This window comes from Sphingobacterium sp. (assembly GCF_032065005.1).
GTDB lineage: Bacteria > Bacteroidota > Bacteroidia > Sphingobacteriales > Sphingobacteriaceae > Sphingobacterium.
The window spans coordinates 1-57,671 of record NZ_DAMBMM010000007.1; the positions used below are offsets into that span (position 1 = coordinate 1).

A 57,671-nucleotide genomic window follows, 5' to 3' on the forward strand; every position below is an offset into this window, starting at 1 on the left:
TCCTCACTGATCGTTCAGAATAAAAATGCGCTAAAGAGGGATTCAGAGTGAAACGTAGAATCTATTTTTTATTTTTTTAGGATCGCGTCATTTCGAAATCGTAAGATGAGAAAACTATTTCAAATGAAGTTTGGATAGTTCCGAGACCCTTCGGGGAGCCCTCAGGGTGACACAAAAAGAGTATAGAAAAATATTCCACCCCGCTAGGGGTTTTCTACAAACATTTCACCTTCCGAAGGAAGCTCTTTGCCCCCGGCTCATTTCCAATGGCGGAAAAATGGAAAGAATGCCGTTGCCCTGTGCGATGGGTTTGGCCTTGGATGCTTTCAAGAAATTCTCCCATCAAAAGGGAGAATTTTGAAGAACGGCATCCTCGACATCAAGGCATTCTTTTCATGTGTGATGGATGGTGCGAAAAGCCATCTTAAATGAGCCGAAGCGTTACGGATTCGAGTTGTTTATGGTATCCGTGAGCTCCTTCGTCGGTTTTGGTTACTTTTGGGCTTCAAAAGTAACGAAGAAAACCATTTGGCTAGCCCTAAAATCAAAAAAGGCACACCCGTAAAACGCATGTGCCAGTTCTCAAAATTAAGTTTAACCTAACGTCTCGTAAATACTATTGTTCTAGTTGTTGTACCAGTTACATTGACACCAGTAAATTTCTTGATTGAACCAATCAAGCTCTCTTGGATTTGATAAGTTACCCCATCAAAAATCAACGTTTTCTTCTCTGGCATTGAATAAGGGATTGCAGGCGCAAAATTTGCATCCTTCAGCATAATGTATGCATTGTTGTTTGCCCTGAATTCGATGTATTGTGTTTCATCGTCACCTACCAAGGTATCTACCTCTGGTTCTTTACCCTCTTCTTTGGTCGTTTCCACTACGGAAAACCACTTGTTTGCACGAAGTAAATTCAATGCAGTATCACGTTCAGCATAGTTTAACGTCTCCTTGCTACAAGAAGCCAATCCTATTGCCATTAACCCCAAAATCATTAACTTTTTCATAATGCTTGTAAAATAGTTTCTATATTAATTTTCAATTTACTCCTCGGGCATACTTCCAATCATTATGCCAAGAACTGTTAAGTAAATAAATGAAGCCCTTGTAAAAGAATAACATTCTATCGTTTTTAGGCTCATAACCAAGAGTTAGGGCATAAAATTGGATAAAAAAAACACCTTTGAAAAATATTTCTAAAGGTGCCTTAATCGCTATTGAATTAATTAATTCGCTATTGAGGTCTGTTGTTTTCGATGATATAAGAGATAATATAAAAGCAAGGTCAAGAGGATCAACCCGCTTACGATCATATACATTTTTGCATAGCCAAAATAGGATGCCACGACGGCCAGGACAAAGGCTCCCAATCCAAATCCACTGTCATAAAACAGAAAGAAGGTGGCTGTAGCCGAACCGGCTTTGTCCAGCGGACTTAATTTGATGGTGATGGTCTGGAAACTAGGAAATATAGCACCGTAAGCAACCCCTAAAATCACACCGGACAATAAGATCTGGAACAAGGAAGTAGCCGATCCCATGATCATCAGTCCAAGGGCAAATATGATCAATGAAGGGATAATCAAATAACTAGGTCCTTTGGAATCCAATAACTTCCCGATGATGGGACGGGTTACCATGATGCTGATAGCGAAGGTGATAAAATAGTACATGGCCGCTATCGGCATACCTAACTCGGTCGTATAAACCGCCATAAAGGAGATAATCGAGGAATAAGAGAAAGCAAACAACATCGCTGAAATGCAGACCGGGACAGCCTTCATCTCAATAAAGTTTGAAAAACTGAATTTCTGCTTGCCAACTTTAGCAGATACTGCTTGTTTAACTGTATGTGGATTTTTTATGAACAAGGTCAACAGCCAACTTATGACCGAGAAGATTGACGCCACAATGATCAAGACCTCAAAGCCAAATGAATTTAGGATATATAAACCCAAAGCTGGACCTAGCACCATGGAAAGGCTCATCGCCAAGCCATAATAGCCAATTCCCTCGCCCTTCCTGCTATTGGGAACCATGCTGATGGCCATAGCGGCATGTGCCGTTGTGGAAAGCGAATGGAAAACCCCATGTATCATCCGAACGAGCAATAAAGGTACGATGGCATGTATTCCAAGGTACATAAAGGAACAGACCACAAATAAAAACATGGTAATAATGGAGATCTTTTTAGATCCGATTCGATCTGAAATCACCCCAGAAAATGGACGTAACAGCACAATCCCGAGAAGGTAGATAGAAACCACCAAACTCATGTCTCGGGCAGTACCGCCCATATGCTGTTTGATCGCCAATGGCATAGAGGATAACAACATGTAGAAGTTTACAAAAAGAAAGAAGCAGCCTAAACAGGATAATATAAAATCCCGCGTCCAAATTTTATTCATATTCATATTGAGGCACAAAGGTCCCCAAATATTGCTAGCTATTTTTTATATAATTGGCCATAAATTATATTTTTCTAGCCAAACCTTTCTATCTTTGACCTTACTATGGAAAAGGATTTCTTAAAATGGGTAAGTACAGAGGACCAGCAGGTCTTGACATTTCAGATGAAACCCGAACATTTCGATTTCCATTCCCACGCCAAAGCCCAGCTTACCCTTTTGGAGGGTGGTCTAACCTATTTGCACACAAGAGAAAAGGCTTATTTTATCCCTTCCTATCACTATGTTTGGATACCTCCACATTTGGAACATAAATTTAGCCATCAACGTGAACAGCATGTATTGGTCCGGAACCTGTACATCCCATTAAGTAAAAAGCAGCTCAAACCTTTCCATCAGGAAATCGGGATTTTCCCAGCGCATCCCCTGATTATTGAAAGCCTAAAATTCTGCGGGACTTCCGTTTTCAGCAAAGGTGAGGAACAACACAGCTTCCTTCATTCCTTGGTGCAGCTACTTCCTCAATTGAGTCCCATGCGATTCAGTTTAGCCCTGCCAACATCCAACCAACATCAACTCAAGCCCATCCTTTCCTATATCAGCAATATGCTCCATACCGATCTTCGATTGGAAGTCGTTGCGAAAAAGTTCAATCTCGGTATGCGTAGCTTGAGTCGTTTGTTTGAGCAGCATCTGCATACCTCATTCTTGCAATTTGTCAAGACTGCCCGCATCATACGCTCCATCGAATTAATCCTTGCCAGAGAAAGGAGCATCAGCGAAATTAGTTATGCCGTAGGCTATAAAAGCATCGCTTCCTTTTCCAACACCTTTCTCCAAACGACAGGCAAAAGACCTACAGATTTTGCAAATGATTTGTTACTGAAATAGAATTTAGTGTTTCAAATACACTATATAACAGATTGAATTGTTATATTTAGTCAAACTATTTTTTTATGAAAACATTAAAAGGACCGGGCATTTTCCTAGCCCAATTTATAGCCGATGAAGCACCGTACAATAATTTAGAAACCATTAGTAAATGGGCGAGCTCATTGGGTTTTAAAGGTGTACAGATCCCGACTAATGATCCAAACTTCTTTGATGTGCAGAAAGTTGCGGAAAGCAAAACCTATGCAGATGAAATCAAGGGAAAACTTAAAGAACAAGGGGTTGAGATAACAGAGTTATCTACCCACCTTCAAGGGCAGTTAGTGGCGGTTCATCCTGCTTATGATAAACTTTTTGATGGATTCGCTCCTGAAAAATATAGAAATAACCCTAAGGCCAGAACCGAATGGGCTATAGACCAATTGAAGTTAGCGGCCAAAGCTTCGGCTAACCTCGGCCTGAATGCCCATGCGACCTTCAGTGGAGCCTTGTTATGGCATATGGTCTATCCTTGGCCTCAACGTCCTGCCGGTGCTGTGGAAACAGGATTCAAGGAATTAGCAAAAAGATGGCTTCCAATTTTGGATGAATTCGATAAAAATGGCGTGGATGTTTGTTACGAAATCCATCCCGGTGAAGACCTACATGATGGGGTAAGTTATGAGCGCTTTTTAGAGGCAGCAAACAATCACCCAAGAGCTTGCTTACTATACGATCCATCGCACCTATTACTACAGGGCATGGATTATTTAAGCTATATCGATCATTACCATGAGCGTATCAAGATGTTCCATGTTAAGGATGCAGAGTTCAACCCAACAGGTAAACAAGGGGTGTATGGTGGATACTCTGGCTGGGTAGAACGCGCAGGAAGGTTCCGTTCATTAGGAGATGGACAGGTGGATTTCAAAGGAATCTTCAGTAAACTGGCTGCTTATGATTTTGATGGATGGGCCGTAATGGAATGGGAATGTGCCTTGAAAAATTCAGTAGATGGCGCAACGGAAGGTGCTGAATTTATCAAGAACCATATTATCAAAGTTACGGATAAAGCATTCGACGATTTCGCTGCAACTGGAGCTGATGAAAACTTCAATAGAGAAATATTAGGTATTTAATCGCCTATAAAATAAAAGATCTGAAACAGTAGTGGCCCCAAGCTGCTACTGTTTTTTTTGAATATTGATCCGGTCTAGGAAATTTATTCAAGCACGAAATCTTTGGCAATAATAATGACCAATTTTTAATCCAAAAAAATCCCTCAATAGGTGCTTCATCTGAATTGGACCTTATTCGAGACACATTCCGAATTTTAGCAATATGTCTCGAATATGGGTAAAACAAAACCCGAAGAACCTTCCCCAAACCCCCTCCATTTTTCTTAAATCTCATCCAAAGTTTTCACAGGAAAAAACAGCTTTTGAATGAGTTATTGCTTGCAGTATCTAGCCGGAATTCTGACCTTTTTAGCTTAATTATTAAGCATTTAATAAAAGTATATTTTGTCTTAAATTGTTGTTATTTTAATTATTTCACATTTTTTAACAACAAAAAAGGTTTGTTGGCGTTTAAGTATTACGTATCAATGTAACAAAATTGATATAATGGTTGTCAAAAAAGCACTAATTCTTGTTCTCGCAACATGTTTTGATAACCAACTTTTGAGCGGAATTCTATTAAGAAAATTACCCTGATAAATAATTAACATATGACGCAAATCCTTTACCGTTCGCTTTTCTTAGCATGTGCTCTCATGCTCTTTTGCCATCAAGGACGGGCAAGCGCTACAGAAAAGAATCACAAACTAGAAACAAACTTTAAAGTCAATCCCAACCATCTTTCCATTGATTCTTTAGATATCATTGGTAAGATTACTGACTCCACTGGAACAGCCATTGAGGGCGTAGTGGTAACAGAACAGGGGACTACAAACAGTGTGCTATCCAATGAAAATGGCGAGTATAAAATCGCGGCCAACCCAAATGGGATGTTGGTCTTTTTAAAATCGGGATTTGCCACACAGGAAGTTCATGTCAACAACCAAAAACAGTTGGACGTGAAGATGCTGGTTGCCACTCCAGAAACGGAGGCTGCTGAAACAGAAGGCACAGAACAGACCGATAGTTCGGCGACCCAAACAGACAGCACTGCTGTATTGCAGGACAGTACGCAAGTACAAACCGACAGTACGCAGACGGCAGTTGCGACCGACAGTACCGCACAAACCGATGCAACAGTTGCAGCACCTACTGGTCAAAATGTGATCACAGGTACAGTCAACGGACCATCTGGGCCACTTCCGGGAATTACCGTAAAAGTAGTCGGAACGGATCTAAGTGCCAGTACCGATGAAAATGGTAAATTCCAGATCGCTGCCGATGCAAAAAGCAGGATCCGCTTTTCGTCCGTTGGCTATAAGACCATTACCCAGACAGTGGGAAACCGAAAGGATATCCAAGTCGTGATGGCGACTGAAACCAATACGATTGAATCCGTTCAGGTCGTGGCTGTAGGTTATGGTACGATGAAAAGAGCAACCCTACCAACGGCGGTATCCAGTATCGGCGCCAATGAGATCGAAGATGAGGTATTGCCCAGTGTAACCCAGGCCATCCAAGGTAAAGCCGGTGGTGTACAGGTTACCCAAAAATCGGGTTCACCGGGTGGTGGTATCAGTATCCGTGTTCGTGGTACAACCTCCATCAATGCCAGTTCTGACCCACTATATGTGGTGGATGGAATTCCTGTGAACAGTACAACCAACTTTACAGGTGGTTCAACTTTTGATTTCGGTGGTGGTACCCAAGGGATCAATGTGCTGTCATCCATCAACCCTTCGGATGTACAATCCATTGAGGTCCTGAAAGATGCGGCATCTTCATCCATCTACGGTTCCAGAGCGGCTAATGGTGTGGTATTGATCACTACGAAAAAAGGTCTTGCTGGACAGAGCCAGTTTACATTCAACATGTATGAGGGTTTCTCCCAAGTTCCGAAAGAAAGATATTATGACTTCATGAATACGGCACAGTACCAAGATTACATGAAAGACTATTATAGAATCTTGCAAGAGCAAGATCCGTCAAAGCCTATCCCTGATCAAATCTTTGCTAATCCAGGTATCAATACTGATTGGCAAAATGCAATTTTCAGGACTTCTCCAACCAGGAACTACGAGCTTGCAGCAAGTGGTGGAAGTGATAAGACGCAGTATTATACCTCGGTTGGTTACATGAAACAAGGCGGTGTATTGCTTTCTTCAGATTTTGACCGATTAAGCGGCCGTTTGAACTTAAACCATCAACACAGTGACAAGTTAAGGTTCGCGACCTCGATCAATTTGACCAGAGCGACAAACCATCGTGTACAGGAAGAGAATTCGAAAGAAGGATCGACCAAATCGGGGATCTTCTCCCCGCCGAATATTCCGGTATATGGTGAGAATGGCAATTATTACTATGACCAAGTAAGGTTGACCAGGGAGAACCCTGTTGCCATGCTTGAATTGCCAACAAATAAGGCACAGACTTACCGCATCTTGGCAAATGCCAGTGCAGAATACAATATCATCCCTGAACTATTATTGAAAACAAGTTTTGGTACGGATTTAAGCTTTATTGATGAGACATTCTTTATGCCTCCAACTGGTTTACGTTCATACGCCAGTCAGGGTGGTATAGGTGCCAGCAGAAGTACCCGTGACCAATTATGGATCAATGAGACGACCTTGACCTTTGATAAGACCATGGGAGACCATTATATCAATGCATTGGGAGGTTTCTCGGTTCAAGGTTCTCGTTTAGAGTTTACCCATGCACAAAGGACAGGATTCCCGAACAATGATATCCCTTATGTAACTGCAGGGGGTGTGATCACCGGAGCCAATGCATACCCAGAAGAATGGGCCATTGCATCGGGTTTTGCTAGAGCATCTTATGTGTACAAGGACAAATATATTGTAAATGCGAATGTTCGTATGGACGGTTCATCACGCTTCGGTTCCGACAACCGTTGGGCGGTCTTCCCATCCATGGCTGCAGCTTGGAGGATTTCTGAGGAAGACTTCCTGAAAGACAACAGCACCTTCAGCGACTTGAAATTGAGAGCCAGTTGGGGTATCACCGGTAATCAGAACATCGGTAACTATGCCAGCCGTTCTTTATACTCAAGTGGGAACAACTACATGGGCCAAGCTGGTTTTATTCCAAACGTACTTGGTGACAAAGGCTTGAAATGGGAAACCACAAGACAATGGAACGTGGGTGTAGATGCTGGTTTCTTCAATGATAGGATTTCCCTTTTGGCAGATTACTATTATAAGAAGACCTCGGATCTATTGATCGGCCTACCGATCTTGACGAGTTCAGGATTTATCAACCGTTTCACCAACTCTGGAGACATTGAAAACAAAGGTTTTGAATTTGAATTAAGCAGCAAAAACTTAGTGGGCGAATTCAAATGGAGCACTTCCCTGAACATGACTTTCAATAGAAATAAAGTTTTGGCCTTGCCAGAAGGACTGACTGAAATGCGCGGTGGTGTGGGCGATCTGAACAGAGCTATCCCAGGAATGCCATTAGGTGTATTCTATGGCTGGAAAGCTTTGGGAGTTAATCCACAAACAGGTATGATCGATTACCTAGGCAAGAATGGTGAAGCTGTTGCACCTACAAATTACGAAGACCATGTGATGATCGGTGATCCTAATCCACAGTTCTTTGGTGGTATCAGCAATAACTTTGAATACAAGAATTTTGACTTGAGCATTTTAGGTCAATTCTCTTATGGCAATGATATCTTCAATTACAACTTGGCATCGGGTCTAGAGGGATTCAACCCGAGTTCTAACCAGTTTGTTGACTTTGTGGACAGATGGCGCGAACCTGGAGACATCACGGATGTTCCAAGACCGGCACCGGGAAGCTTAGACAACGGTGCGGTATCTTCACGATTTGTAGAAGATGGCTCATTCTTCAGGATCAGAAATATCACCTTAGGTTATTCCCTTCCAAACGAGATTGCGGAACGCATCAAGATGAAGAGATTACGTTTCTACGTAACGGTTCAGAATGCCTACGTATTCACAAAATATAGAGGATATGACCCTGAGGTAAGTTCTAGCCACGGCGGAGCAAACACAGGTTTAATTTACGGTTATGACTATGGAAGTTATCCACAACCAAGAATTTTCACAACAGGTATTAACTTAACTTTCTAAGAGTCGCGAATATGAAAATGAAAAATAGAATATTATCCATATGTTTCGTTGCATTGACAGCGGTTTCACTGAGTTCATGCAACAAATTTTTAGACAAGGACCCATTGGGGCAGATTGCAGAAGATGAGTTTTTCAACTCGGAAACAAATGCAAATGCTGCCGTAATCGGTGCATATAGAACCATGACCAATTCTTTTTCCTATGGTCAATCCACTTTGATCGTTCCTGAATTTTCAGCAGTGCATGTAAGGCATTCTGCGGTCTATCCAGAGTATGAGACCTTCGCCAGCCATGAAATCCAGGCTATCAACCCTTGGACTTCCAATATGTGGCAGGCATTGTACGCAACAATCAACGCGGCAAACAATGTAATCGATGAGGTTCCCAACATGGACGGCTCCATGATCTCGGAAGAAAAGAAAAAGATCTTTATCGGAGAGGCAAAATTCATCAGAGCCTTGAATTACTTTTTCTTGGTCAGAGCTTTTGAAAGGGTTCCCCTAAAATTAAAAGCGACGAAGGAAGGTGATGATATCAAAACGCCGCAGGCAAAGAAAGAGGATACCTACGCACAGATCGTAAAAGACCTAACGGAAGCTATTGCTGCATTGCCGAAGGAAAACCCTTATTCAGGCGATGCTGGCAGAGGAAGAGCCTCACATTGGGGTGCAAAGGCCTTATTGGCTAAGGTGTATCTATACCAAGCTGCTTTTACCAATGATTACAAGAAAGCTGCTGACCTGGCCAATGAAGTGATAACATCGGGAGGTTTCAGTTTGGTTTCAGACTTCAGCACCATCTGGACAACCCAGAATACAAATGAAGCAATCTTTGAACTGCAATTTGATGACCAAGTGACCAATCCTTTGGCAGCAGTAGCCAATGATAATCCATCGGTTTTGTTCTTCGCAAAGGATTCAACGGTGCTGGACCTGTATGAAGATGCAGATAAGCGAAAAGCATTTACCATCAAAAAAGGAAGCAATGACAATTACTTCATGGGTAAGTTTCCAAACTTTTCGCCTTCAAGCCAAAATGTTACGGTCATCCGATTGGCAGAACTGTATCTAATCCATGCAGAAGCTAAGGCAAGGGTAGACAATAGCGTAAGCCAGGCTGCTTATAATTCGTTAAAGATGGTTCAGGATCGTGCCGGAGTAACCAAAGCAATTGGTTCTTTTGGCAGCCTTGCAAATTTCATCACCGCCGTTCAGGAAGAGAAGGAACGCGAGCTGATGTTTGAAGGTGAGACCTGGTTCGATTTTGTTCGGACAAAATTGGCGATGAAAAAGTACAAGACATTAACCAAGGAGGAGTTTATGGTCTATCCAATACCTACAGCCCAAATATCTTTAGGTGGAGGATTGACACAGAATCCAGGTTATTAGTAAATAAATGATTCATGGGAAAGGAGGCTGAATGGCCTCCTTTTTTTTTGTGCTTACTTATCCTGAACCCGATATAGTTTATCCCGGTCCAAGAGATAAATATGTTCCTTATCTAAAGGATAAATGGCATGTGACTCCCCGATGAAGGTGGAGGTATCTGAACGCAATAATGGTTTCAATGTCATATCTCCTCTATCCAATTTATAGGCGAAGGCTGTACGTCCATTGTCATTATCGGAAGCCGTGCTGCTCACATAGATATCTTGACCTAATCCGGTCATATCGGTAAGGGTTAAATAATCGCCTTCGTTATAGATCTCGATCGGGTTGAAAGGTTTTGGGAAATCCAGTCTAGTCCAGTTTTTGGCCAAGTCGGTCGATCTCCAAAAGGATCTGGAACCTGCTGCAAACAATTCATTGGGATTGACCGACCATAAGGATCGCAGCGTCGCATCTGTATTGTATTGCATGTTGGAAGTGATATCCTGCCAGGTTTTACCTGCATCTGTTGTGATATAGGTTATCCCAATGGAATCATCCAAAATAATCCATGTCTTTTGGTCCAAGATGGATAGTTCAACCAAGGCATAGTCCTTGAGAACAGACCCTTCCAAATTTATCGCTTCCCAAGTGATCCCTGCATCTTTGGTCAACATCATGATAGGTCTTCCACTGTCTTTCCTTTGACCGACCACTATTCCAAAACTATCATTTAAGAAACGGAGCTTATACCAAGTAATGCTTGCCACCTCGGGGTATAAGGTTTGGGAATTGAATACCTCCCATTTTTCAAGGTTATGGTCGGTCCTAAAGACATATTTGCTTTCTCCCAATACAAATATGTGCTCTTTGGTCTTGGCTATGCTATGGAAAGCATTTGCAAACCTGGAAAAGTCTAAGGCCTTCCAGTTTCTCCCCGCATCGGTGGTAGCACGTATGCTGAGATTGGTTCCACCTACAATCAGCCCCTTTTGCGGGTTGAGGAACAAAACGTCATTGAAAAAGCTAAATGAGAGATCATTATTTTGATAAAGGATATCAGCTTCCGTTCCATTTGCAGCGTTTTTTATCTTCGATGGCTGAAATGGTATGTCGAAACTATAGTTTTCCTTTTCTGTCAATTCGGGAACTTTATCAATTGAAATGTAATTTTCGTTGACCTGAGCTTTGCAGGAAGTAGAAAATGAACAGCTAAGAACCGAAATCAGGAAGGATATATACCTCCATTTGATAGATAGGGTGATTTTCATAGGTGAGGATATTTAAGACCCAACTTCTTGCAAGAAGGATTCGAGGTCACTGTCTTTGGAAAGACCAAACTTCTGTTTCAATCTATATTTGAACATCCGGACTGACTGGGCTTCAATGTGCAACACTTGGGCAATCTGCTTGGTTGACATCTGTAAATAGATGTAAGCACAGTATCGCAAGTCTAATGGGGTCAGTTTTTGGTTCGCTTTTTCAATCAATTGAGAGAAGAAAGTCGGGTGCAATTGCTGGATCTGCCATTTAATATCATCGAAATCTGCATTCAAGAGGGTTTCTTCACGCAACAAACGTTGAATATCGCGCGAATCACCATCCTGCAATTTGGATTGGATCTGCTTGAGCATATCATTTTTGTGTTCAATGATCAATGAATTGGCAAGAGCTTCTTTTTGTAGCTGTTGATGTTTCAGCTCCAAAAGATCCTGTTCGGCCTTTAACCTGGCTTGCTCCTCCCGCTCCAACTTTACCTGCATTTCGGCATTCAACTCAGCATCTTCTTTTTCCATCGCCAATTTTTTTTCGCGTTCAATGGAGTAACGAAGTTTGAAGTGATAGGACCTAAACATAAAGGCCAAGCCAAGGGTGGCAAGTATAGCCAATCCACCATAGAGGTAGTTCTGTCTTTGTCGCAAATCAGCCGTTTCGCCCAATAGCTTTAGTTGCTGGTCTTTTTTCTCGGTTTCATACTGGATTTCCAGCTTTTGGGTGTTGGTAATCTGCTCCTGGTCGAAGTTCTGTTTCAAGACGCTTTCGGACTTTTTCTGGTAATTCAGCGCAGAAGTGATATCTCCCTTTTTTTCAGAGAGGTCTGCAAGATGCTTATAGAGCAGGTATTCCAATCGGAACAGGGAATTATCCCTCCGGGAGTCCAATCGGCTGACTCCCTGGATCAGATATTGTTCTGCCAAGGCTATATTTCCTTCTTTGATGGCAAAATCACTTTTGATGCCATATATGTTGATCCATCTGCTGAACCTTGCGCGGTCGTTTTTAAGTTCTATTTCTGCTTCATCCAGGTATTTATAGGCTTGCTCTTTTCTCTTGGCAATCGGGCCATTATCAAACTCCAGATAATAGTTGGCCAAGTTAATGGATGCCACCACAAAGGTATTGCTGCTCACCTCGGCTGGGAATTGCTCAAAGAGTTGATAGGCCTTTTCCAGATGGTAGAAATTGCTGTCGATATCCTTTTGTTCATTGGTCTTCCTATATCTGTTTAAGTACACACTGGCAAATCCGAGATGGACATTGGCGATGTAGTTTTTATTATTGGTCTTTTTGGCGTACTTATCACATTCTTGGATATAATGCTGCATTTTGTCGTTTTCATCCCAACCTGTGTATGTAGCATAGATCAAGTAGTTGAAATAATAATTAAGATTATCTACGTTCTTTTCGTTTTCCAAAAGCTTGAGGCCTTCCTTTGAATCCTTGATCACCTCGTCAGTCAGGTTTAGGTAGCTATTTAAGAATGCTCTCGCTCTTAAAGCCATCGCTTTGCTGATGAGGCTATTGGTTTTGTCCTGTTGCTCGATGACGATATCTACGGCCTGACTACCCAGTTTCAAGCTGTCTCTATCCAATAATATTCCACTCTTGAAGGTATTCAGGTAGATAAGATCATCCGGTCCATTAGCGGGATTCTTAAGGGCTTGGTTAAGGATTTCTAAAGATTTATCATCCTGATTTTTCAGGTTTAGGAGCTCCACTTGCTTCACCACATCCTCAGTGCCATTGAGTAGGCTTTGTCCCCAAACGGTTACCGAATTAAGCAAAAGAAAAAGGATCAGGATATTTTTCATATGGATAATTGAACAAAAATTGGAATTGGCAATCTATTATTTTTTTTTGATAGAATGGTTTCTTCAGGAAAGAATCAAAAACCTAGCCAATGAATTATGGCACTGTAAGCCAGATTGTTACGTTTTATGTATATACTTTGTATATACAGAGTAGAAGCCTGTATACAGATTGTGCTTAACAGTGCATTGAAGTTTCCGAAAATGTTTAGGAAATTTAAATTGATGAAAAAAGCACTTGATCGTTCCGCTATGAGCTGGATGAGAGAAAGTCTTTTCATAAATTATTTAATTCAGGAAGGAATATGAGTTCAAAAGCACAAGCAGTATTAAGTTATCTGGGAATTCTTTGGTTGCTGGCCTATTTTGCTGGGAAGAATAATAGGGATCAATTCAGCGCTTTCCATTTGCGCCAAGGTCTGGGGCTAACCATCTCCTCCTTTCTCTTCGTGCTCATTCTGTCCATATTAATGGCTGTAGCTCCATCTATTGCCTTTATTTTCAACTTTTTTGGTCTGCTAATCTTTATATTGATGATTGTTGGCATTCTTCATGCTATTAATAATGTGGAGAAGCCTCTTCCCTTTATAGGAGAATATTTTATGGATAAATTTCCCTTTATTGAAAACAAGAAAGTAAATTGATATGTCTGCAATTATACATTGGTCATTATTATTTCTGGGGCTGATCCTATTAGGGTTTTCGATTTCCCTATATTTAAAGACAAAGAAAATGTTGTCGAAAGGTGTTTACGGGAGTGCTGTCGTGATAGAGAACAAATTAGTGCGCTCCACGGACGAAAAGGGTACTTCGATGATGTACCAACCTGTGATGGAAATAAAAGCGGGAGAAAAGACTTATCCCTTTAGCCCTAACTTCAGGTCCAATCCGCCTCAATATAAAGTTGGTGAAAAGGTTCCTGTGGTTTATGAAGCTTCAGATCCGCAGTCTGCACGGATTGTATCCTATTGGGGTCTGCATCTGGGCAGTATTATCCTCATGCTTTTTGCCCTGCCGATGCTAACAATTGGCACAGGCTATGTGTTATTCAAATATGGTATCATTTAAACCCTAAATTATGTCTGAACAATGTTCATTATATATCAAAGTACGGATTTCGAAAGAAGACCTTGATGCTTTCCTAAAGGCTAGACCCATTGCAAGTACCATAAACAGTAATTGGCTGGAATGGTGGGAATCTAGAGTGATGCACTCCAAGATGGACCTCAAAAATATTCCTGCTTATATCGTTCCTACGAATGGAGACTTTCTAGAGGATATCTTGGAAGATAAATATATAGTTGCCAGACAAGCCTATAAAGATGGGTATTGGTATCTCTTAGGCCTACAGTTTTCCGAAAACTATACGGAGATCTTGCCCATGATCTCATGGATCAAGGATCTGGCGGCACACCTGGAGCCGGATGCGAAGGGAGTGGCTTTTATTTATGATTACTTATGGGGCGATAAGACGGTCATGGCCTATATTGAAATATCTGAAAAATTAGGAAAATTGAGCCGTACCAGTCGTACAACGGAGATCAATCAAGAGATCCTTAAGGAGGCTAATGAAATGTTCGAAAACTTATTAAACAGCTTAGAAGACAAAGATTAATACAATGAATGAGGTAAAAATATTCTTTATCATTATTGGGACTTTCTTTATGCGTGAGCAACCGAGCTTGGTTGCAGAGAAGGCCGTGATAAGTGTGGATCCTATAAAAAAGCAGGTGGTCATCGTTCAAAAGAACTTGATATCGACCATCGAAGAGCAATCTGTTCAGAAAACAGAGGAGTTCCAAAAACTTAAGAACAAGGAGTTGAATTGGGCCAATGAGCTCAGCATCTTTAAAAATAATGAGATCAGTATCCAAGAAAATGGCAATTCCGTATCCTTGACGGTTTCATTTAATTATGATAAACCGGAAGACCTTAGCGTCGTTAATATTGATTATAATGAGTCGCAATTTGCCACTTTCATCGATGAAAAGATAAAGGGCCTAACTGGTGATTTCCATGTAGAAGAGCCATATTTGGTTTTTAAAGAGAATAAACCATTCTCCTTTGAGGTCAGCATTTATGACGAATGGTTAGAATCCGACACGCCTCCTTTACAGTTTAGTAAAGAATTTCTTGGCCAACCTTTGGTCATGAAGAAATCTGATGCCGTCAAAGGAAAAGGCTTGATCCAAACTGATTACCCCTCAACTTACGGTTCTAATCCTTCCTATATGGATAAAGGTTTGAACCTGTTTTTTGCAGAAGATCAAGATTTTGTCCTCTTGAATGAGGAAACGGAAATTGAGGTCAGCTATTTTGACAATAACACCTTATTGATTCCAATCAATGCGGGTACTGCTCCTATTAAAGGGTTAAATAAAGGCGATAATTATTTTGTCTTCCAAATGGATGACATGAATAATAACCTGACTTTATTTCCTTCAGATAAAAACGGGAAAATAATGGAGGGTAAAACTCCCTTATACTTTAGCACATTGCCGAGGGAGTAAAATAAATGAGGTCCAAGGCTTAGCTTTGGACCAATTAATTTTTTCTGATATAAACAGGAATAATATCTTTAGAATTAGGACCTAGAAAGTTCCATTCCAGACTTTAAGATAGAATTGAGTTTGATAAGCTTTAATACCGCTGGAAGGATGACTAAAATAGACGCAGCCACCAAAACAGAAAGTATTAAAGTTTTTTCTTGTTTAACAAAAAGCCCAACAGTAGTTATTAATAAGGTCATTGCCATTGCTCCGCCACAAATAATAGCGAAAGTAAGCTTGCGTTGTAGGTTCAAATCTCTGATAACCTCACTCATTTTCTTGTTGCTTCCCATAATGCCCAGTATTAATTAAGTTTCCTAATCTTGTCAACTGATAGTTAGATCAAAAGATGTTTTTCATTTTGTAGCTACAAGTTTACAAAAATAAAATATTAATAATGCAAGAAAAAAATAAAATTGTTTGAACAACAGTTGTTTAGGTAAATAATTATACGTCAGGCAGTTGGTAATTATCTGTGAATTAATAAAAGCGCTGTTTTCTTAATCCCCTTGGCTAAAATATCCCCATAAAAAGCTGTAAGTAAGGAAAACCCAGAAAACAATAGCAATAACATGGATTACCGTCTCCAATCTTCTTCCTTTCCATAGGGATGATGGGTATATAAAAAATTGAAAAAACAGCCTTATCAGCCAGAAAAGCCCTAAACCTAAGCAAATCTTCCTTCCTAATTCAGTTTGTAACAGCTCTTCTGCAGATGTAACACAAAGCAGCCCCATCAAGAACACTGTAAGCGCAATAAAAAAGGTATGCACTTTCATCATCGATCTATTGATCTGCTGCAGTTGGGCCAAGTCTTCTTTCCAACCAAAGTACCTCGGGAATATGACATGGATGCAGGATAAGAGTATCAATAAGTAACCAATAATCTTAATTTGGAGTTCCATTCGGTTTAAGTTTAAATATGGAGACAAATTTAGTTGTTTTCAGTTCTTCCGTCACCTTTAATCCAGCAGTAGCAAAGCAGGTCTCCCAATTGCTTTTCGGATAAAAGTGCATAAATCCGATGTTATAGGCCAAAAAGTTTGGAACATCCCTCAAATGCTCCATAATAATAATTTCGCCCCTAGCATCACAAACCCTTGCTAACTCTTTCAGAAATGCTATCCGTTCATTAGTATCCCGGATCTCATGTGCGGAAAAGATGCAGATGACCTTATCAAAGGAAGCCTCTGGAAAAGGAAGTTCTTCTGTCTTGACTATCAGTGTATCTTGACTGGATGGATAAGCCTTTCTCGCCCTCTTTATGGAGATCTCGGTATGTTGTAATGGATCATAGAAATCCGCCTTCTGCAAGATAATAGCTGGGAATTGCTGCTTCAGTATGTCACTCGTCTCATCAAATCCAGCACTGATGTTTAGGACCTTCAAGCGATTTAGACCACCAACCTGTCTTAATTCATATAGGCCGGAAAGATCGTATACATAGTAGGAAACCAGCAAAGAGACAAAAACCTGCACGAATGAAAGGAGAACAAGAACAAAGATAATAAGCTGTAGCAGTCCACTGCTCATTGACCCGCAAATAAGCAACAGCAGAGCGGCAACAAATAATATGAAGTATTGATGCCAGTTAAAGCGTACGATATTCCAAACTCCTTGAAAATTTGTCCTTGTTAACATAGATCAAAAACTCCTTTCTTCCAATAATATGGAACATCACGGATCTCAAAGGCATTAGAGAGTTGAATATGCCGAAAGTTAAAACGATCAATGAAATCAAATTTGGCGGTAATTAATTCAATGGGTTGAGCAGTCCAGTTCTCCCTCACCCCTTCAATTATCAACACTTGGTTCTTAGTTTGATCGATCTCAAATGTAAAGGGTAATGGCCCTACAAAACGTCGAGCTTCTTTCCAGGAGGGAAATACAGAGTTGACGGGGAGTTTCATCTCGCCATCAGTTTTTCTTGAATACAGCATGGTAAATTTAGATTTATCGGATTGTATTTCAACATGATGACCTTCAGTTTTTTGTGAAATATCAGTAGTGGTATAAGCATAGCGGGTAAAGAGATTGCCTAAGAGCTCCATTTTCAATTTATTGGTTTCAGATTTTAGGATATAAAGCCCGCGCAGGTTTTTACCGGTACTGGTCTGATATCTTACAAAGATTCTATAGCCTATCAGAAAGAAATCATTCCCTAGAAACTTGGGAAATCCTTTTGGTCTGAGATCCTTGGTCTTGACCATTGCTATCGTCAAAAAGCCCCATTTATCTTCATATAGATCCAGTGTCAATGGCTTAGGAACATATTTTTCCAATTCTTCTTTAGCAACGGCAAAGGTCAGGATCGTTGAGCTCTCAAAATAAGCTTCAACTGCAAAGGGATGTTTTTGGAGGTTAAGCAATTCGGTTCCTCCTTTCCAAATCTGCTTGGAGAACAAATTCCTGGTAGTAAATCATCGCTGCCAAACAGCATGCAAAGACAATGTTGAGCCTGCCCCAGAGCAACAAATGGGCTGTAAGAACAAACTCCATGATATTCATGCTTACAATCAAAAGGATCTGGGCAATAGCACTCAGCTTGCTAAATTTCCGTGAAATTATCCAGATAGCCATGAGCACTTCAGAAATTCCGATAGCAATAGTCAGTGGTCTGGAATAGGTCTCTCCCAAGATCTCAGCGACGATCTGTTGATGCCTCGGTACCAGGTTCAATACCTTACAGAATAATCCGTTGATTAACCAAACCAACGAAAAGCAAAGGACCAGAACCTTATTCCAAAATCTAACTCTTTCCATGTTTATCGCTTGTGCTATATCAGAATGATGTAAAACAGTCAATTAAAAATAACATAATTTATCCTCCTCGCCTATACACATTATATCTACTACGGTTTTTAATACCATTTTTACTGATTGAATAGCTACCTTGAACTAAATCATCCTAGGATTGTTATTTTCGAATAGAAAAACATCGGAGCTATGCAGGACATTCTAATCTTTGACCATATCAGCGAATACAACGCTTTCAATAATAACAAAACCTTACATCCGTTGGTCAGTGTAATTGACCTGGATAAAGCTGATGTTAGGACCTTACGAAAAATGAGGTATGACTTTTATTTAGTTTTCCTGAAAAAGATCAAATGTGGCGATCTGCGTTATGGTCTGGAAAACTACGATTATGAGGAAGGTACCTTGATTTTTATTTCACCGGGCCAAGTCATCGGAGAGAATGGAACTGAAGAATATAAACCCCAGGGATATGCCCTTGCCTTTCATCCGGACCTGTTAGCTGGTACAAGTCTAGCTAAACGCATGAAGGAATTACATTTCTTCTCCTATGCCGTGAATGAAGCTTTGCACCTATCCGAAAAGGAAAGAAATATCATCTTGGACTGTTTTTCTAAAATAGAATATGAACTGGAGCAGAATATGGACAAGCATAGCAAACAGCTCATCGTGTCCAATATCGAATTGTTCTTAAATTACTGTGAGCGCTTCTATGACCGTCAATTTATCACAAGGGAACATGTCAACAAGGGAATCTTGCATCGCTTCGAAGAGCTCTTGGATGAGTACTTCCACTCTGATAAACCAAAACTCTTGGGCATGCCATCCGTATCCTACTGTGCTGATCAATTACATCTTTCCGCAAATTACTTCGGGGACCTGATCAAAAAAGAAACAGGTAAATCTCCACAAGAATATATACATCAGAAGTTAATCAAGGAAGCAAAAGATCTATTGTTTGATCGAAATAAGAGCATCAATGAGATTGCCTACGATCTAGGCTTTAAGTACCCTCAGCACTTCTCCCGGTTTTTCAAGAATGCCGTTGGGAATAGCCCGAATGAATTTAGATCCATCAATAGCAACTAAACAACGTATAAAACAAAGATGCCCGATAATCTCGGGCATCTTTGTTTATGTTAGTTAGCTGTTAATGCTACAGCATTCAATTGTCTTGGCGTTCCGTCTGGTCCTACGGCAATTATATTATCAAATATAACGCGGGAACCTGGGGTAATACCATTCAAAGCTGATTTCATGGCAGAACTCAATTTCCCTCCTGATGTAGAAAGGACAATGGCGTCTGCACGCGGTTTAGCAATGATCAAAGAGAATTTTGTTACTCTAAAAGAAGCATCAAAATCGAAGTTATCCAGTTTAGCGAAGATAGCATTCTGGGCTTTGATGGCTACTGTTGCCATCGCACCGCCCGTTTTACCTGCAAACTGCGCAATTGGATCTGGAATTCTTTTCACACGGAACTCCGTTGTGCTCAAGGTCTGGGTTTTCCCAGGTGCAACCTCTGCAGAAACAGAGATCCTTGCGGTCCCCGGAGAACTCACTTTCACATTGTATTTTCCACCCGACCCACTGATGCTACCTCCAGTCATGCTGACCTTGATCTTATTGGTAGGTGTACCTGGAGCTGAAACCGAAATAGGGTTAGTTACTCCGATATAGAGTACGTTCATTTTATCGGGCGATACCACAGCAGATGGTCTTGATACCTGATAGGTCTGTTGAGGGGTGCGGTATTCCTTGATCGAACCATCAGTCTGTTTCACCTTGATCACACCTGACCAAGTAAAGATCCCTTCCTGATTCGTAGGAACACGATAAACACCTTTTCCGTCCACTACCTCCAGGTTATTTCCATTAACCGAAATTGCCGGTTGTGACTTGGAATCCGAAGCCGTCAAGAAGACTTCAGCTGAATAAGGCTGCCCTTGAACTAAGTAAGAAGTAGGAGCTACAGCTACCGCAGCAAACTTATCCAAGTTCACTACCGCTTGATCCATTTTCCCTAAGATCAATTTCACCACATCAGACTCCGCATTTTGGGCATCAGTTTGGATCTTCGTCAAAATGGTCATGGCTGCCGTCAAGGGCGTACCACTTCCGAAGTTGATCTCTTCCCATTTGCGCTTTCCATTCACCGCTCTTTCAGGGTCATTGGCTTCCAGTGAGAAAGAAACAGATTTCTGTTCTTCCGGAGTCAATAGCGCCAATAGCTTAGAACGGGTACTGTTGATCTTCTCTTTCAGTTCTTCCCCTTTTTTCTGGTTGATCATCAAACTAGGGGCGATATCCTCATTCTCGCGCATTTTCAGGTCGCCGGTTTTTTCATCATAGCCGCCACCTTGCTTTACGAACTCCTCTTTGATACCGTTGATGTACTGGTTTAAGTCGTTGATAATTGCCTGCGCATTCTTTGCTTTGTCGTATATAGGTTTTGCCCTGCCGGGTTCATCCTTTAACTTGGTGCTTTCAAATGCTGCGAACAATTGCTGGACAGAGTTATTTACGTTGGATTTTGAAGTCTCCAAACTGTTATTGATATTCTTAAAGGCATCCAATATTGAATCGGGTACATTTAATGCGAGCAAGGCAAGTAACACGAGATAAAGAATGTTTATCATCCGTTGCCTTGGCGTCTCTCTTCCTAATGCCATATTTCTCTTTTAAAATTTTACTTGGATGAATTACACGCGAGGTTGGTTCATAGCGCTCAACATATTGCCATACACGGCATTCAGTGCGTTGAGGTTTTTCGCCAATTTGTTTACCTCGTCTTTGAAAGCTTTGGAATCATCCAAAGATTCATTGAAGTTTTTCATTGTAAAACTTAAATTCTCATAGAAATGGTTCATCGACTGCAAGTGAGAAGCCGAATCACGAAGTTCTTTTTCATACATCGTATTCAACTGGCGAAGGTTGGAAGTCAAGTTCTGTACTTGCTCATGATAGCCGGTTGCGTCCGTGTTGGTATTAGCCATGGCTACCAGGTTAGCAGAAGCTTTCTCAAAAGCTACACCTAAGTTGTCAAACTTGCTGGTCGCAGATCTCAACTTCTGGGTAAACTCATCCGTTGCCAGGGAAACATCGCTGATCCTGTTGATGGCAGATACCTTTTCACCAAAATCCCTAAGACCTCTTCCAAGGTTCTCAATGGTAGCAGGCTCAATATTTGCATCTGCAAACATTTTATCCAAAGCTGCAGTTGCAGAAGGTCCTTGCGCCGCATTAACCACCTGTGCAGATCGCACTGGCAGCTCGCCCTGAAACTTTTCATCCAATTCAGGATACACTCTTGACCAATCTGGCTCTTGAGGTGGAGGATTGAAACCCATCAAGAAGAATAGAATTGCTTCTACCGTCAGCCCTAGTCCGATCATGTAATTTGCCCATGAACCTCCTAGGTGAAGGATTTTAAATAATACACCGATAATTACGATACTTGCTCCCCAAGAAATGGCAACATGTAGCCATCTTGAATTGTCTTTCTTTCTACTCATAATGTAAATTTTGCTAACCCTTTATAAGTGGGATGTTTATTGGATTCTAAAATTGACTTTCTTCGTTATAACTTCCTTCTTCCGTTGAAGAGCCTTCCTCAGTGCTGCCTTCTTCGGTACCACTTTCAGTTTCTTGATTGTTCTGCTCACTCTGTTTCAACAATTCCTCCAACTGCTGCTCACTTTGCTGTTGTTGTTGGTTTTGTCTTTGTTGGTGCTGCTGCTCCATCAATTCCTTTTGTCTCTTCTGCTCTTCCTCGATCTTCAGGTCTTGTTCATGACCTTCAAGGTTTTCGGCTTTCACCCCTTTAGGCGTTGTCCACAATTTCTTTTTATAAGCGTCAAGCTTGTCTTCCAAAACTTGGGAGTTATCGGTCTGCAAACTGTCCGTTCCAGCAAAGGTGGCCTGTTGCAACATCCCCGGTGAAGATTCACGGACAATCTTGCTGGCAAACTTACGCTGCACAAACAGGTCATCCATGGTCATGTCATAAAGACCTCGGTCGGGATCAGAAATATCAACTTTGACTAGACTATAGCGCAACTGAGGGAAATACAACCAGAAAGCAGGTGTAGAACCTACCGAAGTCGCCAATTCCGAAGAAGTGGTAATATCCATCAAAGGAGCAACACCAATGATCCTAGTCTCCAGACGACCTCGCTGTTTATCAAAGAAGATATCTTCCTTGATCCTGAATTTGGTTACACGTTCCGGATTAAATTCATTCAAGGTCATCCTTGAATCAATTTGGTTACCTTCATCGTCAAAGATTGGCACCAATACCGAATCGGCAAACCTCGCCATACCCTCACTTGCCGAAAGCTTTCCTTTGAAGGAATCATCCTCAGGGTTGTACGGCGTCAGTTTACCTGTTTCAATCCCTTTCATGATCACCTCCATCAAGGAGTTCCCAGGAACGGCATAGATAAAGTTGCGTTCATCCTTCAGGTCAATATCCCGCCATACCCTTTTGTAAAACCTGATGTTCTTCAGGTTTACCTCCGGATAGGCAAAAGGGACAGCATCTTCCAAGTTGTTTACTTGGTAAAAGCCATCTGTTGTTGGTATCGTGTCAGACAGGACCTCTCCTTGCGGTAATTGCATCGTAGAATCATCCCGCATTTGGATTACTGTCTGGTTAATTACGGTGCTATCAGGTATCGTATCGATACTTTGTGCCATTATTGGAGATATTCCAAACGCCATGGCCACTACCATCATCCAATTTTTCATTTTAATAATCTTTAAATCGTTCACAGATTGATGTTAATACTTACGGGTCTTGCTCTGTACAGTTGGCAACTCGAATGCCGACATCACACATCTAAACCCTATATATGAATGTGGTTCATAATCCACGGAATAGTTCCTGGTTTCGCTGTTCAACTGCTCACCATTGTCTTTCCATGATCCACCACGAACAACTTTTCTCTTCAATGCATCGGCATCCTGCTCATCAGCATCATAAAGCAATACTGGGTTCAGGTCATTCACAAATGCAACCGCTGAGGGCGAATATGCATCCAAGGTCCATTCCGAAACATTACCAGCCATGTTGTACACACCGAATTTATTAGGTGTATAAGATTTTACCGGCAAGGTAAATGTTGCACCATCCCTAGAATAAGTACCCTCTCCCTGTTTATAGTTCACCGCTAGTTTCTCTTTGCCATCATTACCATCAATGGTCATCTTCGTCCCTGCGATCGTATCCCGAGGATCGATTTTACCTTCCGCAGCATATTGCCATTGAGCTTCCGTAGGCAGGCTGAATGTCAGTTGGAAACCGCTCAGGTAGGAGTTTTTCATCAAGTTTGCCATCATTTCCTTCCCTCTCCAGTCCGAATAGGCACGGGCCTGTCTCCAGGAAACACCGACTACGGGATAAAAATCAAAAGATTGGTGGGTGAAATAATTGGCATCTAGGGAGGTTAATTGGGCATTTGGAAAGTCTCTCGACCAAATGTCCTCTGCTGGGACTACCGAAACTGTATCGGTTACATATTCCTTTTTCAGGTTGCCCTTGGTCTTCAAAAAGGAGAAACGGTATTTGATCACTTCTGGATTCAAGGCCCTAGTCGAACCTTTCATTTCCAACATGGGTGCAATACGCTCAGCAATGCTTGGGTCTGAACTCATCCAGATAGGAGAAATACTCCTTACCCTTTTCCAGTTAATTCGTCTTCCTTCGCCGCTTTCACTTGCGACATCCAGAAAATACTGGTCATCCTGTAAGTAATCAGTAACAGCGATTGAATCCGCTACCCAATTTACGAACTGGCGGTATTGTTTGTTGGTAACTTCGGTCTCATCGATAAAAAAGGCACTCAAACTGACGTTCTTGCCCACATTACCGCTGTCCAAAGAGCCTTTGAACAAGATTGTTCCCGAAGGGATATACACCATCCCCGGAGGAGCTGGCAATTTTCCGCCACGGAATGCAGATACTTTTGGGGCTTTGTAAAAATTGTTTGAAGAGTTACAGCCTGTAATAGCAAAAACAAGCAATAAGCAAGCTGCAGTATATATTCTATTTAGGAATACGCTATTCATACTTTCCATTGTTTTATTTTATAGTAGTTGAAAATGATTGATTTAGGAATGCTTATTTACGCTGAAACAAAGCATATTTAACCCCGATTGAGATATAGCTATAGTGATCTTGTTTACTGTTGATCACTCCGTCCAGATTGTCTTTGGTCGTGATCGTATGTTGATAGTTCAAGTTGATAGCCCATTGCGGACCATACAAACCTCTACCCATTGGAAAATCAACTCCTACGTTGATGGGAACCACAAATTGGAAACCATCCAAATCCTGTGAAATTTCGCCACCCTGGCCTACAACAGCATTAGCATAGTTAGGATCGATGTTATTTTTAATGTTATTTTTCACGACTCCAGCTCCGGCACCTAAATAGATATTTGCAAGGATTTTATGGAAAGGATTCGATTGGAGATTATAATAGCTATAATTATCCGGTAGGTTCATAAACTGACCAATCCGCACCTTCGCATTCGCATTAAATGCATAGTAATCATTCTTAAAAGTACTGGCATAGCCGTTTCCGCCTAAAGCACCTTTTTCTGCATGAATACCGGCCGAAATAAAGGGAGTAATCAACCCATCCACATCAATATGACCCGCTAAATTAGTTTCGACATTCGCCAAGTCGGTCAAATTGATCGTAGGCCCTGCTCCAACACCAATACTAATGGGACGAGAGAATTGTGCTTGCGCTGATTTAAAACCACAAACTGCAAATAATAATAAAGAAAAAATAGTTTTTTTCATGTTAAGAATTCTTGTTAGCATTACAATACATTATTATCTAGACGAATTTTGACTCCCATTATTATAAGTTCAATAAAAATATAGGCCCAAAATTATTAAGTCGTAAAATTTTACCAGCCTTTCCTGTCACAAGAATCTTACCAAAAGATGTTAAACGAAAATTTCAACACCCGAATCATGGCAAAATTTTCCTTTAAGAAAAATACACAAATGCACTCCCACAGTACATTCAAATGACATTTTGAAACATATACGTTTAAACATATATTGACTTAAAATTATTTTTCTTTTTTTATTTCGTTCAATAATTTCCAGGAAGGCCATAGTGATAATAAAATAAATGTTCAAACTGCTATCCAAATTCTCTTAATAATAGACATGTGCTTTGAAGAGAGGTCACTCGCATAAATATTCCAGTTTTAGCCTAGCTTGCTGCTCTTATATCGAACCCCTTCATATTGGATAAATTAATAGCTAATGGATAAACTTTTACCGTTACACAACAAAAAAAGAGGCGCCCGTTTGGACACCTCTTTTGCATTATTTATTGATTAACTATTATTGACTACTCTTAGTAACCTGGGTTTTGAACAAGTACGCCGTAAGACAAGTCCATTTGACCCTGAGGAACAGGCATCAGATACAATTTATTGTCCCAGATACGCTCTTGCGCCAGTGAATTTTTCAGGTTATAGATATTCTTCATCACATCAGGCGCAGTTTTCCAACGACGGATATCCAAATAACGCATACCCTCCAATGCTAACTCCACTTTTCTTTCCTGACGGATTGCATTTCTAAGGGCTTCCTTGCTTGCGTATTTCGTACGGTCCAGCTTAGGCATTCCAGCACGCTCGCGGATCTGGTCAATAGCATCATACACTGTTGCATCTGGGCCAGTAGCTTCATTTTTTGCCTCTGCATAGTTTAACAGCACCTCAGCATAACGGATCAAGATCACGTTCGCATGGTTGTCCAGATTATCCCTATTTGCCTTCGTATCCACCATTTTCCTGAAGTTATAGCCCGTTTTGGACATATTGCTAGCTCCATCCACCCACGTATACTTATATCCACCATCGATGGTCAAAGCATTCCAAGGTGCCGTTTCAAATAGAATGGACGCATAGAAACGAGGGTCCCTGTTCTTGTATTCCTGTAGGAAAGCTGTTTTGTCCTTATCGGCATAACGTTGAGCACGCTCTTGGTTACTTGGCGCAGTAACTGCTTCCCCAGTCTTGAAGTTCTGGTAACTGTTCACCAGCTCCTGGGTCGGCGTCAAGGAACTCCATCCACCTACACCACCTTCTAATAGATAGGTGTTTAAATAGTTTGGCTGTGCCTGTTGGATATATTGTCTTTCCAAGATAACCTCCGAATTGCCTTCATTAGCTTGATGGAAAATCCCCTCATAGCTACGCAAAGCCAATCTGAATTTCTCTTGTTCTGCAGCATTAGCGAAATCCACCAACTTACTGTAATCGTCTTTTTGGTCAATTTCAGCTTCTTGCGTAGTTTTGAATAATTGATAGCCCAGACCCATTACTTCCTGTGCCGCTGCAGCCGCTTCCGCATACTTCGCTTCATTCAGGAGAATTCTTGATTTCAAGGCCAAGGCTGCTCCCTTTGTAATTCTTCCTTTCTCGTTGGATTTACCACCAGAATAAGAAGTAGGAAGGATTTTGGCAACCTCATCCAATTCCTTCAATACAAAAGAGATCACCTCATCTTTGGAAGATCTAGGAACGTTCAGTTCCTCTTCAGCAAAGCCCAAGACCTTTGTGATCAATGGAACGCCACCGAACTTGCTAGCCATATTGAAATAGCGGTAAGCACGCATAAAACGAACTTCTGCTTTAAAACGGTTCTTTAAGGTCTCGTCCATGGTCGCTTTGTCCACATTCTCCAAGAAATAATTGGTCTTACGAACGGTCTCATAATCCCAGCCGGCATTCAGGGCTGTACTTACGATCCCTGAGGAAACGGACGTTGCAGTGCTCTCCCAAGGGTATTGAGCATGAGCAATGTCAGAAGCGCCATCTTCGTAAATGATGCCATCTCCTGGCAATGTTGCGTATATTCCGTTTACCGCTAGGTAAACATCATTTTCAGTTTTCCAAAAGGTCTCTTCCGATACGGAATTCAATGGAATCCTTTCCAAGAATTCATCCTTACAGGATGTTAATGTAAGGGCTGCAAATAGACCGATATATATAAATCTTTTCATTTTTCTATTAATAGTTGCTGGTTAAAAATTAGCATTCAAACCGATAGAGAAAGTTTTCACCCCTAAGAAGCTAGCTCTTCCTGAACCTGTTTCTGGATCATAATCTGATAATCTCTTATCCGCCATGAACGTAAATGGATTATTTGAGGACGCAAACAATCTTAGGTTAGACATCTTTGCCTTTTCGATCAATTTCTTGTCGAACGTATAACCTAAGGTAATGGCACGGATCCTGAAGTAATTTCCACTGAACAACCAGAAATCTGAAGTGATATAGTTTTGCTGAGCATCGCCAGTTAATGTGATACGAGGGAATGGTGCATTTGCCGAATTGTTCTCCTCTGTCCATCCTTGCAACCATTCTTTTTTGATGTTACCACCGTTGAAGAAAGGATGTGCAGCCTCTTGCTCAAAGTATGTTTTCACACCTCCAACACCATAGGTCAGAACATTCAGGTCAAATCCTTTGTAGGATGCATTCACGGCAAAACCATAGTTGAACCAAGGCACATCATTTCCAAGGATCGTTCTGTCTTTCGGATCCAAAACGCCATCACCATTCACGTCTACATATTTGATATCCCCAATCTTGGAGTTACCAGCGATACTTTTTTGGCTAGGGTGGTTGTCGATTTCCTCTTGAGAAGTGAATAGACCTGCTGATTTATAACCATAGTAATCACCAACTGATCCACCAACGCGGTTGATGTAATACCCGCTCACGATTTCATCTCTTCCTGTACCCAGGTTGATGATTTCGTTCTTGATCTTAGAGATGTTTCCTGAGATCGAATATTTGAACTCTTCGCCAACTTGTCCGTTATAAGTGGCAATAACCTCGATACCTTTGTTCTTGGTTTCACCTTGGTTAAAGAAAGCTGCTGTTCCCCATCCTGAAGTAGCCAAGAAAGTAGGTTGCAACAAGATTCCTTTTGTGTTCTTGATATAGTATTCGGCAGTCAAATTAACCTTGCCATTGAATAAAGTAGCGTCCAAACCTACGTTTGATTGGTATACTTTTTCCCAAAGGGCTCCTCTGTTTACCGCTGCTGTCTGTAAAGCACCATCAACCGGCACACCGTCAAAGCTGTATAGCGAACTGATCCTGATCAAGTTGAAGTAGTTACCGATTGCAACCGCATCCTGGTTACCCAATGAACCCCATGAACCTCTTAATTTCAAGGCATCAATCCAGTTCACGTTTTGCATAAACTGCTCCTTATCAATACTCCATCCTGCTGAAATAGAAGGGAATACCGCTCTACGAACCTCTGGTGCAAAGCGTGAAGAATAATCTATACGAGCGTTTGCTTCGAATAGGTATTTTTCTTGATAATTATAGTTGAAACGACCAAAGAATGAACGGATAGACCACTCATCTTGAATCGTTCTATTCGCTAGTCCAGTTCCATCGCTACTGACGTCAGTCTGCGCAGAAGAACCATTGATGATCGTTTCTAGATCGTTGTTAACAAAGTTTTTACGACCTAGGAATGCTTCTCTATATGTGTTAGACTCCTGGGTCACACCGGCAGTAATCTTACCATAGTGATCATCAAAACGTCTTTCATAATTTGCCAATGCCTGAAGCAATAATTCTTCACGTTTACCCCAGTATTCCTTCATCTCATTGATTGGAACTGCTGTAGATGGTAAAGGCTTTTGCGTTAAGAAGTCCGTCAATGGATCCAATCTGTTGATGAAATCCCAGCTATTGGTATTTGTATATTTCAAGGAAACCAATCCATCCAATGAGAAACCTTCAAATGGAGTCAAAGAGGCATTACCTGCCAATTGCAAGTAATTGTCCCTGTTTCTTCCCTGTCCAGCTTCTTGGATATTTCTCAGTTGGTTGTTCTTTGCGATGGTGGCATTGGTTACACCATTAGAAATGGTTCCATACTCACCATTGGACTGCTGCATTACCGTCATTGGCAATGCTCTACCCATTTCCACCCAACTGATTTCACCACCTTGACGGTCGTAATCCTGTTTTAAGAAGGAGATATTGGTTCCAATTTTCAATAGGTTTTCAATCACGTCGCTTTGTGTATTCAACTTGATGTTGATACGGTCCTGTTTCATTCCGGGAACGATAGAGTTTTGATCGAAATAATTTAAGCCTAAATAGTAGTTAGCCAATTTTCCTGGCGCATTGACATTTAAGTTAACATCTCTTTGTGGAGCAGATTGGTCTATGATTTCGTCAAACCAATTGGTATTCGGATACATGTCCCTATCAGACCCTGATCTATATTTTTCAATGATATCATCGGTAAAGATCGTTTGCTTGCCGGCATTTTTCATGGCACGGTTGTACAGTTCGATATATTCCAATGAATTAGCAAAGTTTGGCAGGAAAGTCGTGCTTTGCCAACCTTGGTTTGCGGAAAATCCGATAATAGCACGTTCACCACCACCACGTTTTGTCGTTACCAAGATAACGCCGTTTGCTGCACGGGAACCATAAAGAGAAGCTGAAGCTGCATCTTTCAGCACCGACATGCTGCTGATGTCAGCAGGGCTGATTGCCGCAAATTCCGCTCCTGATGCAGGGATACCATCGATGATGTACATCGGTCCTGGAGAACCTAGGTTTGAACGTCCGCGGACCGTTAAGGTTGCATTGTTTCCTTTTTTAGGTGCCATTGGCCTACTGATCACCGTAATACCTGGCGAAACCCCTTGCAAGGCATTCTGTAAGGAGGTTACTGGGCGCTCCGCTAATTGTTTTGGCGTTACGGAAGCTACCGAACCTGTTAAGTTCACTTTCTTTTGGGTACCAAAAGCAACCACGACAACCTCGTCAATATCTTGGTTGGATGTGCTTAATTGTACATTCAGGGTAGTCGACTCTACTACTTTTTCTTGGCTTGTATAGCCGATAGCAGTAAAGACTAACGTTTCTCCAAGAGGTACTTGGATCGAAAACCTACCGTTTTCATCTGTTGAAGTCGCAACTCTGGAATTGTTCTTCAGTGTTACGGTGGCTCCAGCTAGTGGTCCGTTTTCATCCGAAACCGTACCATTTACAGTTTCTTGATTTTGAGCAAACAAAGGGCTTACGTCATACTTAGGCGTTGCGGCAAATCCATAATTCGGCATGGTGATTCCGAGTATAAGAGCTGTAGCTAAGTGGTAAGATTTGTTTACTAATAATTGCTTAGTAAACCTTTTTTTCATTATTAACAGTTATTATTATAAAGTTTAGATTGGTTTAAAATAATTATTAAATTAATGTTGCTAAAATATTACCAGCACTCAAACGTTTGCGTATTTTATGCAATCGGTTGCTTTATTAATGAAATAAATTTAATTTCAACCTAAATATTATACATATTAGCAACTGCTAAAACCATAACCAACTATAAATCAACAAAAAGCTGATTTATAGCGCTAGAATTCTGATTTTGAAAGGGAATGCTAAAAAAGAAAACCGAAAACTGCTAATTTGCTAATATTTTGGGAAAATTAGTTTCATATATGGAACTCATTCGAGACACATTCGAGCCACGCCCGAACTGAACAATACTAATCTCAGATGTTTCCCGAACATCTCTCGAATATGCCTCGAATGAAACCCCTATTTTATGACAAAAAAAGGCTTAGCAATACTGCCTTTTATCTACTTCTTATTGAAGGTTAATTCCTTGAAGGAGTTCTCGTTTTTAAAGTGATCATCCACCCAAGTAGGCTTCAGTTTAAATTGAGTTCCAGAAACAATACTGAGCGTCCCTTTCATGATGGAATTTCCCTTAAAGAACAATTCCATGCTTCCAGAATTTGAACTCTGGCCTGTATATTTCCACGAACCCAGGGTCTTGATGGTTTCGCCGTCTACTGGCCTCCATGCAGGAACTGCTCCACCTGAACCAAGATAGGTAATCGGATAGAAATTGATAGATCCATTCGAATTCAACTCATAGACTTGGCTCACCATTTTAAAATTCCCGTCTTGCGCCGCAACGGCTTCCCACTTACCAACTAGGGGTTTGTAGACGTCTTCGGCTTTTTGCATATTGGAATATTTGCGTCCGCGATCAAAGCCAAATTGGTCCTTTACGGAGCCATTGGGGTTGTAAACGGTAAAGTCGCCGTCCAATTCGCCAATGGAATAAGCTCCCTGCGCCAGGGGTTTATCATTGGACGCCCAAAGGGCCTTGCCATGGAACATGTAGGTGTTGGTGTTTTCAAGCTCGGAAACATTTACGGCAAAATGCAATTGATTGTTATCTACGCGGTAGTATTCGTAAAAGAAAAGCAGAACCGGTGTCCCCTTGAAATATTTGCGGTCTTCCCAGTAATTGCCAGTCTCATCATCATTTGGAACGATGTCCCTACCTAGCAACTCTCTTTTTAGGTAGTAGACAGCCTTACTCTTTTCTACCTGTCTTAGGTTCTTGTCCACATATACCTTGTCCTCACTCTTTACATAGTCTCCAAAAGTGGCAAAACTGGTGTCGAAGCCCAATTGTAGGTCAGGTTGGACTTGATTATCAGGACTTGCATTGGAATCTTTGGAGCAAGACATCAGTTGCAGCAACATGGGCAACATCAGGAATACCCAAAGCTTAGGCTGCATAATTTTTAAAGCTTTCATATCAGTGCGATTAGTGTACCATGGATTGGATACAAGTATGAAATTAGAGCTTTCAAAAGATTCTTTTATTATATAAAGCCCTCAATAGCTGACACATTTATATAATTTGATTAGGCTTTTTTGATAAATTAAATAGGCTAGAAAAAAGAAAAGCGAGCATTGCGCTCGCTTTCCAACCATCTATATAATAACTAACAAACCAGCTATTCTCAGTAAAAATCTAAGGTCTTACAGGTCTTTCGGCGGTGTAACCGGTTCCACCTTTGATCCATTTTGCTGCCTCCCCGGTTAACCATAGGTAATGATCTGTTGGCAGGTCGTTTTCAATGCCGACAAACTTATACACATCTCCATTTAATGGCGTATCCTTTTCTCTTGCAGATTTAAAAATGGCTGTCCCTTCATCAATTTCATCAAACATCGCTACGTAGAGCGACATAGCGCCCGCCGAAATTGCACTGGACATCTGTTTCCAGATGAAATCGCCCTTCAATCTTGGGAACTCGTGATAGATATTAGGGTTATTCTGTAGGTTCCCCCAACTAAACCCTGGGAAAACCAATGGAACATAGTCAACCTTATTCTGTGCAGCCCATTGCATGTCTTCACGTACGATATTAGGATTGAAGTCGTGCATCTTGTAACGGCCAACTGCCCATGGCATGATGATATCTGCTTTTTTGATCAAGGCATGAAGCGCCGGGTCCGGTTCCGTATCTCTTTCTAGCGTACGCCAGTTATATGGGACACCCAACATAATCGATATTTTCTTCTCACCGGCTTTCAGTTTATCTACAAGTTTATCTACATCTTGGATGCTATATTTGCGTTTGTCACTAAAACCTACTCCCCAGATGGACATCAGCGGTTTTCCATTATGCCAGAGGTAAGTTGGATTGGCCTCTTTGTCATAAAGCTTATGGGTTTCTACCAGTTCCTTCCAATCTTGTTCCAAGGCTGCAAAGTCTTCAGGCACAGATCCGCTCAGGTCATACATGATGCTGATGGCGCGACCATATTTTTTGGCGGCTTTCAATGCACTGGTCAGGACCTTGTTGAAATGGGCTTTGCCAGAAGGGTTACTTGGCTTTACCTCGCCCAGGAAGCGCTGCATGTGCACACCGTCTATCCCATAATCCTTCATCCATTTAAAATGTAGATCAATGGTTTCTTCATCATTGGAACTGAACAGATAGGCATCAGACCCGTCAGCAAACTTGAAAGGAGATTTATACTTCTTGGTATATTCGGTCATATCTGGCCAGAAATCCACCTTGGTCTCCCCAGGTTCGAAAACATTGTTATCGCCCTGATAATGGTACCAGCCTCTATTGGCGCCATCACCTTCTGCATTGAACCAGCCTTGGTAGCCCGCCATCACCAATCCTTCATACTTCGGGTACAGTAAACCGGAAGTGTCATAGCCATCCGTGGAATCTACGGGATTAGGTTTTTCGGGTTCTTCCTTTTCTTGATTGGTCGTTGTCTTCGAACAGGCACTGAACATCCCGATGATTAGGGCTAGCAGGACCATGTTTAGTCTTTTCACATTAAATGTCATAGCATGTAATTTTATTGATTAGCAATTATTAATTAATCCATTCTGTCCTTAAGGGACCTTTATTTCAACTACTTCTGAATAGTTGAACTTTTCAAATGTATCACGAACTTTTGCTCCCATACGGAAGTAATAGGTGTATCCGGATTTCAAAGGTATATCATTGATGGTATAGGTTTCTTTGCCAATACCAGTAGACATATTACCGATTTCTTCCCAGTTTTTATTGATCAGAATCCTAAATTCATCTTTGTAATAGGCCTCGATGCGGCTACCTGCACCACAATATGGCGTCAGGCTCAGGAATGGACGGACCTCAATCACCTGGGGCAATCCTTGAGGAATTGGGGCCTCCAAGGTACAGGAAACATCAATTTTATTTCCTTCCTTCAATACATATTTTGCATTTTTTATCTTCAGATATGGGGTCACATTGAAGTCTTGGTTACCTGATCCACTCAATTTGAAATCTGTAACAATATCTGCTGGCCAAAATGCCCCTGCATAAGGCTGCATGGAGTAAGTAGCTGAAAACAGTTTATTGTTGATAAAGGACCCATCCTGCTTCACTGCAAGGTCTTGGGGAGCAGGGTTCTCGCCATAACTGGTCTCCAAGAGTCGGATGGCAAATTCCCCAGGCCCAGTTAAAAAGGGCTGACCCGTAGTTTTGTCCAATACCTTTCCAGAAAGGGTAGCATTGGGCGCTTCAAAATTATCGATATCTGCACAGGAACTCAGCCAAAGGGCAGGGAGCACCGTGAATAGTAAGAATATCTTTTTCATTGTCATTCTCATTAGATTAATAAATAGGATTCTGAGGATATAAATTTGGATTCTTGTTCAGCTCTCCACCTGGAAGAGGTTCGTAATACCATTTCTTCTCAAAATTGAAGGTCTTGTTCCAAGGCTCCCTTTCTTTGATAAAGATGTAAGAATTGATCCTTTCGCCGTTTGGCTTGTATTTCAACTCATCTAATACCAAGTAAGGCATCAATGAATTCGGCACGAAATTGTTCAGTTCCACATCCGCAATTCTCCATCTTTTGATATTCCACCAGTGATGGTTTTCAAAGCATAGCTCTCTTTCTCTTTCCTCGCGGATAAACTGCAGGTTGCCATCCAATGGATAACCATATTTATTGATGTTGGCAGCTGTAGGGTTGTATGCGTAAGGTTTAGCACCAGCGCGATCACGGACCTTGGCGATATAGGTAAAAGCTTCTGCTTTCAAGGCTTCATTAGATTTCAACAAGCCTAATTCATATGCCGCTTCTGCCTTGTTCAGCATAATCTCAGCCAATCGGATTACCTTCCATGGTTGGGTACTGCTGTAAAACTTAACCTCCTTGGTGGACATCTTGTAGTTGATGTATTTACGGACATAGAAACCGGTACGGCTGTTATTTGCATGACCGTCTTTCCACATACCATGCTCTCCGGTCACTCCAATCTTGGTTCCCTTATACGTGTATTGGGTATTTTTCGGTCCGGCCAAGATCCTGTTGGCTTCACTGTTGATAGGAGCTGAATTGGAACCCATCTGCGCATCGCTAGCTTTGCCAGGAAAAGAGACATAAAGCCCACGCAACATATCAAAGCTCCTCTTTTCGGCACCCTCACGTAATTCCATTCCAGAGAAATAAACGGTTGCACGGAGGCGTGGTTCTGCATCGGCATATAAGGCTTTGCGATCGGTATAGCGGATAGGCGTTCCTGAAGCATCATTCACTGGCAATTCGCCAAACAGTTCAACGATATTGTAAACTGGGTATGCCATAGACTCGGCATCACTTGAAAAGGTTGGGTTGGGAAGCAAAGTCGCATCATAACTGTGTTTCAAGCGGGTTCCATAAGGTGCCGTAATATTGTACTGCTTGATCCAGATGTCTTCAGGACTGTTATCATCGATAAACACGTCAACATAGTTCATTTCCTTGTCTTCTGGTTTCTTGTTGTATAAAGAATATGGTCCATTAAGAACTACTGTTGCAGCATCATAAGCTTTTTGATAGAACCATTCAGCTTCCTGTCTTGGGATACCGACAAAGCCTTTGCTTACCGCATCGCCCTGCAAATTGGAGTAGAAACCATATTTGGCAACGCTCGCCGCATATAACATCGCACGGGACAATAAGGCCGCTGCCACATATTTATTTGCCCTCCCTTTCTCAGAGGTACTGGACATGTTATCTACAGCAAATTGTAGGTCTTCTTGGATGAACTTATAGACATCAGCTTCTTTGTTTCTCGGAACCAATAGGGTTTCCTTATCCGCTTGCGGATCTTGGACATCTTTTACGATGGGCACTCCACCATAGCGCTTTACCAATGCGAAGTAAAAGAATGCCCGCAGGAAGTGAGCTTCGCCAAGGATGTTATTATATCCTTCTTCAGAAAAGTTCTCTTTGTAGGTCGGCAATCCGGCAATAAAACCATTGACGTTCCGAATACGGTCATAAGGCCAATAGCCAAAACCTTGAGCGCCAGCAACACCCCAGAACTGCCCGGTCATCTCTCCGGATACAGCTGCCAAGATATCGGAGTTCACCCAATAATTGTCCCAACGGAAACCTCTTTCAGGGTGGTAAACAAAGTCTTCGATCGGAAGATGGCTATAAATTCCGGAAACAAATTTCCTAGCTCCATCTTCATTTCCGTATAAGGCCTTCTCGTCCAATACACCTAAAGGTTCAAGGTCCATCTTGCGACAGGAACCCACTAAAACCAGCAGGAGGACAGCCAATATTTTTGATAATGTAGTTTTCATAATGTCAATTAAACTTAGAATTTAATGGATGCACCAATGTTATAGGTCTTGTTCAATGGGTATTTGTAGGTATCAACCATGTGTGATGATGAGCCTCCTTCTGATCCAGGGTGTTCAGGATCTGAGTATTTCATTCCCGTCCAGGTCATCAGATTATATCCACTAACATAAAGTCTGAAGCTCTTCACTTTAATGGACTCCAACCATTCTTTCGGGAAGGTATAGCCCAGTTCCAAGGTTTTCAACCTGAGGTATGAAGCATCTTGGATAGCACGGGTACCCTCGGCCATAGGGGATCCTGTGGAAGGATAGTAGCCTGAAATCCATTCTGTGTTTGGATTGAAGAGGTCCGCATTAGGGTCTACCGGCCTCCAGCGGTCCAAGAACTGGGTCAAGGCGCCTCCTTGGAATTGCAATGGCGCAGCAAGAACCTCTGTATAACGGGTATAGACTTTATTTGCTCCTTGGAAGTTCATCGATAGATCTGCCCCTCTCCAGGATGCACCGATATTGAAACCATAATTGATCAATGGCATATTGAAGGTTGCAATCGGGTGGTCATCATTTCCATTGACAAAACCATCGCCATTCCAGTCTTTGTAATAGTAATCGCCCGGCAAGGTTCCACTACCGACCTGGGTTGGGTGGTTATAGATCTGTTCGTAAGAACCAAACTGCCCTACATATTCATTACCCCACCAAATATCCTTGTAGCGATCCGCATAGCGGTTTCTCCAATGGTCGTAAGAGTTTCCTGCAGGAGATTCGATCCTGTTTTGGAATTGGCTCTTGGTGGTTGAAACCTGTGCATTCACAAAATAATTGAAGTCGTTGATCTGATTGCGGTGGGTCAAGGAAACCTCGTAACCAAAGGTACGGTCGCTTTCCAGGTTTTCCTGAGGCAGGTTTGCTCCTACAGTTCCCGGAATCAGGTCCAAGCGGGTGGCCAATAGACCATCGCGATAGCGGTTGAAGTAGTCGAAGGTCATGCCAAACAGACCATTCCATAGATCGACATCTAGACCTATATCGGCAGTTTTGGAGGTATACCAGGTTAGGTTCGGGTTAGGAATAGCAGTTGGCAAGGCGCCACTAACAATATCCTGTCCAAAGATCCAGCCCAGGTTATTCGGATCCAAGGCAAATCCGACAAAGGTGGAAGGGTAGTTACCAGCAGAACGGTCATCCCCTAGGACACCATAGGAACCACGGATTTTCAAGTTGTTTATGAAACTGAAGTTATCCTTGATAAAGTTTTCCTCACTGATCCTCCATCCCACTGAAGCACCCGGGAAGAAACCCCAGCGTTCATTTTTAGGGAATTTGGAAGAACCATCATAACGGAAACTGAATTCAGCTAGGTATTTCCCCTTGAAATCATAATTGAATTTACCCACAAAACCTCTTGCGGTACGTTCGCCAATACCTTCCATATCTGCCAATTGGTTTTTGGCCTCTCCAGCAAATAGGTATTCGGAATTGACCTTGATCTCGCGTTGGGCGTAGAAACTATCCCATTTGTTGTATTCCTCGACGAATAACAGTAATCCGGAAACATTATGTCCTGCACCAAAGGATTTGTTGTAGTTCAAGGAGAACTGCATCAGGGTATGTGAATCTGGATAGGCAGAACGGCGAACGGATGATGGCGAGTTTTTCTCGTGGGCATCATAGCGCTCTGGAGTTATGATTTCTCCATTCGGACCCAATACTGCTGGTGTGTAGCTGTACAAGGGATATGATTTTTTGTAATCGGTATTATCTGTGTATTTGAAATCGTAGTTATAGGTTCCTTTCGCGACCAATCCATCTACATAAGGGATTTTGTATTCCAAGGAAAGGATACTATTGAATTGTTTTCTCAAGAACTTTCTATAACCGGTTTGTGCGGCATCTGTTACGGAGACAGGATGCTCGTTGTCGATCATGTCAAAGTTCGGGTACATCGGGTTATTGTTCAGAAAGATCGGGATATCTGGTCTTTGTCGCCAAGCTTGCTTATAAACGGCCCACATATCTGTTCTAGGCTGATTGGTCTCATCGGCATAGCCACCAAGGTCCAAAGAGGCCTTTAGGCGATCCGTGATCTTGACATCTACATTGGAGCGGAAGTTATAGCGATTGTAGTTTAAGCTCTTGCTTTTGTATGAACCCATCTGGTCCATGTAACCTAAGTTGAAAAAGTAATTCACCTTTTCAGAACCTCCATTGACGGTCAAGTTATGTTGTTGTTGCGGCGAGGTTTTATCGAATGCCGCGTCCAGGAAGTTGGAAGATTGCTTAGTCCCGTCTTCATATTCTTTGATGCTGGCATCGTCCCATGTTGCGGGTAATTTGTTCGGGTAGTTGTTATTGAAATTTCTCCAAAGTTCTTCGTTCCTTAAACGTCTGAAGTCGGCTGCTCCGACCGTATTGGGTACATACAGGAACTGTTGGAAACCACGGTTATAGGAATAGCCGATTTCGAAACCTTGGTCTGCACTGGCTCCCCTGCGGGTGGTAACGAGCAATACCCCATTCGCTGAACGAACCCCATAGACCGCAGCGGATGCATCTTTCAGAACAGATACGCTTTCGATCTCATTGGCATCCATTCTGGATAGATAATCCTTGTCTCTAGGAATACCATCGACCACGATCAGGGGCTCGCCCATACCGCGGATATCGATATTGGATTCAAAAGCTCCAGGCTGTCCGGTCTGTTGGGTGATACGGACCCCCGGAAGCTTGCCCGTAAGCATGTTTACGACGTTTTCATTTTTGGTAATCGTGATCTCTTTGTTGGTCACAGAGGATACGGCTCCTGTAAGGGTCGCCTTTTTCTGCGTACCATATCCAACCACCACGACATCTTCCAAAGTGGTATTGTCATTCGGTAATTCGATCTGAATATTGGAATTGTTCTCGACTAGGACTTCTTGGCCCAGGTAGCCCACATAAGAAATAACCAAGCGATCACCCGGAGAAACGGCAATGGAAAACAAACCTTGGGAGTCTGAGGTGGTACTGATGCCGGTCTTGGTGTTTTTGATGGTTGCTCCTGCTAAAGGTTTTGAGTCGGTTGATTTTACTGTACCATTGACATTCCTTTGCTGACCGAATACGGTGCCTAAGGATAACGTCAAGACTGGTACTATCGCCAATCGCCAGGATAATTGTTTGAATCGCCTGCCCCAATAGGATGAGCAGGAATTGATGATTTTTAATCCCATAATTTAATTTGTTGAAAATTGGTAGTCACTCTTGATGTCGCCATCAAGTATTAAAATAGGTGTCGATACGACCTTTGGTTTCTAAAACCTAAGGCTCCAGTTGGATTAGGTATCAGGCAGGATAAAGGTTTCTTGCTTTCGTCTCATCGTTTATAAATTGATTATGAAACAAGATTAATTTGGGGACTATAACAAAGCATTAATAAAACATTAATGGATTGGAAATAAAAAATAAAGCACTGAAATTCAGTGCTTTATTTTTTATTAATATTTTACTTTATACAATTTCCCGGTAGGTCCGGTTATAGGATTCATCGTATAATTGCTGATAAACTTGGGAGAAGTTCTCGAAACATTGGTGAGCGAGGCTGTGGTAACCTCGCTGTACGAGTGCTCTACATTTGTAGACCATGGCCTCTTCGTGGACAGAATCAAAATGGAAGATTCGATTGGCAATTTCAATGATGGTCTCGGAATCCTTTTCAAAGTCCAAGTTTTTCATCAGGCTGGATAAGAGTCCGGTTGCATGAATGGATACCTCGTCCTTGATACCATCTAGCCACTCGTAATCTGTATCGAACATGAAACCTCCTTTTTCAAGGATTTTGAGCAGTCGGTCTATTTCTTGTCTATCTAAGTTTTCAGATTTATTGAAGAGATACATAAAATCGGAGAAGTCGATATGGACATCTTCAATGCTTTCAATACTCCAATAGCCACTTTTTTTGGAGATTTTCATCTCGCCCAGCTGCTCCAATAGCGCATTGATCTTGGCAATATTTACCGATCTATTGTTGGTTGCGCTGGATGTAGATTTATCAGACCAGAATATTTCCATTAATTTTTCGGAACTGACTCCTCTGCCACGATAAATGGTATAGACCACAAACATGGTCAGCAGCTCTTTCAATAACGGCGAAAACTGCTTGGTGATTTCGTCGCCCTGCTGATCGAAGATCTGGATATCGCCTCGGAAGAGATTGATGGTTGCCCTATCGATCTTGCTGTTCTTTGGAGCTGTTTCTTTTAGAATAGGGGCCAATACTGGGCTTACTTCTTTTTCCTTGTGTTCAACGGTTGGATTATTTTGGGGTTCCGGAGTTTTTCTATTCGTTCTTTTAAGCCAGAATAGTAATCCTAATCCGGCGAGTATAACCAATCCACTTATCCAGATCCAATTGTTTGATTTGGCCTTGGCACTGCCTTCCAAGATCTGGTAGGGCAGGGCTGGCGCCAAAAGACTGTAGATGCGAACTCGGCTCTGACTCAGTGCACTGTCATAAAACAATGTGACGGCAACAAATCGGTTGGAGGCCTTGGAATAGAAGAAATCTGCAAATGATTTGATGTCGTGGAAATCAAAAGGAATGGTACTCCCCAATTCCTGAAGGTTCTTTCCGTCTTTGGACATCGCTACGAGCTGTAAGAAAGACTTGAACTTATTCCTGGGGAACATGAGTCCATACATGGTATTGGACGCCTCATCCATGACCAAAGAATTGGCCCATACCGCTTCGGGAATAGGAAATTTGATTTCCCCAAGCGTCTTGAAGGTTTTGGAATTGATGTCCATCAAGACGAAATCATTGGAAATCTTTGGATTCAGCATCTGGTCACCCGTGGTACTTCCATAACCGCCCAATAGATAAACGGCATCCTTATCAACCCCCATAGCGCCTAAATAATGCGGAAACAAAGGGTCACCAGCATAAGATAAGCTGTCCCAGGTATTACTGGGAATATGGTATTTGTGGATGGCGCTCTTATACCTGAAATGTCCGTATCCAGCCACCATGTAGATGCTGGAATCCTTTGCAGAGTAAAATTTATTGAAGGATAGGTAATGCGTTCCGTGGGCAGGATGTTGGAAGGATTGGGACCAAGTCCTTGTCAAGGTATCAAATGCGGATACCAGCTTTTGATCGATGGAAATATTGAGGACCTTCCCTGAGCTTGGATCAAACAAGGATTGGCTTCCATTGACCATATAGAGGGGCCCATTCAGGTAAGGCCATGATGTACTGACCGTAGCCCCCAGATTAGTCCGAACCAAGGAGTCCTCGGATACGATGTATACACTCTCATTTTTGTGGTCAAAGGCAACACTGGCCTGTCCGGAAACATAAAATTCATTTTCAAGTCGCCATTCTTGCCGTTGCCTCTTGATCCATGAAGGATTTTTTGTAAAAGCTTTTAAAGACCCCTGATCATCCCTCGCCGTATTGCCAGTTATTTCGTCCAGTTTCCAATGATGACAGAGTTTTTCATCGCAGGATATCTGTACATCCTTGATCCGCATCGGCGGAAGGTCGGAGCTCTGAAAGAATTTATAGTCATTGAAACCAAATAGCAGTTTTAATGCGGATCGGTCTTTAAGGTCCATTTTATGGGTAAAAGTGTTCTTTGCAGTGGATAGCACTAAACTTCCTTTTTCCTTATCAAGTAATATCTTGATTTTGGTCCAATGATAGAATAGATCGTTTTTGGGGATATCAAAATTGATGTCCGTGAATTTATCACCTACCACCAATTTAAAATGCCTTCCATTATCTTGCCTACGGTCATAGATGAGATCGATGTTCAGTTGCTCATCCAATATGAGACGGAAGATATATCCGAAATAATCTTGCTGATAAGGTTTAAATTGAATATCAAAGGTCAACTCCGTATGCTTCGCGAGCTCAATTGATTCCTCTGTACCGATCGATAGGCTCGTCCGCTTATCCAGCTCCTTTTCATGGCTGGAGAATTCTAACCCATACTGGCCATAAGACTCCTGACAGAATAGAATGAGTGCAAAAACATATATGGTAACAAGTATCTTAAAAAATAAACGTCTCACTATTTAAATTGGCTAGCTAGTGCAAAATGTGAATTAGCAAAATGTAATTTACTTCATATTCGCTGAATAGCAAAAGAGTTTTTAAGCAAAATTTTTAATTTCATGGAAGAATACCATTTTTAAAGAATAAAATTCATTGGATTAATCCATTGACCTCTACTGCAAATAGGTGCATCTGACTCTCGATTTCCTCCAAAAGAAGGTTCGCTTTACAGTTTATCTAAATTTTATTTAGCTAATAATCAAAACGTTATTAATTATTTTAAATAAAGTCTACAATATTAGTAGACTTTATTTAAATATACTCTTTACATTTGTTTTGTAAAACAAACGACAGTCATAATGAAGAGCAAGAAATCAACCCTCAAAACCTTAACAAAAAACAACAGCAACAATAAGCAACGTAAGTTCAGCATTGATTCTGAACGAATGTGTAGCGAAACTATCTTCCCCCAATAGGATTAAAGCGGGAATGGAAAAACATTTCCGCTAATCCAACCTTTTAAGGCTCCTATTTAACTGGAGTAACTATCAACCCTAATACTTATTTCATGATTTTTAAGAAAACTTTTAGCTTTCTAAGCCTTGCTATTGCCTTTTTTGTAAGCAACAACGCCAGCATAGCACAAGAAATACCCCAAGCGATCATCAATGCCACCCTAAGAGGTACCGTTTTGGACTCCATCAGTGGAGAACCTATTCCGGATGTGACGTTACAGTTGGACGGCGTAACTCACCAAGTGAAAACGGATGAAAATGGTGAATTCCATTTTGTTACTGGGCAAAAACTGCCTTTTAAGCTTATCATATCAAGGATAGGCTATCAAAAGAAACGGATATCGGTCAACCAATCTCCTGCGACCATCCTTTTAAAACCGAGCCTAGAAAAACTGGACCAGATTGTGGTGACCTCCAGGAGACGGAAGGAACAGATTCAGGATATCCCGATTCCGATAACGACCATAAATGCAGCAACCATAGATGATGCCTCGGCATTCAACGTCAATAGGATCAAGGAATTGGCCCCCACTGTCCAGCTTTATGCTTCCAACGCCAGAAATACGACACTCAATATCCGAGGCCTGGGTTCTACCTATGGCTTGACCAATGATGGCATTGATCCAGGTGTAGGATTCTATTTAGATGGTGTTTATCTGGCTAGACCTGCGGCAACTTGGTTGGATTTTATCGATATAGAACAGGTAGAGGTATTACGTGGGCCGCAAGGAACCCTTTTCGGTATGAACAGCACCTCAGGAGCTTTTAATGTAACATCAAAACCCGCAGAATTCACTCCCGCAGCGAACTTTGAATTGAGTTATGGAAATTATGGTTTCCTGCAAGGCAAGGCCTCCCTGACAGGTCCTATCAGCAATAAATTAGCTGCCCGAATTTCCTTCTCAGGAACCCAAAGAAATGGCACCTTGCACAATGTCAATACCAATCGAGCGATCAATAACATGAATAACTTAGGCCTGAGGGCACAATTACTCTATAAGCCTAACGATAGAGTCAACATCAGTCTTGCTGCCGACAAGAGCATTCAAAAGCCTGATGGTTATGGTTGGGGTATTGCGGGAGTGGTAGAAACACAGCGCGCAGATTATCGTCAATTCAATGCTATTATCAAAGATTTGGGTTATGAACAACCCTATCAAAATGCCTTTGAAAGAAAGGTTGATCTAAATACGCAGTCTAAGGCTGACAATGAACTGGGCGGCATTTCCTTGAATGCAGACATCAAAATAGGGAATGGAACCCTAACTTCTACGACAGCTTGGCGCTATTGGAAATGGGTCCCTTTGAATGACAGGGATTATATTGGCCTACCTGTGTTTACCATCTCTGCCGGTAATTCGGCCCACGATCAATACTCCCAAGAGTTTCGTTATTCGGGTAAAATAAGGGAAAACATCGATTTGGTGGTCGGGCTATTCGGATTATATCAAGATCTGAGGACAGACCCGGTCCATACCGAAGAAGCTGGATCTGCACTCTGGCGATTTGCCCAGAACAGCAACAGCGATCTGTGGAGTACGCCGGGTTTGTTTGACAACTTCGGAATCAAGACCAAATACGGCATCAAAACAACCAGCTTGGCTGCATATTCACAATTAGACTGGGCAATCACGGAAAAGCTCCATCTCCTTCCGGGCCTTCGTTATAACTACGATAAGAAGGAAGCCAATTACGATCGAAAGACCTATGGAGGCCTACAGACTGATGATCCAGCATTAGTAGCCCTCAAAAACACTGTCTATACCAACCAGTCTTTTGTTACCGATGCTTCCGCCGGCAATCTATCAGGTCAGTTATCTGTACAATACAAGTGGAACCGAAACCTGAATGCCTTCGCTACCTATGCCATAAGCTACAAGCCAGTAGGCATCAATGTTGGTGGATTACCTACAGCCAAGGGCGAAGTGTTACTAGACCTCGCAAGGGTAAAGCCGGAAGCCGTCAACCATAAAGAAATAGGATTGAAATCAAGTCCCAGCAGAAATTCCATTCTTAACCTGACCCTTTATCAAACAGACATCAAGGATTACCAAACACTGGTGCAGACGCCAGAACCTGGCGTAAACCGAGGTTATCTAGCCAATGCGGAAAAGGTGAGTGTGAATGGGGTAGAACTGGACGGGAGCCTGCGTGTAGGGAATTACCTCAGGATCAATGCCGCTGCGGCCTATACAGATGGGAAATATGTGAAATTCACCAACGCCCCGGTTCCATTGGAGGAAGTCGGAGGCCCTGAAGCTTTTAAGGACATTTCCGGAGGAAGATTGCCAGGCATTTCAAAATGGTCGACTTCCCTTGGCGCTGAACTGAGCCAAAAAGGAAGTTTGATTGGTCTGGAAGGCTCATTCTTCTTAGGCTCTGACCTCTTCTATAGATCCGAGTTCTCATCAAGTCCCTCCCCTTCCCAATACTTGAACATCGATGGGTATGCCCTATTAAACGCCCGATTGGGATTCAAAGCGGAGAACGGAATCTCCCTTTCTATCTGGAGCCGCAACCTTACGGACAAAAACTATTACGAACAGTTGCTTGCCGCACCTGGTAGTTACGGGCAATACGCCGGTATCATCGCTGACCCAAGGACCTACGGCCTGACCATAAGGTACAATCTGAAAAGTTTCTCTAAATAAATAGGTTATCGATTGGACCTAGCCAACCCCAAAAGGCTAGGTTCTTTTTTACTGCCCTTTGAACCTTATGGTATAATGACCATCAAAAGGGTCACCCTGCATCAGGCTTTCTCCGATGACCAATTTATAGGTTCCCTTTTTATCCAAGTTATACTGAACATCCTTCCCAAATGGACCATCGGTATTGTTATCCGGCAGGACAATCAGATTAAAACGGATATTTCCGGGCTTGTCGCTGTGCAATTCTGCATCGATCTGTTTAAATTCCTTACTATCAAAACTGATGGTATCGGATATTTTAGATATTTTATGAAGACTGATGGAATCCCAGCTGGACTTAAGCTCTATGGCCTTCTCAGTTAGATCTGCATGGGTACTATCCAAAGTTTCCGGAACAACTTGAACGCTATCAACTGCCGGAGTAGCATTATTGGCTTCTTGCTTTGGGTTATTGCAGCTTGCTAGAAATAGCGCTAATGGAACAATAAATAATATAGATTTCATTTGATGTCGTATTATAGATTCACCGAATAGAACAACAGAAACTATTCCAAGGTTTTATAATAAAGAAAGAAGCCTCCAATAATGCTTGGAGACTCCCTCAATCAATTAAACCTACTAACTAACGATCAAGCTCTTTTACATCCATCTTTTCAACAGCTTGAATATGGACTCTTTACCTTGGTATGGTGGATAGATCATTTTAGAAAATGAGAATTTCGTTTGTTTCATAATGGCTCTTTCATGTGAAAAGGCCTTAAATCCATAGAATCCATGACAGCTCCCTATACCACTGTGGTTTACCCCTCCAAAAGGCAGATTAGGATTTGAGACCTGGATCAGCACATCATTGATACAGACAGACCCCGAACTGCAGTGTTTCAGCAAGGTATCGGTAAAAGAATTGCTATCAGAGAAAATATACATCGCCAAAGGTTTAGGCTTGGAGTTGATATGGTCTAGCACTTCCTGTAGGTCATCATATGGAATGACAGGTAGCACTGGGCCAAATATCTCCTCTTCCATGATCTTACTTTCCTGGGCTACATCTGTGAGCAATACTGGCGATATAGACTGTTGGTCTTCGCCTTCCGCTTGCCATAATACCTTGGCATCCCGCATCAATGCATCATCGAGGAGCCCTTCAATCCGTTGTTGGTGCCTGCTATTGATGATCTTTGCATAACGCTTATAATCAAGGGTACCATCTGAATAGAACAATTCCCGACAGGCTTCCTGAAAAGCTTGGTTGAAAGCATCGATGGACCCCAGGGGAATATAGAGGTAGTCTGGTGCGATGCAGGTTTGCCCGGCATTGATCAACTTGCCCCAAGCAATTTTAAGGGCGGCCGCCTTGAGGTCATAATCCTCCGCAATGATGACCGGCGATTTACCACCCAACTCCAGCGTGACGCTCGAAAGATGTTCCGCCCCTGCTTTCATGACAATCTTACCAACCTCGGGATTGCCCGTGAAAAATATCTTATTGAATGGCAGTTTAAGTAATTCCGTTGCCAGTTCTTTTTCCCCCAATACACATTTCACCTCCTTTTCCGGGAAAGTTTCGCTGATGAGATCCCGGATAACTTCAGAAGTCCTCGGACTATATTCCGATGGTTTCAATATCACCGAACAGCCTGCAGCAATTGCAGAAACCAACGGGCTCATGCTCAGTTGAAAGGGATAATTCCAAGGCGATATAATCAAAGAGGTGCCCAAGGACTCATACTGAATCCAGTTTTTCGACAAAAAACTGGTCAATGTATGGGGTTTCCGCTTCTTTCTCATCCAGGAAGGAAGTCGCTTGATCGCAAAATCAATTTCACTATAGATAAAATACACCTCGGTCAAAGCAGACTCAAAAGCATTCTTCCGCAGGTCTGCATCCAAAGCCTCAAAAATGCGGTTCTCAAACTTTAAAATATTAGCCTTCAACCGTCGCAGCTTAGCGATGCGTACGCTTGCAGAACTCATACGAAGCTCCTGTTGATGCTCTTGCTGAACATCAAACAATTGTAGAATTGAATCATTCATTATTCTAATTCTTTATGCTGATTTTCTTAATAGTTCTTGATTACAAATGCTTTATCCAATCTTTTATTAATTCCACACCTTCCGTATGGATCATCGATCGCGCAAGCTCAGGCATGGCCGTTCCGGGTTCCGTGCTGTTCATCCTATAATACAAGATAGACTTATCTGGAGAACCGGGCACAAGGTCAAAATCCAAGCCCCCAGCTCCAGAACCTGCTGAAACCGGACCCTTATGGTAGCCCAATCGTACTGTATCCGTTTCGGTATATTCCAGGAACAATCCCGTATTGAAAGCATCCCCACCTCTACGGTGGCAATGGCTGCAGTTAATGTCAAGGTATGCCCTAGCGCGCTTCTCAAGGCTGAAATTCGCTTTATCTAACCAATTTGGCAAAGCTTCAACCTCCTTCAGGTCCGGTAAATTTTCCAGATGGCCCTCCTTCGCTAACCAGACCAGTTGATTTTCGGTCTGACCCGCTCGGGTATAATTCATGTTCCTTGCTTTTGGACCAATTGGCAATAGTTTTGAGTCCTTGATATGACAGCGCTTACAATCATTGGTATTAGGCACCATATAATTGGTCTTGTGCAATTTCCCCTCATCATCTTTCAGGCTGATAGGCAAGACAACACCACGGATAAATTTCACCGCTTCATCCTGTTTCTCATCCCACAGGTAATTCATCACCTTCCAATTATGGTCGGCAGGGTCCTTTACCAATAGCCTGGTTTCGATCATGATCTTTTCATCATTGCTGTTGCGATAGGCAAAATTCTTGATGATGATGGTCGAGTCTGGAAACTCCAATTCTTCATCGTCCACATACTTCATCTTGCTGCCTTCCGGCAAAACGATAAACCGATCTTTGATAGCATAATCTGAAAATAACGCACTGCTCAGGTCATAAGAAATCAATTCAGGATTAGGATTCAATTCCGAAAGCTTTCCTTTAAAGAAACCATAATCAGATAGTTTCTCCTTAAACTGGAATTCAGTAGGTGTATTTTGCTGTTTCTTACCTTGGTTTTGACATGCTTGAACCATGAAAACCAAGAGCAAGAAACAACTAGATATCTTCATCAAGTTAGACATGTCTACTTACATTCAAATGGTTGAACATTGCTGTTTGGTTTCCATTTCGCCGGATCTTTAACATTGGCGAAATCAGCATTCACAAACATATTTTCCCCTGGTTGGTTGATACAGACCTGATCAGGATTTGGCGTTGTTCCTTGGGTCATGATATTGCTGGTCACACCATCATATAGAATCGCTGGGATCCTCTTGTTCTTCCTGTTAGGATCGATTCCATTCATTTGCTGTTCAGTGGCAATGATCAACTGTCCCACCCTATGCTCATAGGCCGGTTTGGGAAATTCATTCCCCATGGTTATGGTATTGCCATAGATCTTGATATTGGTCGGGATCGGCGAATATTTATCATTGATTTTCTCTGCCGCCTTATCGTCTACGGTGAATCCAGAAGCGATGGTTACGGCCGAGCTATTATTATTGGTGATCTTGTTATCAAAGATCTCAACATCCGAAGTGGCCAAAATAATGACTCCGCTGCCCGGTGAGGCATTTCCCACTCCCCAGGAGGTACCGAAGCTTCCAGCTTTTGCAAAGTTCCTGAAGTTATTATCATGGATATTGTTGTTGTAAGCCTTGATCCTGCCGCCACGTTGGGACAGATCAGGAAGGTCGAATACCAAGAATCCAGCGGTATTGTCGTAGAATTCATTATCATAGACTTCCGCATCCGTTGAGTTCTCGATTTCACAACCGGCCACATTTTTGGCCGCCTTGCTGTTCCTTACGATTGCACCTTTGGTCTGCCCTACATAGATTCCCGCATCCGAGGCACCTTCTGCATAGCAGTTTTCGATCAGCACATTGCTGCATAGCACAGGATAGATACCATAACCTCCACTGGTCGAATCGGCGGTACTCCAGATCGCATGCAGCTCGGAAACCACGATATCCTTACCATTGTTTATCTTCAGGAGGTCCCCTTTGGAATCCCTGATTTCCATGCCCTGTATCTTGAAGTTGGTCACATCCGTAACACGGATCCCTTCACCCCCTTGCTTCTGGTCCTTAAAATTCAACTTCGTTTTCGTCGGCCCTGCACCGCGGATCAGGATATGGTTTACCTGAGCAATGCTCAAGTTCTGGAACTTATAGTTTCCTTCTTTCAGGAAAATCTCCGTACTGTCTTTTAGCGAGAGAAATGCTTCCTCGATCTTTTCTTCCTCCCCAGGGCCGAAACTCAATTGCGTTCCATAACCACTGGTCTTATCGGCCGAGTTTTTACAGCCGACCAACAGGGCCAAACAGAAGATTGCAACTATTGAAATGCTTTTCATGTGATTTGTTTTTTTGGTTAATCTTAAAAAATATTATAGGCATAGCTAACGTAATACATCGCTCCGATTCTCGGGTTAGCAATACCGGTAGTGTAGTATTTGTTGGTAATATTGGTCCCTCCGATGCGGATTCCCGAACGTGCTTTCAGGATCTTATAACTAATCTGCGCATCGATGACAGTCGAAGATGGAATCTGGCCTTCGCCCAATCCTCCTGCTGCTGCATAATGAAACCCTGGTTTATACCTTAAGGTAGTATTAAAAGACCAAACTTGTTTCTTTCCGAATCCACTATTTCCAAATTCCATGTTGACATGGTAGTTTGGCGTATTGAAATTGTTGATCTGGCTATTGTTTTTATTCTTCAGGAAGTCAGAGTAGTAATTCACTTTCGTCAAAAAGTTCTTGCCTAGATCCACGCTCACACTGGCAGCATAACCATAGGTATTCACCGTTTCACCACCATTGAAAGCCATGTTGTAGGTCACATATTTGCTTTGGTCCTTAAATGCATTCACATCATCGGTACCTGGGCTATTCACCACATTCGCGTAGCCAATAAAGTTTTCCCAGGTAGAGAAATAGCCTAATACATCAAACATGACACGCTTCGCAATCAATGCAGCATAACCAACTTCGAAAGAATTGACCGTTTGCGGCTTGATATCATCGTACTCAAATTTCTTTAGCACAGTTGGATCATTGGTTTGCTGGAATTCCTGGACACTCGCCAAAGTATATGGCGGAAATTCGTTGAAGTGATAATGTTCATTCAACAACAAGTTCGAACCACCGGAAGAATAACTGTTATAACCATTCATGGTATTCTGCAAAGCCTGAATATTAGAAGGGAAACTATAGGCATTCTGATAAGAGAACCTCAGGTAATTCTGATAAGCTGTCTGGAAGACCGCCGACGCTCTCGAGGTCAACCTTGGCTTGCCGAATAGGGTATTCTTATCCAAACGGAAGGACGTATTCAGGGTCAAACGATCATCGACCAAACGTTTCCCAAGGGATAGATAGCCACTATATTCCTTCACGTTGATCGGTTTGTCCATATCAGGGAATAGGGTGTTTTTGGAGTTCAGGCTATACAGTCTCCAGTTTACACCGGCGATCACATCCAAAAATGGGATCAGCTTTCTGAAATTATACTGGAATTCCGCGTTATACAGTTTTGAGCGATCCAAGAAAAGTGTTCCACCCTCCGAGATCGGTGTTTGGGAAATCTGTTTTTTCAGGGCATTAAATCCTTCAGAGCCTTCTACCAATCTTCCTTGATCAGCGAATTGCCTAGCGGCAATATGGGCCGCTTGCATATCCGAACCGGTTGCCAATGCTGTCACCAAGGCTTCGGTATATTCAGGGTACCATCCCCCTACGTTGCCATCATAACTTACTTTCCAACCCTCATTGATCAACTGCGAGGTCGGTCCGGCAATCAGCGTATTCCCAGAATTTTCACGGGTGGTATAGGCCCTCACGAACCAATCTTCACTCTTCAGTTCCAATCGGTACTGTGCCACCTTGAAATCATTGATCTGATAACGGGTATCATTGGTATACACGATGTTCCCAGTACCAAAGGTTCCTGATGCGATGGCCTCTAAATCGGAATTAATCTTATAGCGAAGCTCCGTGTTCACCTTAAACATATTGGCATTATTGTCCAGATAGCCCCATTCAGGGTATCCCGTACGGGCCACATAGTTTGGCTTTGCCAACATCGGCTCGATCAAGGGCGTCAAATCCGGATTCCCCATCATCGCCGCGAATAAGAAAGGGTTGATATCTGTAGATGTTGCACTTCCGTTCATATTGATACCATTGTAATTCGGATCCACATCAGGACCTCCAGGTCCATTCTTGTTCTGCATATCATTGGCTACCCAATCATTTGCTTTCGAATACTGTGCATTGATCTTATAGGCAAATTTATCGTTGACGGTATTGGCATATCGGATGACCCAATCGTAAACCGGCGATGCCGATACGGGGTCATTGTTCTTTTTGCTGTTGACATGGTTTACCCCTTGGGTCACCAAAACGCTTAAGCCTTTATACTTAAACGGATCTTTCCCCGTCATCACCATGGTTCCGTTCAACCCCCTGGAACCATAGAGCGCCGATGAAGCTCCTGATAATAATTCGATATTGTCTACATCCAATTGCGTAAGCCCGATAACCGATCCTAACGGGAAGTTTAATCCCGGAGCCTGGTTGTCCATTCCGTCAACAATCTGGGTAAAGTTGGTATTACCACTGGTATTGAATCCCCTGGTCGTTACCGACGTAAAACCCAAGCTGGACACCGTAACATCCACCCCACGTAAGCCCTGCACCATATCCATATAGTTGATCTGGGGCGAGTTCTGCACATCTTTGGTACTGATCTGTTCAATGGTTACCGGAGAAGACAGTTTGGTCTGTACGGAACGGCTTGCCGAGACCACCACTTCCTGGGCTAAGGTAGAAGTTGGGACGAGGTCAATCAAAACAGGGCTCTGATTGTTTTCGACCAGCACTTCCTGCTTTTCATAGCCTATGGAAGAAATCAATAGGGTCAGGGGAAAGCCTTTGTTCAACCGCAGTTGAAAGTGGCCCTTATCGTCAGTAAAGGTTCCTGCACGATCATCTTTGACGCGAATAGAAATAGCCGTTGCGGGCTCTTGGGTAATCTGGTTTTTGACAACACCTTGGACAATCTGTTGGGAAATTGCGGCAAAAGGTGCAAGAAAGCAAATCACCAAAATTATGTAGGCAATTTTTCTCATGGTTATTTGGTTAGTTTATAATTCGTTACAATTACAAACAAGCTCCATAAACTCAATTACCTTGGGGATCTGCTTAGTCTATTTTATTCCTTCAAATATTAAAGTCACGAGGGTCTTTATGTCTTTAAGGCTCTGAGTATAGTCTATATTGGTTTCTCTCTTGAGAATAGCTTGTTGCTCAACATTATGCTTCAGCGCATCGGTGAAATTGATCAGTACGGAAGCCACTTCCTTTGGATCTTTCATCCTGATCTTCTTCTCCTGGATGGCCTTTTCCAAAAGGGCCGTCAAGAATTCCTTTTCACGATGCATCAGGGCATCATACAGTTCAAAAAATCTAGGCAGAAGCTTGTGCAAGGTCTCAACCGAAACGCGGTTCATATTCAACACCTGGGTGTAGTAATTGAACCTGGATTCCAGATAAAAGGCCACGCAATCCTCGATCTCGGTCTTCTCTGCTGTAGCTTCTTGTAGAGTTTGGATATATTTTTCTCCTTCGCGCAGGGCAACCTCGATAAATATGTCCTCCTTCTTTTTGTAATAATAATACAACGATGTTTTATTCAGCCCAACGGCCTTTGCAATATCTTCTAAAGTGGTTTTATCTAAACCATAGCGCTCAAAACATTCCATCGCGGCCTGTTCGATCCGACTCTTTACCTGTTCTCTTTTATTCATCGCTTGACTAAAGTTAAATAATAGTTTTTCATTTTTCAAACATTTTGTTAAAATATTTGAAAAACTAGTTGAACACATCCGTTTTTAAACAAAATTTCGATTATTGTTTTTAAAAATGCTCAAAAATCCACTGATTATCAAGGCTTCCGCTTGATATTTAGAAACTATTGTTGAGGAAGTTTTCTGTTTACCTATCCTGAGGCAAGTTAGCAATATAGTGCCCGACCATCTTTCCCGTGAAAATACAACCGCCCAAAAATGTACCTTCCAACGAATTGTAACCATGCATCCCGCCACCACCAAATCCAGCGGCTTCTCCTACCGCAAATAAGTTTGGAATGCAGGTTCCGGACTGATTAAATGCCTGTCCATTTAGATTGGTTTCTATCCCACCAAGGGTTTTTCGGGTCAGGATGTTCAACCGTACCGCAATCAAAGGGTAATGATTGGGATCTAATATCTTATGGGGTTTTGCCGTTCGAGCGATCCTGTCGCCAAAGTAACGACGGGTATTCTGTAGATAGCTGACCTGAAAATCCTTGCTGAACTTATTGTCCAATTCCAGATCCCGCGCTTCAACCATAGCACGCACATCTTCCAGCTTCAAGAGGTTTTCACCACTGAGCATGTTCATGCGCTCCACAAGTTCTTCGATGGAATCTGATACAATAAAATCCTTCCCATGCTCCTTAAATGCTTCCACGGGCGCGGTCGCTTTTTTTCCAAAGAGCCTCTTCACGATCAGCTTATAGTCCTTGTTGGTCAGGTCTGGGTTTTGTTCCGATCCCGATAAGGCAAATTCCTTTTTGATAATACTTTGGTTCAATATAAACCAGGAATAGCTTTTCCCTGTACCTTGTATATGTTTAAGTGTTCCCAGCGTATCGAATCCCGGATAATATGGCGCCGGCAATCGCTTTCCATAGGCATCCAACCAAATCGATGAAGGTCCCGGAAGGATACGGATACCATGATTTGGCCAGATGGGCGCCCAGTTCTCCAGACCTTCCGTATAATGCCACATTCGGTCCTTATTGATCAAGCGGACGTTGGCTTCTTCTGCCGCTTGCAACATCTTGCCATCCACATAGGCCGGCACACCACAGACCATCCTTTCCGGAGCGGTACCCAATCTCTCTGGCCATTGCTTCTTCACCATCTCCAGATTCGCCCCGATTCCACCACTGGCAATAACCACCCTGTTTACCTCAAACTCAAAAGAGCCGATAACCTCTCTGTTACTTGCCTCCCCTCTTTCTGCATCATCTTCCTGCAATTGATTGCCGAACAGCTTGATCGTATCATCAGAAACCAACTCCATTCTGTTTACCTGATGCCTAAACTTAAACTCCAATAAACCTTTCTTCTCCATTTCTAGGGCATATTCTACAAAAGGCTTCACTACCCCAGGACCTGTTCCCCAGGTGATATGAAATCGAGGGACCGAATTCCCATGTCCCTGTGCCCGGCCATCTCCTCTTTCAGCCCAACCCACAATCGGGAAGAACCGCATCCCCAAACCCTTGACATAGGCATACTTCTCCTGATGGGCAAATTTCAGGTAAGCCTCTGCCCATTGCCTTGGCCAATGGTCCTCCGGTCTATCAAATGCTGCACTCCCCATCCAGTCTTGCCTTGCCAATGCAAAGGAATCCTTTACCGAAAGCCTTCTTTGCTCGGGTGAATCGATAAAGAACAGGCCCCCGAAAGACCAGAATGCTTGACCGCCCAAGTTATTCCTGTTCTCTTGATCCAACATAATGACCTTTTTGCCGGCTTTAGTGATCTCATAGGCCGCAACTAAACCCGAAAGGCCAGTTCCAATGATTAGGGTAGTGGATTGGCTCATAATTGATTTTTTAAGAAAGATAGGAAAAATTATCCTTAGATATAAAAGGGCTAAACCGCTAATTTTTTTGGTTCTCCGTATAAGTCTATCATAGCTTTTAATCCCTTTTCTAATATTTAGACCAATTGCTGCAGGACCACACAAGATGTTCCACGGAGAACATGCAGGCACCAGCAGACATAACCTACTAATAATGAATAACTAAAAAACCAACCTTCAATCCCAGCATGTTCACAACAACATATTGGGCATAAAGCTTTCCATTTGGACCTTGTTTTACCCATATTCGGGAATCATCTCAGCACGGCCGAACTGCCTCGATTCATTCTGCTATCGAACCTGAGCATTTCCCGAATGTGTCTCGAATGAGTCTCGAATAAAACCCCTATAAACGCAGGAAAATCAATGCTAAAAATCTGGTCATTTGCAGGGCAAAAATTAGCCTAAAAAAAACAAAAGCCCAACTGTTCAAAAACAGTCAGGCTTTCCTGCGAGCATTGATGAAACTTAATTAATTAACTAGCATTATATCTATTTTGGGCAATCCAATCGACAATCGACCTACCTGAAACGCCATTGCGTTTTGGCTAGATTCGGTTTGCAATTGCCATGCAACATAATATTCTTCCAAATTGGGTTTATCCACTTTAAATTGGGTGGTATAGGGACCATAAAGTTGTGACTGATCTCTATCTTTTAAAACGGGTGAAGGATTGGCTCCTGCCGGCTCAGCGTCTACGCGATGTAAATGAAAAATCATTGCAGTATCTTCCACATATAGAACCGAATTGGATCGATACGGGTTATTCTCTTTGGTATCTGAATATCTTTTCGGATAGGCACGACATTGCTGGCCCTGTTTACCTACGTAAACGATTTTTTCTGGATCAGTGGCGTCTCCCCATGATCCTATTTTGCCATCCTTCGTAAAGTCATCATAGAATATCTGTTTCCACTCTGTACCTATATCACCAAAAGGTACAGGTTGGCCAGATACACGGCTGTTGGAAGTGCCTGAAGAGCTATTGACATCGATGGTTTTCTTGTCGGTTTCTCCTTCGGCATTGGGAATGGTAAGTGTTACCTTATAGATTCCAGCAGTTTTGTAGGTATAGGTTGGGTTTTCCTCACTTGATTTTCCGGTTTTGTCGCCAAAGTCCCACGATAAGGAGCTATAATTTTGGGATTCATTATTGAAATGGACCGAAATCTTCGCATCCTTATCTATTTCAAATGAAAAATTGGCCTTCAGTGCTTTTACTTCTTCCACTTCCCCCTCAGTGTTGTTACACGAATGAAGGAATAATGGACAGGTAATAATAAAGCAGGCATTCAGCACAAAATTGTTCACCCTTTTCATTGTTTTCTTATAATGGCTATCAAATTCTTCTGGATCCATATTGGATATCCAAATTGAGTGAATTCAGGCTAGAACCCTTTGCTGTATGCGTTTTTCTTTTTGCTTGAATTGATATTTCCTTCCAGGATCAACGACAGATAAGGAAACAAACTGCTGGTTTATATTAATTGGTGAATGGCTAAAAAAGGAATAAATACAATGGATAATTTAAACTACTGTTTAAAACATTTATTATTAAATAAATTTTAATTTCATTATTTTTAAATGACCCATCCTAATTCATAGTGAAAAAAAAATGTACAAGTTCCTTACCTTTTTTTCAATCCTATGCCTGAGTTGTATTCACATATCGAGGGTTAGTTCACAAACCAAGACAAGGATTAAGTTTAGCCAGCTGAGCATTGAGGACGGGCTTTCCAGTAGCTCCATGGAAGCTATCGTGCAGGATAAAGATGGCTTTATCTGGTTTGGTACAGAGGATGGGCTAAACCGGTATGACGGGTATCAATTCCGGATATATAAGAACAACTATAAAGACCCACATAGTTTAAGTGACAATTTCATCCAGGATCTGTACATCGACCGACAGGGTCGGCTATGGGTCTCTACTTCCAATGGTTTAAACCTTTACGACACCTTAGACGACACCTTTACACCTTATTTCTTTAATTCGACGAAGGTCGGTAACAATATCCATGGGCTGGTTGAAGATCAAGCGGGCACGCTCTGGGTATCCAGTAATGAAGGTCTATTTACCCATTCCAAAAGGGAGCATAAATTCCAGAGGTATATACCCCAACATCCAGACCTCAAAGACGGTCCCAAGAATCAATTTGGGCTCCTTTACGTGGATAAGAAAAACAGGCTGTGGATAGGAACGCGGGAACATGGTCTTTATCTTAAGGCCACCAATGGCTCGATCAGTCGGGCAGAGCAGCATTATCCCTTATTGGACAAGATCAAGGAAGCACAGGCCATCCAGGAGGACCGGCATGGCAATATCTGGATCGGAACTTCTGGTCAAGGCGTATTCAAAATACAGTCCGGCAATCAGCGTGTTCATCAATATTTCCACGATCCATTGGACAACAGGAGCATCTCTAGCAATGTGATCAAAAGTTTGGAGGTGGACCGGCAAAACCAAGTTTGGATCGG

41 protein-coding genes (1 of these 41 running past the window's edge) are annotated in these 57,671 nt (G+C 42.2%); 11 read left to right on the forward strand and 30 right to left on the reverse strand.

Going from position 1 to position 57,671, the window contains the following annotated elements; all coding sequences use genetic code 11:
- Positions 1–599: 599 nt before the first annotated feature.
- Entirely contained in the window at positions 600–1,010 is a 411-nt protein-coding gene (locus RT138_RS12050; RefSeq protein WP_254526671.1) for a hypothetical protein, read from the reverse strand.
- A 219-nt stretch (positions 1,011–1,229) separates the two neighbouring features.
- On the reverse strand, positions 1,230–2,417 hold the full coding sequence (locus tag RT138_RS12055; RefSeq protein WP_313190882.1) for an MFS transporter: 1,188 nt from the start codon (positions 2,415–2,417) through the stop codon (positions 1,230–1,232).
- A 99-nt stretch (positions 2,418–2,516) separates the two neighbouring features.
- Here RT138_RS12055 and RT138_RS12060 point away from each other — a divergent pair, with 99 nt between their 5' ends.
- The 4 genes from RT138_RS12060 to RT138_RS12075 all read left to right on the forward strand — a co-directional run bounded on the left by RT138_RS12060 (position 2,517) and on the right by RT138_RS12075 (position 9,908).
- A complete protein-coding gene (locus RT138_RS12060; RefSeq protein WP_313190883.1) occupies positions 2,517–3,302 on the forward strand; it encodes an AraC family transcriptional regulator in 786 nt (261 codons plus the stop codon).
- A gap of 65 nt (positions 3,303–3,367) precedes the next feature.
- Entirely contained in the window at positions 3,368–4,420 is a 1,053-nt protein-coding gene (locus RT138_RS12065; RefSeq protein ID WP_185212871.1) for a sugar phosphate isomerase/epimerase family protein, read from the forward strand.
- Between the two features lie 590 nt (positions 4,421–5,010).
- Complete coding sequence (locus RT138_RS12070) at positions 5,011–8,520, forward strand: SusC/RagA family TonB-linked outer membrane protein (protein WP_313190884.1); 3,510 nt, start codon at positions 5,011–5,013, stop codon at positions 8,518–8,520.
- Between the two features lie 17 nt (positions 8,521–8,537).
- Positions 8,538–9,908: a RagB/SusD family nutrient uptake outer membrane protein gene (locus tag RT138_RS12075; protein WP_313190885.1), complete on the forward strand. Its 1,371-nt coding sequence runs from the start codon at positions 8,538–8,540 to the stop codon at positions 9,906–9,908.
- A gap of 53 nt (positions 9,909–9,961) precedes the next feature.
- On the opposite strand, the gene RT138_RS12080 is transcribed toward RT138_RS12075, so the two are convergent.
- Complete coding sequence (locus tag RT138_RS12080) at positions 9,962–11,158, reverse strand: YCF48-related protein (RefSeq protein WP_313190886.1); 1,197 nt, start codon at positions 11,156–11,158, stop codon at positions 9,962–9,964.
- 12 nt (positions 11,159–11,170) lie between these two features.
- Positions 11,171–12,979, reverse strand: coding sequence for a hypothetical protein (locus RT138_RS12085; protein WP_313190887.1), 1,809 nt, complete (start codon positions 12,977–12,979; stop codon positions 11,171–11,173).
- A 302-nt stretch (positions 12,980–13,281) separates the two neighbouring features.
- Between RT138_RS12085 and RT138_RS12090 the strand changes: the two genes are divergently transcribed.
- Genes RT138_RS12090 through RT138_RS12105 form a run of 4 tightly spaced genes read left to right on the forward strand, consistent with a single transcriptional unit; the run spans position 13,282 to position 15,486 of the window.
- A complete protein-coding gene (locus RT138_RS12090) occupies positions 13,282–13,620 on the forward strand; it encodes a DUF4870 domain-containing protein (protein ID WP_313190888.1) in 339 nt (112 codons plus the stop codon).
- Position 13,621: 1 nt separating this feature from the next.
- Positions 13,622–14,044 carry a DUF3592 domain-containing protein gene (locus RT138_RS12095; protein WP_313190889.1) on the forward strand — a complete coding sequence of 141 codons (423 nt, stop codon included), beginning with the start codon at positions 13,622–13,624 and terminating at the stop codon, positions 14,042–14,044.
- Between the two features lie 10 nt (positions 14,045–14,054).
- Entirely contained in the window at positions 14,055–14,591 is a 537-nt protein-coding gene (locus RT138_RS12100; RefSeq protein WP_313190890.1) for a hypothetical protein, read from the forward strand.
- A 4-nt stretch (positions 14,592–14,595) separates the two neighbouring features.
- Positions 14,596–15,486: a hypothetical protein gene (locus RT138_RS12105; RefSeq protein ID WP_313190891.1), complete on the forward strand. Its 891-nt coding sequence runs from the start codon at positions 14,596–14,598 to the stop codon at positions 15,484–15,486.
- Between the two features lie 74 nt (positions 15,487–15,560).
- Here RT138_RS12105 and RT138_RS12110 read toward each other — a convergent pair whose 3' ends face one another.
- From RT138_RS12110 to RT138_RS12130, 5 genes are all read right to left on the reverse strand, one after another.
- The gene (locus RT138_RS12110; protein ID WP_185212863.1) at positions 15,561–15,818 is read right to left on the reverse strand and encodes a hypothetical protein; all 258 of its coding nucleotides are present in this window, start codon (positions 15,816–15,818) and stop codon (positions 15,561–15,563) included.
- Between the two features lie 207 nt (positions 15,819–16,025).
- Complete coding sequence (locus tag RT138_RS12115; RefSeq protein WP_313190892.1) at positions 16,026–16,430, reverse strand: hypothetical protein; 405 nt, start codon at positions 16,428–16,430, stop codon at positions 16,026–16,028.
- Positions 16,414–17,058, reverse strand: a complete 645-nt coding sequence (locus tag RT138_RS12120; RefSeq protein WP_313190893.1) for a methyltransferase domain-containing protein — start codon at positions 17,056–17,058, stop codon at positions 16,414–16,416. Before RT138_RS12120 ends, RT138_RS12115 begins: the two co-directional genes overlap by 17 nt.
- Before the next feature lie 101 nt (positions 17,059–17,159).
- Complete coding sequence (locus RT138_RS12125) at positions 17,160–17,894, reverse strand: DUF2071 domain-containing protein (protein ID WP_313190894.1); 735 nt, start codon at positions 17,892–17,894, stop codon at positions 17,160–17,162.
- Positions 17,887–18,288: a DoxX-like family protein gene (locus RT138_RS12130; protein WP_313190895.1), complete on the reverse strand. Its 402-nt coding sequence runs from the start codon at positions 18,286–18,288 to the stop codon at positions 17,887–17,889. The genes RT138_RS12125 and RT138_RS12130 overlap by 8 nt, the downstream gene beginning before the upstream one ends.
- A 183-nt stretch (positions 18,289–18,471) precedes the next feature.
- Between RT138_RS12130 and RT138_RS12135 the strand changes: the two genes are divergently transcribed.
- Entirely contained in the window at positions 18,472–19,371 is a 900-nt protein-coding gene (locus RT138_RS12135) for a helix-turn-helix transcriptional regulator (protein ID WP_313190896.1), read from the forward strand.
- 50 nt (positions 19,372–19,421) lie between these two features.
- On the opposite strand, the gene gldM is transcribed toward RT138_RS12135, so the two are convergent.
- The 13 genes from gldM to RT138_RS12200 form a co-directional block, all read right to left on the reverse strand.
- Entirely contained in the window at positions 19,422–20,954 is a 1,533-nt protein-coding gene (gene gldM / locus RT138_RS12140) for a gliding motility protein GldM (RefSeq protein ID WP_313190897.1), read from the reverse strand.
- Positions 20,955–20,984: 30 nt separating this feature from the next.
- Entirely contained in the window at positions 20,985–21,797 is an 813-nt protein-coding gene (gene gldL, locus RT138_RS12145) for a gliding motility protein GldL (protein ID WP_313190898.1), read from the reverse strand.
- 46 nt (positions 21,798–21,843) lie between these two features.
- Positions 21,844–23,031, reverse strand: coding sequence for a gliding motility protein GldN (gldN, locus tag RT138_RS12150; protein ID WP_313190899.1), 1,188 nt, complete (start codon positions 23,029–23,031; stop codon positions 21,844–21,846).
- 33 nt (positions 23,032–23,064) lie between these two features.
- Positions 23,065–24,351, reverse strand: coding sequence for an SUMF1/EgtB/PvdO family nonheme iron enzyme (locus tag RT138_RS12155; RefSeq protein ID WP_313190900.1), 1,287 nt, complete (start codon positions 24,349–24,351; stop codon positions 23,065–23,067).
- A 52-nt stretch (positions 24,352–24,403) separates the two neighbouring features.
- Entirely contained in the window at positions 24,404–25,093 is a 690-nt protein-coding gene (locus RT138_RS12160; protein WP_313190901.1) for an outer membrane beta-barrel protein, read from the reverse strand.
- 571 nt (positions 25,094–25,664) lie between these two features.
- A complete protein-coding gene (locus RT138_RS12165; protein ID WP_313190902.1) occupies positions 25,665–27,320 on the reverse strand; it encodes a RagB/SusD family nutrient uptake outer membrane protein in 1,656 nt (551 codons plus the stop codon).
- Between the two features lie 21 nt (positions 27,321–27,341).
- Positions 27,342–30,503: a TonB-dependent receptor gene (locus RT138_RS12170; RefSeq protein ID WP_313190903.1), complete on the reverse strand. Its 3,162-nt coding sequence runs from the start codon at positions 30,501–30,503 to the stop codon at positions 27,342–27,344.
- 442 nt (positions 30,504–30,945) lie between these two features.
- On the reverse strand, positions 30,946–31,920 hold the full coding sequence (locus RT138_RS12175) for a hypothetical protein (protein WP_313190904.1): 975 nt from the start codon (positions 31,918–31,920) through the stop codon (positions 30,946–30,948).
- Between the two features lie 220 nt (positions 31,921–32,140).
- Complete coding sequence (locus RT138_RS12180; RefSeq protein ID WP_313190905.1) at positions 32,141–33,481, reverse strand: glycoside hydrolase family 71/99-like protein; 1,341 nt, start codon at positions 33,479–33,481, stop codon at positions 32,141–32,143.
- A 48-nt stretch (positions 33,482–33,529) separates the two neighbouring features.
- Positions 33,530–34,261, reverse strand: coding sequence for a DUF3823 domain-containing protein (locus tag RT138_RS12185; protein WP_313190906.1), 732 nt, complete (start codon positions 34,259–34,261; stop codon positions 33,530–33,532).
- A gap of 16 nt (positions 34,262–34,277) precedes the next feature.
- The gene (locus RT138_RS12190; RefSeq protein ID WP_313190907.1) at positions 34,278–36,245 is read right to left on the reverse strand and encodes a RagB/SusD family nutrient uptake outer membrane protein; all 1,968 of its coding nucleotides are present in this window, start codon (positions 36,243–36,245) and stop codon (positions 34,278–34,280) included.
- Positions 36,246–36,259: 14 nt separating this feature from the next.
- Entirely contained in the window at positions 36,260–39,457 is a 3,198-nt protein-coding gene (locus tag RT138_RS12195) for a TonB-dependent receptor (protein WP_313190908.1), read from the reverse strand.
- Between the two features lie 277 nt (positions 39,458–39,734).
- A complete protein-coding gene (locus RT138_RS12200) occupies positions 39,735–42,299 on the reverse strand; it encodes a hypothetical protein (RefSeq protein ID WP_313190909.1) in 2,565 nt (854 codons plus the stop codon).
- Between the two features lie 551 nt (positions 42,300–42,850).
- On the opposite strand from RT138_RS12200, the gene RT138_RS12205 reads away from it, so the two are divergent.
- A complete protein-coding gene (locus RT138_RS12205) occupies positions 42,851–45,448 on the forward strand; it encodes a TonB-dependent receptor (protein ID WP_313190910.1) in 2,598 nt (865 codons plus the stop codon).
- A 48-nt stretch (positions 45,449–45,496) separates the two neighbouring features.
- On the opposite strand, the gene RT138_RS12210 is transcribed toward RT138_RS12205, so the two are convergent.
- The 8 genes from RT138_RS12210 to RT138_RS12245 form a co-directional block, all read right to left on the reverse strand.
- Positions 45,497–45,952 carry a hypothetical protein gene (locus RT138_RS12210; protein ID WP_313190911.1) on the reverse strand — a complete coding sequence of 152 codons (456 nt, stop codon included), beginning with the start codon at positions 45,950–45,952 and terminating at the stop codon, positions 45,497–45,499.
- Between the two features lie 135 nt (positions 45,953–46,087).
- Complete coding sequence (locus RT138_RS12215) at positions 46,088–47,482, reverse strand: aldehyde dehydrogenase family protein (RefSeq protein WP_313190912.1); 1,395 nt, start codon at positions 47,480–47,482, stop codon at positions 46,088–46,090.
- Positions 47,483–47,522: 40 nt separating this feature from the next.
- On the reverse strand, positions 47,523–48,563 hold the full coding sequence (locus tag RT138_RS12220) for an SO2930 family diheme c-type cytochrome (protein ID WP_313190913.1): 1,041 nt from the start codon (positions 48,561–48,563) through the stop codon (positions 47,523–47,525).
- Positions 48,564–48,577: 14 nt separating this feature from the next.
- Positions 48,578–49,852, reverse strand: a complete 1,275-nt coding sequence (locus RT138_RS12225) for a parallel beta-helix domain-containing protein (protein ID WP_313190914.1) — start codon at positions 49,850–49,852, stop codon at positions 48,578–48,580.
- Between the two features lie 23 nt (positions 49,853–49,875).
- Positions 49,876–52,629 (reverse strand): carboxypeptidase-like regulatory domain-containing protein, encoded by a 2,754-nt coding sequence (locus RT138_RS12230; RefSeq protein WP_313190915.1) that lies wholly within the window; start codon positions 52,627–52,629, stop codon positions 49,876–49,878.
- A gap of 78 nt (positions 52,630–52,707) precedes the next feature.
- Positions 52,708–53,307 carry a TetR/AcrR family transcriptional regulator gene (locus RT138_RS12235; protein ID WP_185212838.1) on the reverse strand — a complete coding sequence of 200 codons (600 nt, stop codon included), beginning with the start codon at positions 53,305–53,307 and terminating at the stop codon, positions 52,708–52,710.
- Between the two features lie 187 nt (positions 53,308–53,494).
- Positions 53,495–55,156 (reverse strand): FAD-binding dehydrogenase, encoded by a 1,662-nt coding sequence (locus RT138_RS12240; RefSeq protein ID WP_313190916.1) that lies wholly within the window; start codon positions 55,154–55,156, stop codon positions 53,495–53,497.
- A 511-nt stretch (positions 55,157–55,667) separates the two neighbouring features.
- On the reverse strand, positions 55,668–56,555 hold the full coding sequence (locus RT138_RS12245) for a PKD domain-containing protein (protein ID WP_313190917.1): 888 nt from the start codon (positions 56,553–56,555) through the stop codon (positions 55,668–55,670).
- A 256-nt stretch (positions 56,556–56,811) separates the two neighbouring features.
- On the opposite strand from RT138_RS12245, the gene RT138_RS12250 reads away from it, so the two are divergent.
- Positions 56,812–57,671 carry the beginning of a two-component regulator propeller domain-containing protein gene (locus tag RT138_RS12250; protein WP_313190918.1) on the forward strand. Its footprint extends 3,265 nt past the window's final position, so only the first 860 of its 4,125 coding nucleotides appear in the window; the start codon lies at positions 56,812–56,814; the stop codon falls past the right edge of the window.

What these genes read in the sequence shown, in the direction of transcription:
- RT138_RS12195 (WP_313190908.1), bottom strand. Translation starts at nt 39,457, where the DNA reads ATGGGATTAAAAATCATCAATTCCTGCTCATCCTATTGGGGCAGGCGA.
- RT138_RS12190 (WP_313190907.1), bottom strand. Translation starts at nt 36,245, where the DNA reads ATGAAAACTACATTATCAAAAATATTGGCTGTCCTCCTGCTGGTTTTA.
- RT138_RS12185 (WP_313190906.1), bottom strand. Translation starts at nt 34,261, where the DNA reads ATGAAAAAGATATTCTTACTATTCACGGTGCTCCCTGCCCTTTGGCTG.
- RT138_RS12055 (WP_313190882.1), bottom strand. Translation starts at nt 2,417, where the DNA reads ATGAATATGAATAAAATTTGGACGCGGGATTTTATATTATCCTGTTTA.
- RT138_RS12135 (WP_313190896.1), top strand. Translation starts at nt 18,472, where the DNA reads ATGCAGGACATTCTAATCTTTGACCATATCAGCGAATACAACGCTTTC.
- gldN (WP_313190899.1), bottom strand. Translation starts at nt 23,031, where the DNA reads ATGAAAAATTGGATGATGGTAGTGGCCATGGCGTTTGGAATATCTCCA.
- gldL (WP_313190898.1), bottom strand. Translation starts at nt 21,797, where the DNA reads ATGAGTAGAAAGAAAGACAATTCAAGATGGCTACATGTTGCCATTTCT.
- RT138_RS12105 (WP_313190891.1), top strand. Translation starts at nt 14,596, where the DNA reads ATGAATGAGGTAAAAATATTCTTTATCATTATTGGGACTTTCTTTATG.
- RT138_RS12085 (WP_313190887.1), bottom strand. Translation starts at nt 12,979, where the DNA reads ATGAAAAATATCCTGATCCTTTTTCTTTTGCTTAATTCGGTAACCGTT.
- RT138_RS12120 (WP_313190893.1), bottom strand. Translation starts at nt 17,058, where the DNA reads ATGAGCAGTGGACTGCTACAGCTTATTATCTTTGTTCTTGTTCTCCTT.
- RT138_RS12155 (WP_313190900.1), bottom strand. Translation starts at nt 24,351, where the DNA reads ATGAATAGCGTATTCCTAAATAGAATATATACTGCAGCTTGCTTATTG.
- RT138_RS12130 (WP_313190895.1), bottom strand. Translation starts at nt 18,288, where the DNA reads ATGGAAAGAGTTAGATTTTGGAATAAGGTTCTGGTCCTTTGCTTTTCG.
- RT138_RS12235 (WP_185212838.1), bottom strand. Translation starts at nt 53,307, where the DNA reads ATGAATAAAAGAGAACAGGTAAAGAGTCGGATCGAACAGGCCGCGATG.
- RT138_RS12060 (WP_313190883.1), top strand. Translation starts at nt 2,517, where the DNA reads ATGGAAAAGGATTTCTTAAAATGGGTAAGTACAGAGGACCAGCAGGTC.
- RT138_RS12230 (WP_313190915.1), bottom strand. Translation starts at nt 52,629, where the DNA reads ATGAGAAAAATTGCCTACATAATTTTGGTGATTTGCTTTCTTGCACCT.
- RT138_RS12110 (WP_185212863.1), bottom strand. Translation starts at nt 15,818, where the DNA reads ATGGGAAGCAACAAGAAAATGAGTGAGGTTATCAGAGATTTGAACCTA.
- RT138_RS12170 (WP_313190903.1), bottom strand. Translation starts at nt 30,503, where the DNA reads ATGAAAAAAAGGTTTACTAAGCAATTATTAGTAAACAAATCTTACCAC.
- RT138_RS12095 (WP_313190889.1), top strand. Translation starts at nt 13,622, where the DNA reads ATGTCTGCAATTATACATTGGTCATTATTATTTCTGGGGCTGATCCTA.
- RT138_RS12100 (WP_313190890.1), top strand. Translation starts at nt 14,055, where the DNA reads ATGTCTGAACAATGTTCATTATATATCAAAGTACGGATTTCGAAAGAA.
- RT138_RS12090 (WP_313190888.1), top strand. Translation starts at nt 13,282, where the DNA reads ATGAGTTCAAAAGCACAAGCAGTATTAAGTTATCTGGGAATTCTTTGG.
- RT138_RS12075 (WP_313190885.1), top strand. Translation starts at nt 8,538, where the DNA reads ATGAAAAATAGAATATTATCCATATGTTTCGTTGCATTGACAGCGGTT.
- RT138_RS12175 (WP_313190904.1), bottom strand. Translation starts at nt 31,920, where the DNA reads ATGAAAGCTTTAAAAATTATGCAGCCTAAGCTTTGGGTATTCCTGATG.
- RT138_RS12225 (WP_313190914.1), bottom strand. Translation starts at nt 49,852, where the DNA reads ATGAAAAGCATTTCAATAGTTGCAATCTTCTGTTTGGCCCTGTTGGTC.
- RT138_RS12210 (WP_313190911.1), bottom strand. Translation starts at nt 45,952, where the DNA reads ATGAAATCTATATTATTTATTGTTCCATTAGCGCTATTTCTAGCAAGC.
- RT138_RS12065 (WP_185212871.1), top strand. Translation starts at nt 3,368, where the DNA reads ATGAAAACATTAAAAGGACCGGGCATTTTCCTAGCCCAATTTATAGCC.
- RT138_RS12160 (WP_313190901.1), bottom strand. Translation starts at nt 25,093, where the DNA reads ATGAAAAAAACTATTTTTTCTTTATTATTATTTGCAGTTTGTGGTTTT.
- RT138_RS12180 (WP_313190905.1), bottom strand. Translation starts at nt 33,481, where the DNA reads ATGACATTTAATGTGAAAAGACTAAACATGGTCCTGCTAGCCCTAATC.
- RT138_RS12115 (WP_313190892.1), bottom strand. Translation starts at nt 16,430, where the DNA reads ATGGAACTCCAAATTAAGATTATTGGTTACTTATTGATACTCTTATCC.
- RT138_RS12050 (WP_254526671.1), bottom strand. Translation starts at nt 1,010, where the DNA reads ATGAAAAAGTTAATGATTTTGGGGTTAATGGCAATAGGATTGGCTTCT.
- RT138_RS12245 (WP_313190917.1), bottom strand. Translation starts at nt 56,555, where the DNA reads ATGGATCCAGAAGAATTTGATAGCCATTATAAGAAAACAATGAAAAGG.
- RT138_RS12070 (WP_313190884.1), top strand. Translation starts at nt 5,011, where the DNA reads ATGACGCAAATCCTTTACCGTTCGCTTTTCTTAGCATGTGCTCTCATG.
- gldM (WP_313190897.1), bottom strand. Translation starts at nt 20,954, where the DNA reads ATGGCATTAGGAAGAGAGACGCCAAGGCAACGGATGATAAACATTCTT.
- RT138_RS12220 (WP_313190913.1), bottom strand. Translation starts at nt 48,563, where the DNA reads ATGAAGATATCTAGTTGTTTCTTGCTCTTGGTTTTCATGGTTCAAGCA.
- RT138_RS12215 (WP_313190912.1), bottom strand. Translation starts at nt 47,482, where the DNA reads ATGAATGATTCAATTCTACAATTGTTTGATGTTCAGCAAGAGCATCAA.
- RT138_RS12205 (WP_313190910.1), top strand. Translation starts at nt 42,851, where the DNA reads ATGATTTTTAAGAAAACTTTTAGCTTTCTAAGCCTTGCTATTGCCTTT.
- RT138_RS12240 (WP_313190916.1), bottom strand. Translation starts at nt 55,156, where the DNA reads ATGAGCCAATCCACTACCCTAATCATTGGAACTGGCCTTTCGGGTTTA.
- RT138_RS12080 (WP_313190886.1), bottom strand. Translation starts at nt 11,158, where the DNA reads ATGAAAATCACCCTATCTATCAAATGGAGGTATATATCCTTCCTGATT.
- RT138_RS12165 (WP_313190902.1), bottom strand. Translation starts at nt 27,320, where the DNA reads ATGAAAAGATTTATATATATCGGTCTATTTGCAGCCCTTACATTAACA.